General features: G+C 66.6%; 50 protein-coding genes and 1 pseudogene (2 of these 51 cut by a window edge). 34 read left to right on the top strand and 17 right to left on the bottom strand.

Going from position 1 to position 57,671, the window contains the following annotated elements; all coding sequences use genetic code 11:
- The 4 genes from G9373_RS09845 to G9373_RS09830 form a co-directional block, all read left to right on the top strand.
- Positions 1–660 carry the 3' end of an IS4 family transposase gene (locus G9373_RS09845; RefSeq protein WP_346842818.1) on the top strand. Its footprint begins 798 nt before the window's first position, so the window shows 660 of its 1,458 coding nt (coding positions 799–1,458); its start codon lies beyond the left edge, outside the window; it ends in the stop codon at positions 658–660.
- A 10-nt stretch (positions 661–670) separates the two neighbouring features.
- Entirely contained in the window at positions 671–1,081 is a 411-nt protein-coding gene (locus G9373_RS09840; protein WP_240960435.1) for an N-formylglutamate amidohydrolase, read from the top strand.
- A gap of 348 nt (positions 1,082–1,429) precedes the next feature.
- Complete coding sequence (locus G9373_RS09835) at positions 1,430–1,582, top strand: hypothetical protein (RefSeq protein ID WP_167114954.1); 153 nt, start codon at positions 1,430–1,432, stop codon at positions 1,580–1,582.
- Between the two features lie 137 nt (positions 1,583–1,719).
- On the top strand, positions 1,720–2,232 hold the full coding sequence (locus tag G9373_RS09830) for a hypothetical protein (protein ID WP_005260652.1): 513 nt from the start codon (positions 1,720–1,722) through the stop codon (positions 2,230–2,232).
- On the opposite strand, the gene G9373_RS09825 is transcribed toward G9373_RS09830, so the two are convergent.
- From G9373_RS09825 to G9373_RS09805, 5 genes are all read right to left on the bottom strand, one after another.
- Positions 2,187–2,852, bottom strand: a complete 666-nt coding sequence (locus tag G9373_RS09825; protein ID WP_167114995.1) for an AAA family ATPase — start codon at positions 2,850–2,852, stop codon at positions 2,187–2,189. The genes G9373_RS09830 and G9373_RS09825 overlap by 46 nt on opposite strands.
- A gap of 26 nt (positions 2,853–2,878) precedes the next feature.
- Positions 2,879–3,046: an ANTAR domain-containing protein gene (locus tag G9373_RS09820; protein WP_005260650.1), complete on the bottom strand. Its 168-nt coding sequence runs from the start codon at positions 3,044–3,046 to the stop codon at positions 2,879–2,881.
- Positions 3,047–3,054: 8 nt separating this feature from the next.
- Complete coding sequence (locus tag G9373_RS09815; protein WP_167114951.1) at positions 3,055–3,474, bottom strand: antitermination regulator; 420 nt, start codon at positions 3,472–3,474, stop codon at positions 3,055–3,057.
- Entirely contained in the window at positions 3,471–3,878 is a 408-nt protein-coding gene (locus G9373_RS09810; RefSeq protein ID WP_167114948.1) for a hypothetical protein, read from the bottom strand. The genes G9373_RS09815 and G9373_RS09810 overlap by 4 nt, the downstream gene beginning before the upstream one ends.
- A gap of 159 nt (positions 3,879–4,037) precedes the next feature.
- The gene (locus tag G9373_RS09805; protein WP_167114945.1) at positions 4,038–4,982 is read right to left on the bottom strand and encodes a phospholipase D family protein; all 945 of its coding nucleotides are present in this window, start codon (positions 4,980–4,982) and stop codon (positions 4,038–4,040) included.
- 672 nt (positions 4,983–5,654) lie between these two features.
- Here G9373_RS09805 and nemA point away from each other — a divergent pair.
- A complete protein-coding gene (gene nemA, locus G9373_RS09800; protein ID WP_167114942.1) occupies positions 5,655–6,788 on the top strand; it encodes an N-ethylmaleimide reductase in 1,134 nt (377 codons plus the stop codon).
- A 627-nt stretch (positions 6,789–7,415) separates the two neighbouring features.
- Here the strand turns inward: nemA and G9373_RS45885 are convergent.
- From G9373_RS45885 to G9373_RS09765, 7 genes are all read right to left on the bottom strand, one after another.
- The gene (locus G9373_RS45885) at positions 7,416–7,586 is read right to left on the bottom strand and encodes a hypothetical protein (RefSeq protein WP_202803517.1); all 171 of its coding nucleotides are present in this window, start codon (positions 7,584–7,586) and stop codon (positions 7,416–7,418) included.
- A 111-nt stretch (positions 7,587–7,697) separates the two neighbouring features.
- Entirely contained in the window at positions 7,698–8,030 is a 333-nt protein-coding gene (locus G9373_RS45880; RefSeq protein WP_009480761.1) for an MFS transporter, read from the bottom strand.
- Between the two features lie 216 nt (positions 8,031–8,246).
- Positions 8,247–8,615 (bottom strand): hypothetical protein, encoded by a 369-nt coding sequence (locus G9373_RS09785; RefSeq protein ID WP_081315578.1) that lies wholly within the window; start codon positions 8,613–8,615, stop codon positions 8,247–8,249.
- Between the two features lie 109 nt (positions 8,616–8,724).
- A complete protein-coding gene (locus G9373_RS09780; RefSeq protein ID WP_155773103.1) occupies positions 8,725–9,006 on the bottom strand; it encodes a hypothetical protein in 282 nt (93 codons plus the stop codon).
- Positions 9,007–9,165: 159 nt separating this feature from the next.
- Complete coding sequence (locus tag G9373_RS09775) at positions 9,166–9,876, bottom strand: ABC transporter substrate-binding protein (RefSeq protein WP_167114938.1); 711 nt, start codon at positions 9,874–9,876, stop codon at positions 9,166–9,168.
- Between the two features lie 75 nt (positions 9,877–9,951).
- Positions 9,952–11,367 carry a glutamine synthetase family protein gene (locus G9373_RS09770; protein WP_167114935.1) on the bottom strand — a complete coding sequence of 472 codons (1,416 nt, stop codon included), beginning with the start codon at positions 11,365–11,367 and terminating at the stop codon, positions 9,952–9,954.
- Positions 11,368–11,618: 251 nt separating this feature from the next.
- A complete protein-coding gene (locus G9373_RS09765; RefSeq protein WP_167114932.1) occupies positions 11,619–13,049 on the bottom strand; it encodes an aldehyde dehydrogenase family protein in 1,431 nt (476 codons plus the stop codon).
- 98 nt (positions 13,050–13,147) lie between these two features.
- On the opposite strand from G9373_RS09765, the gene G9373_RS09760 reads away from it, so the two are divergent.
- From G9373_RS09760 to G9373_RS09720, 9 genes are all read left to right on the top strand, one after another.
- On the top strand, positions 13,148–14,515 hold the full coding sequence (locus G9373_RS09760; RefSeq protein ID WP_206031968.1) for an aspartate aminotransferase family protein: 1,368 nt from the start codon (positions 13,148–13,150) through the stop codon (positions 14,513–14,515).
- A 16-nt stretch (positions 14,516–14,531) separates the two neighbouring features.
- A complete protein-coding gene (locus tag G9373_RS09755) occupies positions 14,532–16,025 on the top strand; it encodes an aldehyde dehydrogenase (RefSeq protein WP_167114926.1) in 1,494 nt (497 codons plus the stop codon).
- A 10-nt stretch (positions 16,026–16,035) separates the two neighbouring features.
- Positions 16,036–16,791: a gamma-glutamyl-gamma-aminobutyrate hydrolase family protein gene (locus G9373_RS09750; protein WP_167114923.1), complete on the top strand. Its 756-nt coding sequence runs from the start codon at positions 16,036–16,038 to the stop codon at positions 16,789–16,791.
- An 84-nt stretch (positions 16,792–16,875) separates the two neighbouring features.
- Positions 16,876–17,064, top strand: a complete 189-nt coding sequence (locus G9373_RS09745; RefSeq protein WP_061698772.1) for a ferredoxin — start codon at positions 16,876–16,878, stop codon at positions 17,062–17,064.
- Positions 17,065–17,067: 3 nt separating this feature from the next.
- Entirely contained in the window at positions 17,068–18,315 is a 1,248-nt protein-coding gene (locus G9373_RS09740) for an FAD-dependent oxidoreductase (protein ID WP_167114920.1), read from the top strand.
- A gap of 364 nt (positions 18,316–18,679) precedes the next feature.
- Positions 18,680–19,789 carry an alanine dehydrogenase gene (ald, locus tag G9373_RS09735; protein ID WP_167114917.1) on the top strand — a complete coding sequence of 370 codons (1,110 nt, stop codon included), beginning with the start codon at positions 18,680–18,682 and terminating at the stop codon, positions 19,787–19,789.
- A 389-nt stretch (positions 19,790–20,178) separates the two neighbouring features.
- A complete protein-coding gene (locus tag G9373_RS09730; RefSeq protein WP_167114914.1) occupies positions 20,179–21,483 on the top strand; it encodes an NAD(P)/FAD-dependent oxidoreductase in 1,305 nt (434 codons plus the stop codon).
- 291 nt (positions 21,484–21,774) lie between these two features.
- A complete protein-coding gene (locus G9373_RS09725) occupies positions 21,775–22,161 on the top strand; it encodes an ester cyclase (RefSeq protein WP_167114911.1) in 387 nt (128 codons plus the stop codon).
- Positions 22,162–22,306: 145 nt separating this feature from the next.
- Complete coding sequence (locus tag G9373_RS09720) at positions 22,307–23,065, top strand: hypothetical protein (RefSeq protein WP_167114908.1); 759 nt, start codon at positions 22,307–22,309, stop codon at positions 23,063–23,065.
- A 128-nt stretch (positions 23,066–23,193) separates the two neighbouring features.
- Here G9373_RS09720 and G9373_RS09715 read toward each other — a convergent pair whose 3' ends face one another.
- Entirely contained in the window at positions 23,194–24,081 is an 888-nt protein-coding gene (locus G9373_RS09715; protein ID WP_167114905.1) for a LysR substrate-binding domain-containing protein, read from the bottom strand.
- A gap of 70 nt (positions 24,082–24,151) precedes the next feature.
- Between G9373_RS09715 and G9373_RS09710 the strand changes: the two genes are divergently transcribed.
- From G9373_RS09710 to G9373_RS09695, 4 genes are read left to right on the top strand one after another with little or no spacing between them, the layout of a single operon-like run.
- Complete coding sequence (locus G9373_RS09710; protein ID WP_317763141.1) at positions 24,152–25,399, top strand: CoA transferase; 1,248 nt, start codon at positions 24,152–24,154, stop codon at positions 25,397–25,399.
- Positions 25,400–25,454: 55 nt separating this feature from the next.
- Positions 25,455–26,249 carry an enoyl-CoA hydratase/isomerase family protein gene (locus G9373_RS09705; protein ID WP_167114902.1) on the top strand — a complete coding sequence of 265 codons (795 nt, stop codon included), beginning with the start codon at positions 25,455–25,457 and terminating at the stop codon, positions 26,247–26,249.
- A 14-nt stretch (positions 26,250–26,263) separates the two neighbouring features.
- A complete protein-coding gene (locus tag G9373_RS09700) occupies positions 26,264–27,343 on the top strand; it encodes an acyl-CoA dehydrogenase family protein (protein ID WP_167114899.1) in 1,080 nt (359 codons plus the stop codon).
- Positions 27,340–28,314 carry an acyl-CoA dehydrogenase family protein gene (locus tag G9373_RS09695; RefSeq protein ID WP_167114896.1) on the top strand — a complete coding sequence of 325 codons (975 nt, stop codon included), beginning with the start codon at positions 27,340–27,342 and terminating at the stop codon, positions 28,312–28,314. The genes G9373_RS09700 and G9373_RS09695 overlap by 4 nt, the downstream gene beginning before the upstream one ends.
- Positions 28,315–28,592: 278 nt before the next feature.
- On the opposite strand, the gene G9373_RS09690 is transcribed toward G9373_RS09695, so the two are convergent.
- Positions 28,593–29,381, bottom strand: coding sequence for an FCD domain-containing protein (locus G9373_RS09690; RefSeq protein ID WP_095869434.1), 789 nt, complete (start codon positions 29,379–29,381; stop codon positions 28,593–28,595).
- Between the two features lie 77 nt (positions 29,382–29,458).
- Between G9373_RS09690 and G9373_RS09685 the strand changes: the two genes are divergently transcribed.
- The 3 genes from G9373_RS09685 (at position 29,459) to G9373_RS09675 (ending at position 33,708) form a co-directional block, all read left to right on the top strand.
- A complete protein-coding gene (locus tag G9373_RS09685; RefSeq protein WP_167114893.1) occupies positions 29,459–30,670 on the top strand; it encodes a cytochrome P450 in 1,212 nt (403 codons plus the stop codon).
- Between the two features lie 290 nt (positions 30,671–30,960).
- The gene (locus tag G9373_RS09680) at positions 30,961–32,409 is read left to right on the top strand and encodes an APC family permease (RefSeq protein ID WP_167114890.1); all 1,449 of its coding nucleotides are present in this window, start codon (positions 30,961–30,963) and stop codon (positions 32,407–32,409) included.
- A gap of 153 nt (positions 32,410–32,562) precedes the next feature.
- Positions 32,563–33,708, top strand: coding sequence for an acyl-CoA dehydrogenase family protein (locus G9373_RS09675; protein ID WP_167114887.1), 1,146 nt, complete (start codon positions 32,563–32,565; stop codon positions 33,706–33,708).
- 607 nt (positions 33,709–34,315) lie between these two features.
- On the opposite strand, the gene G9373_RS09670 is transcribed toward G9373_RS09675, so the two are convergent.
- Complete coding sequence (locus tag G9373_RS09670; protein ID WP_167114884.1) at positions 34,316–37,570, bottom strand: protein kinase; 3,255 nt, start codon at positions 37,568–37,570, stop codon at positions 34,316–34,318.
- A gap of 199 nt (positions 37,571–37,769) precedes the next feature.
- On the opposite strand from G9373_RS09670, the pseudogene G9373_RS46335 reads away from it, so the two are divergent.
- The 3 genes and pseudogenes from G9373_RS46335 to G9373_RS09655 all read left to right on the top strand — a co-directional run.
- A pseudogene (locus tag G9373_RS46335) lies at positions 37,770–37,965 on the top strand (hypothetical protein); the annotation flags it as partial.
- 505 nt (positions 37,966–38,470) lie between these two features.
- The gene (locus tag G9373_RS09660) at positions 38,471–39,064 is read left to right on the top strand and encodes a helix-turn-helix domain-containing protein (protein WP_167114878.1); all 594 of its coding nucleotides are present in this window, start codon (positions 38,471–38,473) and stop codon (positions 39,062–39,064) included.
- Positions 39,061–39,687 (top strand): RES family NAD+ phosphorylase, encoded by a 627-nt coding sequence (locus G9373_RS09655; protein ID WP_167114875.1) that lies wholly within the window; start codon positions 39,061–39,063, stop codon positions 39,685–39,687. The genes G9373_RS09660 and G9373_RS09655 overlap by 4 nt, the downstream gene beginning before the upstream one ends.
- 327 nt (positions 39,688–40,014) lie before the next feature.
- Here the strand turns inward: G9373_RS09655 and G9373_RS09650 are convergent, their stop codons facing one another.
- The gene (locus tag G9373_RS09650; protein WP_167114872.1) at positions 40,015–42,492 is read right to left on the bottom strand and encodes an SEC-C domain-containing protein; all 2,478 of its coding nucleotides are present in this window, start codon (positions 42,490–42,492) and stop codon (positions 40,015–40,017) included.
- 295 nt (positions 42,493–42,787) lie between these two features.
- On the opposite strand from G9373_RS09650, the gene G9373_RS09645 reads away from it, so the two are divergent.
- Entirely contained in the window at positions 42,788–42,973 is a 186-nt protein-coding gene (locus tag G9373_RS09645) for a hypothetical protein (protein ID WP_005572022.1), read from the top strand.
- Positions 42,974–43,163: 190 nt separating this feature from the next.
- Positions 43,164–43,556: a hypothetical protein gene (locus tag G9373_RS09640; RefSeq protein WP_167114869.1), complete on the top strand. Its 393-nt coding sequence runs from the start codon at positions 43,164–43,166 to the stop codon at positions 43,554–43,556.
- Here G9373_RS09640 and G9373_RS45875 read toward each other — a convergent pair.
- Positions 43,523–44,236 carry a hypothetical protein gene (locus G9373_RS45875; protein WP_206031966.1) on the bottom strand — a complete coding sequence of 238 codons (714 nt, stop codon included), beginning with the start codon at positions 44,234–44,236 and terminating at the stop codon, positions 43,523–43,525. The two genes, G9373_RS09640 and G9373_RS45875, sit on opposite strands and share 34 nt — an antisense overlap.
- 9 nt (positions 44,237–44,245) lie before the next feature.
- On the opposite strand from G9373_RS45875, the gene G9373_RS09630 reads away from it, so the two are divergent.
- From G9373_RS09630 to G9373_RS09595, 8 genes are all read left to right on the top strand, one after another.
- Entirely contained in the window at positions 44,246–45,820 is a 1,575-nt protein-coding gene (locus tag G9373_RS09630) for a hypothetical protein (protein WP_346842817.1), read from the top strand.
- Positions 45,820–46,617 carry a hypothetical protein gene (locus G9373_RS09625; protein WP_133987674.1) on the top strand — a complete coding sequence of 266 codons (798 nt, stop codon included), beginning with the start codon at positions 45,820–45,822 and terminating at the stop codon, positions 46,615–46,617. The genes G9373_RS09630 and G9373_RS09625 overlap by 1 nt, the downstream gene beginning before the upstream one ends.
- 208 nt (positions 46,618–46,825) lie before the next feature.
- Positions 46,826–48,838 (top strand): cutinase family protein, encoded by a 2,013-nt coding sequence (locus G9373_RS09620; protein ID WP_167114863.1) that lies wholly within the window; start codon positions 46,826–46,828, stop codon positions 48,836–48,838.
- A 135-nt stretch (positions 48,839–48,973) separates the two neighbouring features.
- Positions 48,974–49,747, top strand: a complete 774-nt coding sequence (locus G9373_RS09615) for a TnsA-like heteromeric transposase endonuclease subunit (RefSeq protein ID WP_346842816.1) — start codon at positions 48,974–48,976, stop codon at positions 49,745–49,747.
- Positions 49,747–51,834 carry a helix-turn-helix domain-containing protein gene (locus G9373_RS09610; RefSeq protein ID WP_167114857.1) on the top strand — a complete coding sequence of 696 codons (2,088 nt, stop codon included), beginning with the start codon at positions 49,747–49,749 and terminating at the stop codon, positions 51,832–51,834. The genes G9373_RS09615 and G9373_RS09610 overlap by 1 nt, the downstream gene beginning before the upstream one ends.
- Positions 51,831–52,958: an AAA family ATPase gene (locus G9373_RS09605; protein WP_167114854.1), complete on the top strand. Its 1,128-nt coding sequence runs from the start codon at positions 51,831–51,833 to the stop codon at positions 52,956–52,958. Before G9373_RS09610 ends, G9373_RS09605 begins: the two co-directional genes overlap by 4 nt.
- Positions 52,955–55,570 (top strand): TniQ family protein, encoded by a 2,616-nt coding sequence (locus tag G9373_RS09600; RefSeq protein WP_167114851.1) that lies wholly within the window; start codon positions 52,955–52,957, stop codon positions 55,568–55,570. The genes G9373_RS09605 and G9373_RS09600 overlap by 4 nt, the downstream gene beginning before the upstream one ends.
- A gap of 935 nt (positions 55,571–56,505) precedes the next feature.
- Positions 56,506–57,671, top strand: the 5' portion of a protein-coding gene (locus G9373_RS09595) for an ADP-ribosyltransferase (RefSeq protein WP_167114987.1). 838 nt of this gene lie beyond the right edge of the window; only the first 1,166 of its 2,004 coding nucleotides appear in the window; it begins with the start codon at positions 56,506–56,508; its stop codon lies off the right edge, out of view.

Below are 57,671 nucleotides of genomic sequence, written 5' to 3'. Positions count from 1 at the left end.
CCACGGATCGGGCGCTGCCCGGACCGGTCCTACCTGACGGTGATCGCCGGAGTGACACTTCGAGTCATCGACGCCGAGATCGCCATCACCGGCACCGGCGATCACCAGCGCAAACGCCGAGTCGGCCGCTACCGACTCATCACCACATTGACCGACCACCAGGCGTTTCCGGCATCGGCGATCGTCGAGCTCTACCACCAACGCTGGGAGATCGAAACCTCCTACCTGGAGCTGAAGTCCAGCATCCTCGGCGGACGGGTGCTGCGCGCACGCACCCCGGCCGGCATCGAGCAGGAGGTCTACGCCCTGCTGACCACCTACCAAGCCCTCCGTCTGGCCATCGCCGACGCCACCGCCACCAACCCGACCGCCAGCCCCGACCGGGCCAGCTTCACCGTCGCTCTCCACGCCGCACGCGACCAGCTCATCCACGCCGCCGGCGTCATCGCCGGTACCGTCATCGACCTGGTCGGCGCAATCGGCCGCGCCGTACTCACCGATCTAATGCCCACGCGCAGAACACGAGTCAGCCCCCGCGTAGTGAAGCGCGCAATCTCCAAACACCGAGCCAAGGGCGACATCGACCGCACCAACTACCACGCCGAGATCAGCATCAGCATCCTCATACCAGCACACTTGACAACAGACCCGCCGCCCTAACTGCGCGGCATTGACGCTAACCGACCTGGTCGACGACCGGATCGCCAACACCGGCGCAGCCGTCATCATCGACGTCCACTCCTACCCGCAACACCCCTCCCGATTCGAGAACCCCAACAAGTCCCGCCCAGCGCTTTGCCTCGGCACCGACGACTTCCATACTTCGAATGAACTCCGCGAACAGGCACTCGACGCGTTCGCCCCGCTCGGCGACATCGCCACCAACACCCCCTACGGCGGCTGCTACGTCCCCCTCAACCGCTACCAGCACGACCCGCGGGTGAGCGCCGTGATGATCGAACTCCGCCGCGACCAGTACCTCACAACGCCGAGCGTCGCGAACCCGGCCAAGGTGGACTCACTCGCCAGCATGCTTGCAACCCTCGTCGCCCACTGCACTCCGAAAGTGGCCGCCGACTGATGTGCCAACCAAAACCCGGACCACGCTGCTCCCCACACCTGCGCATCCGACTCACCCGCGCCCGAACCAAACTGAACGATGCACTCCACGCACTAGCTGAAGATCCCGACAACAACACCCTCAAACAACGCGTGCGACGAGCCGAAGCCGCCGTCGCAGAACATACCGCGCTATACGACTCCACCCCCTCCGGTCAGAACGAACTTCGCGAAGCAATCGCACACGAAAACAACGACACTTCTCGCAACCTGCTCAACCAACGACTGGCCGCCGCTGAAGCGTTGCGCGCACAACAGATACACGCGATGCACAATAGTCAGCAGGACCCAACCACAAAGGACAATCACCATGAGCAACGAACCAACGCTGACCCAGGAACAACGGGAAGCGTTCTGGCGTCTACACGGGTGGCGCCCGAACCTGCCGGACAGCAAGCGCCGGGAGATCGAGCAGTACTGGACCGACCCGGAGATCGTGGAGGCCGAAGCCCTCGGATTCTGATCTCCGGTCGCGAGATCACTCCCATCGCCGAACACACTCTCTCATCGCACATACGCGAGCGGCTAGTCGCAAAAGGTGTCAGCACACCCACGCTGTACGAACTCGACCGACACGACGCAGATCTGTATCGAGAGCAGATGCTCGCACTCCGAAACAACAATCCCTACGCGGCCTCTGTCTACGTCTACGACACTCACGAGTACCGCGGAATGCGGATGCTCGTCACCGACGACGGGAAGGCCGGCGTCGCAGTCAACGGCGATGAGGTTGTCTCCGTCTTCGCGCACAACGATTGTGCCCATCCAAGGGCGGCATACGCGCTGCTATCTCAGGCAACCGAAATCGGCGGACACCGACTGGATTGCTTCGACACAGTGCTTCCAAAGATCTACGCGCAATCGGGATTCGTCCCGGTCGCCCGCCTCGCCTGGAACGACGACTACGCACCCGATGGCTGGAACTACAGCACATACCGGAAGTTCAACAACGGACGGCCCGACGTCGTCTTCATGGCCTACGACCCAGCAGCAATCGGTTCGAAGTACACCAAAACAGCTGCCAAGTATGTCGACAACTACGACACGGGGATCGAATCTGCCCGGAACTACTCGTCTCGCAGGCCCTCTGCACCGAGTCCGGCAGAGCGGTAACCACCGAAGCGGAGGCAGGCGTAGCGGCTAGAAACTCTGCTCGCAAGATTGCATGGCCGTGGTGCCAGGACCTGCACGTCCTGGCGCGGGTTAAGCCCGAACTTGTGGGGGATGCGGCGAGCGACGATGTCGACCACCAACTCGGCGGTCTCCTCGGCCGGGTGCAGATCCGACTGTTCCGCGAGTTCGCAGGCGAACCAGAAGAAGTCGTCGAACCCGGTGAGCTGCGGCGGGGTTGCGGCGTTGATCCGGTGGGCGTTGACCACGATCCCGGACTGCCGGGCCTGCCGGAAGATCTTCGTCAACCGCACCCGCGGAATCGTGTCGGCGGACAGCAGGTCGCGCAGTACTTCTCCGGCACCGACGGAAGGGAGCTGGTCGACGTCACCGACCAGCAGCAGATGAGCCCCCTCCGGGATGGCTTTGACCAGTTTGTTGGCCAGGATGACGTCCATCATCGACGACTCGTCCACCACAACAAGGTCAGCGTCCAGCCTGTTGTCGCGATCGTATTTCGGGTCGCCGCCGGGTTGCAGCTCCAGCAGGCGGTGGACGGTGCAGGCCTCATGGCCGGTCAGCTCGGCCAGCCGTTTGGCGGCCGGCCCGGTCGGCTCACGCAGCCAAGGGCATGGTCGAGGATCGGTTTTCAGGATCGGCAGTCCAACGAGGTGATCATCCGGTGGGCCTTGGCGGCGAGTTTGACGTTTTCGCGTTGGGAGGCGTCGACGAGGGACGCGAAGGCGGTGTCCTCGCCGATCCCGCGGGAGGCCATCAGGGCACCTTTGGCGTGTTCGATGACGCCCCGGTTCTCCATGGCGGTTTTCAGGCCGGACAGGTCGTGGAGTGCCTCTCGAGGTCCCGGGAGAGGCCGATGATGGTTTCCCCGACAGTGGTGTAGATCTTCAGCAGGGCGGCGTCGAGGTCGCTGAAACCGTGGCCGTCGACGCTGTAGAGGTGGAGGGCACCGATATGATCCTCGCCCAGGCGCAGCGGCGCGGACAGGTAGCAGGCCGCGGTCGCCGGACGATCCGCGGCGGAGGCGTTCGCCGGGATCAACGGGTGGGTCATCGGCGTGACCACCCGGTGTCCGATGTGCGCGACCGCTCGCATCGCCCGTATTGCCTGAGCGTCGGACGCTCGTGTGCGGGTATGCAGGTCGGTTCGCCGGCAGCTTCCGGGCGACCGGGAAGCGTCCACCACCCGCTCGGCATTCAGCTCGACGAACAGCGTCTCCACAGTCACCGCTGGGCATCGGACTTGAAGGTGGTGGGGAAGGGGCTGGGCCCGAGTGCGAGGGTGAACGAGGTGGGGTGGAGTCCGCCCCGAGGCCAGGACCACTGCGTCGACCAATCGAGGGCGTCGGTGCGGGGCCGGGTTTCGTAGCGCGCGAAGTCGGCGCGGAGACCGGCGACGTACAGCGGGAACCGCAGCAGCAGCCCGGATGCGAACGCGGTCGCTGTGGACGGTTTCAGGGTGAGGCGTTCTCGGTCACGATCGGCATGCCCGCGTGCAGGGCGATCCTCCCGTGGTGGGCGGCGCGAGGGCCGGCCAACGACGGCGGCGCATGCTTCGATCGTCGCATCCCCCGGCCCGGCGGTGTCGGTGAATTTCCTGAGAAGCCGTACCCGCGAGAATGATTCGAACACGAGTCCTACGTCCGGGTAGCTGAGATCAACGTGCCTACCCGCCGGTCCGCCGGGGTCGCGAGCTCTGGGGTGGATCCGCCAAGGCGCGACGAACGCACGACGCTCGGGTTCGCCGGTTCTGCGGCGCTGACTCTCATGCTGACACAAGCACGCAGACGATCAGAGGTCCCACAACCCCAGCAACGCGGACCTAAGGCCAGGGGAGCGGACGTAGTGGTCGGTCCGCAGCCGTGAGCCCGGGTGCCCGAGGTCGGTCAGCGCCTTCTCTGCGTCTGGGAGGGGGAGCGGGGACAGGCCACTGCGGAGGCGGAGGAAGTACAGAACTGCTCCACCGGACCGCGGGATCTTCATGGGGTCGGACACCACGACCGCCGGCGCGTAAATCCACTCGTCATCGGCCGAGACGAAGACGATCACGTCGCCCCGCTTCACACCGCTGGGCTTGTCGAGGCGAAGCGATTCGAGCTGGTACTTCGCCGCCGGGCCGCCGCGGCTGTGGTGCCGGCCCCGCTGGTTGTCGAGGACCTGTTGTTCGGTGCGGGTGGGTTCGTAGTCGACGGCGTGTTTGACGAACATCCGAGTCACGGGCGTCGGCAGGAAATCGGTCTCGGTGCGGACGCGGCCGGTGACCCCGGGCAGTGGGACGGCGCGGCCGATCTCCCACTCGAGGATCGCGTCGTCGAGGAACACCTGATCGACCTCGGTGATCTCGTCGAGGCTGTCGATGAACTTCCGCACGGAGGCGATGATGTCGGGGTCGTCGGTGATGACCACAGCGTCGTCGGCCAGGGTGGAGTTTTCCGACGCGTTCGCCGACCCGATGACCGCCCGGGTGTTGGTCGCGATCACCTTGGCGTGCAGGGTCGGCGACGACAGCACCCGCACCCCCCTGTTCACGTAGTACGCGAGGGCGGCGGGGGAGGTGGCGTGCGCCCGGACCGCAGCCTTGGAGGCGTTGACGACCAGGACGTCCCCGGCGCGCAGCGGGAGCAGCGCGGGCGCGTCCTGTCCGAGGTAGCCGATCGCGGCGTACCGGGCGCCGCGGGTGCGGATGGCGCGGGTGATGTGCGGCCACGGGCTCGGCCCGTGGAAGGTGGTCCCCATACCGACAGACGGTAACCGGTCTCGTCCACTGCCTCATGAAGCGCCACGGGAGGTGGTGAACCTGTCGCCGACCTCCTGGAGCCCGGCTCACGGCTTGAGTTCGACGGCGCAGGAGCCGGTCGGTCGAGGGCCCTCATGGTGTCGGTCGTCAACGCTGCGGCCAGCCCTGTCGGGGCGGGGGCGTCGCCGAGATTCGACAGCCTCGTCACCAAGGCCACAAAAAAATCGGCACTCTGCAGAGCAAAAACGCGGTGACGTGGGGATTCGGGCCCGTAGCTGCGATAACTGAATTATCACCGCCCAGTGCGCACAAACCATGCGTGACCCGGGACAAGACGCGAATCCCTCCACTACAACGCTGGGTTCGGGACGTCAGCAGAGCGTGACGAGACCTCGCGCCGTCGACGGCGACCTCGAACACGGCTAGCCCGCGCGAGGAATGACCGTTGAGTACGTGCGCGACGGCCGCATGATTGGCGCGGTTGTGGAGGGTGGAACGCCGGCGCAACGGGTAGTGGGACGCAAGCGTGTCGCGCTCAGCACGGGCTTGCGCCTAGAGATCCGCACGGCGGCAACCCTGAAATGTTTCCAGCACCGAAACTCCGCCCTCCACCCTTTTACATCAAACCTCTAAGATTGTATGTTGTAGAAAAAAGTGAAGGAGTCCCATTCATGGAGGACACCCGCGACGTCATCGTCGCCCGAACGACATCAGCCGGCCCACTGCACTCACCACTGCGCGTCGGAGCGCTAAACCTGCCCAACCGGGTGTTGATGGCGCCGCTCACTCGGATGCGAGCCACCCCACCAGACGACGTACCCAACGACCTGATGCGTGACTACTACGTTCAACGTGCGTGCGCCGGCCTGATCGTCTCGGAAGGAACGCAGATCTCCCCCGAGGGCAAGGGCTATATGGACACGCCGGGTATCTACAGCCCCGAGCAGGTGGCCGGGTGGCGCCGCGTGACCGACGCGGTGCATGCGGCCGGCGGCCGTATCGCCGCTCAGCTGTGGCACGTGGGTCGCGTATCCCATGAGTCACTACACGACGGAGCGTTGCCCGTGTCGGCGAGCGCGCTGCCGTACCGAAACCGCACGACCTTGCGCGGCGTGAATGGGCGTCCGGAGAGTGTGAGCTGCCCGACGCCCCGAGCACTGCGTACTGACGAGATCCCACGCGTAATCGATGACTACCGCGCGGCAACGGTCAACGCGCGCGAGGCGGGTTTCGACGCAGTTGAGATCCATGGCGCGCACGGTTATCTCCTCCACCAGTTCCTTTCGCCACAGTCGAACCACCGGGACGACGCTTACGGCGGATCGCAGACCAACCGCGCCCGGCTGATGTTGGAGGTCGTCGACGCGGTGACCGGCGCGTGGGACGCCGACCACATCGGTGTCCGCGTCTCGCCAGTCGGTCCCTTCAACGGGCTCGACGACCCGGAAAGTGCCGAGATGGGGCTGCACGTGGCGACGGAGCTCGCGGCTCGCGGTATAGCGTTTCTGCACCTTTCCGAGCCGGACTGGGCGGGCGGCCCGCCCCTGGACCAAGAGTTTCGCGCCAAACTGCGGTCAGCATTTCCCGGCGTCATCGTCGGCGCCGGCAGCTACGACGTCGAGAAGGCCGAGACCTTGATCTCCGCTGGCCTGATTGATGCCGTCGCCTTCGGCCGCTCGTTCATTGCCAACCCCGATCTGCCCGTCCGCCTTGCGAAAGGACTGCCGCTCAACGAACCGGTGCCCGCGACGTTCTACGGCGGGGACGCCGAGGGCTACACGGACTATCCGGCCCACAGCGCGTAGCACCACATCTGCCTGCGCCCGTGTTCCTCGGCGCCCATCGACTCGCGTCGAGTTCCTCGGCGCCGGCACCATGGGACGGTGGCCTCGAGGACGAGGCTCGCCTCGATTCAGCTCCTCCGGCGGTGGTGGAATGCTTGTACTGGACAGCCGAAGATCGACTCATTCACCAAGCGGGCATGCAGCCTCCGGGGTCCAACCCAAGCCGCCCGACCGTGGCCACTTCAGGCGGAACCAGTCTGGTCAGCCGGCGAGGGCGCGACGCGTGGAGCCGTGGACGGGTGGCATGACGGGGTGGTCGGCGCACACGCTGGCTCGGGTGCGCCGACCTGAGTTGCCGCCCTGGTTAACTGCGACCTACCAGGGTTGTCACGTATGGTACGAGTCCTTGCCCGGCGTAGAACCGGATCGCGGCCCCGTTACTCGTGATCACGGATAGCTCCAACTGGGCCGCGTCCTGCTTCGCAAACTCGGACCGGACTGCCTCGAACAGCCGCGTCCCGATCCCGCTTCCGCGCTGATCGGCCTGTACGGAAAGGGATTTCAGGACGCCTGTCCTCGCCCCCGACTCCCACGAGCCCTGAGCCTCATCCTTCACACGGGCCATGGCGTAGCCGATCGGTTCACCGTCTACCTCGCCGTCAGAGCGAAGGCGTCCGGTGAGGCGAGCCACTCCACGTACTTCGCCTTGCGATTCCTCCACGGCGCTTCGGGGGACAGCGGCGCTCCGATCGGTTCCTCGACCCGGGCTCGGAGGTAGAGTCCGACAGCCAGCAGCATGAACGCGGATAGGAAAGGCACTCGCCAACCCCTGCCGTCGAACTGTTCATCGGGTAGCAGGCCGACGAGTGCGAACGTGCCGCTTGAGAGCAACAGCCCGATCGGGACTCCGAATTGCGGTACCGCGGCGTACTAGTCGCGGCGGTGCGCAGGTGCGTACTCGAGCGCTATCAGTGTCGCGCCGCCCCACTCCCCGCCGACCGAAACCCCTTGGAGAACCGCGGCGCGGTGAGCAAGATGGGGCGGCGCTCCGATGGCGTCGTAGGTGGGGAGCAGCCCGATCAGGCCGGTCGATAAGCCTATGAGAGTGACGGTGATGATCAGCGCGAGTCGTCGTCCGCGTCGATCTCCGAGGTGGCCGAATACCGCCGCCCCGAGCGGTCTGACGACGAAACCGGCGGCGAAGAACGCCAGCAGCGTACCGACCACCGGGTCGAAGGAGGGAAAGAACAACCGGTTGGACACAAGTGCAGCGGCGGTTCCGTGAGGAAGTAGTCGCTTCTAGCGCGGTTCCGACAACTCATGCCGTCGCGCCCCGCCTGAGCTCACGCTCGGGGGTGAGAAGGTCCTTACTCACTGGTTCGTCATCCGCTAGCTCCTCGGAGTCACTGATGTCTACGGCGACGAGCGCGTCGCTGCATTGAGCGTAGGACCGACTTCGACAGCTTGCGGCGCCAGTGGCTATCGGGTCGATCGGCGGGCGAAGTAAGCAGTGTGTATTCGGCGCGCGATGCTGGGGTCGCAGTCGGGCAGGTAGATCGCCTGTCGAAGGGCCTCTAGGTAGCGGGCTGTGGTCATCCCGAACTGGACCATGATTTCATCTGGCGGCGGTCCTCCGTACGGGATCCAGTTCTGTGCGAAGCGGATCAGCTGGTCTGCCTCACGCGGAACGCGGGAGTGTCTCTCCGCGCGGACTCTGTCGCGCAGCCGTTGTCGGCGGGGGAGTGGATGCGCCGTGGGGTGCTCGTCGGCGGCGGGGTTGTTGGCGAGGCTCCTGCTCGACGTGGGGTCGGGCCGGAAGTCGCGGGTCTTGGTGTGCGGTTCAGACATGGGAAACCAGCTGTCTAGAGAAGTAATTCAGTCGGATAGTTGTCCGGGGATCGAGCCGGCAGTACCGGGATACGTCGGTGTTCGCAGTCGGGCGACGATGCGCGGCAACCTAATCAGCGCGCCAGGCTGGGCTGTCATCGGGTGGTGGGGGTGTGTTCGTGCGCTGCGTCTCGTCGAGTTCGGTGAGGATCGAGGATCCGTACACGTGCTCGAGATCGGCGCGAGTGCGTTCGGGAAGGCGCCTTCGGTGGAAGCGGATTGCATTGAGTAGTCGGCGACGATAGTCGTCGACCTCGATGTGGAAGAGATCTCTGATCCGGTCCGGGGTGGGCCCGCCGATCGGCGCCCACAGAGTGGCCAGGTCGAGAATGTCGTCGTCGGGATGTGTCACCTTCGATTCCACAGGTTTCTCCCAACCGTTGAGGGGTGAGTTCCTCGGTAGTGGTCCGTGTGTCCGGTCTGGGCGGCGGCCGCCGTTGTACAGGTGCAGGTGTCGGCGGTCGCCGCCTTCACGGGAAGTTGATGCCGTGCCGCGAGGGCGACGGCAGGTTCACAAGGGAAATGCTTTGGTGGGGAAGTTGTTGTTCCAGATTCCGGCGAGCGTGCCGTTCGCGATCAGGTGCTGGATCGCCTCGTTCAGGCTGGTGCGCAACGCATCTGAATCTTTGTGCACCGCAATGCCGTACGGGTTTCCGGTGGGTGCGATGAAAGCGACCCGCAGCTTACCGGTGGCTTCGAGTGCGGGCAGGACGATCTCGTCGTCGACGAACGCATCGATGGTGCCGTCGACGGCGGCGTCGGCCATCTCGTGGAAAGCGTCGTCACCGGAGCCGTATTCGACGACCTCGGCGCCGGTGAACGATGCGGCCAGCGCAATGTTGGTGGTCCCGGTGATGGCGCCGACTTTACGGCCGACGAGGTCGGCGGCCGAGTGGATGGGGCTGTCGGTGCGGACGACGACTCCTTCGTTGAACCGTCCGTAGGGGAGGGTGAAGTCGACGATTTCCTCGCGGTCGGGGGTGATGGCCTGGTTGCACAGGATTGCGTCGCATCGCTTCTCGGTCAGTGTCGGCACGAAATCGGACCACCGGCGGACGTCGACCCACTGGAGTTCGAGGCCCAGATGACTGGCCAGTGCCCGGCCGAGGTCGGGCTCGTAGCCGAACCGCACACCGTCGACGACGGAGGTCATGGGGGGAGCGGCAATGTCCGTGGAGCACAGGACGAGAGTTCCGGATTGGATGAGTTGCAGATCGCTCACGGTAAGGATCCTTCTGAAGGTGATACCGGCATGGACGATCGGACCCCGCCCTGGGGCGGGGTCCGAAAGGGTGTGTTACGGGGTGTACCGCAGGTAGGTGTTGAAGTCCCAGTCGGTGATCGCGCCCGAGCGCCGGTTGCATTCGTCACGCTTGCAGGCGGTGAAGGTGTCGTAGAGCGAGCCGGGCAGAACGGAGCGGACCGCCTTGTCTTCCTCGAGGGCGTCCAAGGCTTCGGACAAGGTCAGGGGCGGCGCCGCGAAGGTCGAGGGGGTCTCTTCGTCGGAGGGTGCGTAGGCGTTGCCGAGTTCGGGTTTGCCGGGATCGAGGTTGCGGCGGATGCCGTCGGCCATCGCACCGAGTAGCGCGGCGTGGGACAGGTAGGGGTTGACGGCGGCGTCGGGGGAGCGGACTTCGACGCGTCCGGGCAGCACACGGTAGCTGGTGGTGCGGTTGTCGTATCCCCAGTTGGTGACTGCCGGCGCGAACAGGCCGACGTCCCAGAACCGGGCGTAGGAGTTGGTCGTCGATGCGAGCACCGCGGTCATTCCGCGGGTGTGCTCGAGCAGGCCACCGAGCGCGTGCCGGCCGAGTTCGGTGAGATCGTCGTCATCGGCGAACACGTTTTCGTCGCCGCGCCAGAGGCTCGCATGGTGGTGGCAGCCGTTGGCCATGATGCCGGGGACCGGCTTGGGCATGAAGGTGGCCAGGACACCGAACTCCTTGGCCACCGCCATGCAGATCTGCCGGTAGGTGATCAGTCGGTCTGCGGTCGCGAGGGCGTTGTCGTAGAGGAAGTTGCACTCGAGCTGGCCGGGGTCCTCGTAGTCGGACTGGATCATCTCGAAGCCCATTTCCTGGGCGTATTGGGTGATGCGCTTGAGGATCGGCATCATTTCCGCGATGTGCTCGAGGTGGTAGGACGGGCCCACCCAGTCGGGGAAGAAGGAGGCGGAGCGGTCGATGGCGTCCGGGCCGCTGAACCAGCTCATCTCCGGTTCGCACCCGGTGCGGAGCTCGAGTCCGGTCTCTTCCCGGAAGGCGGCGATGACGCGCTTGAGGTTGCCGCGGGCGTCGGCCTCTTCCGGTTCACCCGGTCCGACTTCCTCGCGCAGTGAGCGGAAATGGTCGCAGAACACTCGTGCCACGCTCCGGTCCCACGGCAGGATCTGCGCCGTGGCCAAGTCGGGCACCAGCAGGCCCTCCCGGGTGCTGATACCGCCTGGTCCGAGCAGCTCACCGGCCAGGCTCGCCTGCAATCCGCCGGCCACGGCGTAACCGAATGGCACACCCTTGCGGGCCGCGGTCTCGAGGAAATACTTGACCGGCATCACCTTTCCGAGGACGCGGCCCTGCACACTCACGTACTGGCAATGCACGTGCGTGACACCGCCTTCGTCGAACAGCTGCCGACACCGTTTCAGTTCGGAGTCACGGGCGGGATCGCTGAGCGCGAGTTCCAGCGGGGTCATGTGTTCACGGGTGGTGGGCATACTTGTCCTCCGGGGTCTCAAGAATAGTGTGCTACGCCGCGCCCATCGAGTGGGCGTTCCGGGCGACGTGTGCGGCACGGGGGGATCCCAGGGGCGAACCCTGAGTGATGATATAACATCAGACATTAGATGTTATTCGCTTGTTGGGTGTTTCGCAACCCTCCGGTCCGGTGTATTCAGCATCCAGACCGGTCTGTACGAATGTCCCGGCGCCGCCGCGAGCAGTGCGCCGGGACATCACGTCTCAGGGCTCAACCGTGCTTGATCCAGAGGTGTTTGACCTGCGTGAACTCGTCGATGCCGTAACTCGAGCCTTCGCTGCCGTACCCGGAATCCTTGACCCCGCCGTGCGGCATCTCGGGAAGCATCGACAGGTGGTCGTTCATCCAGACCGTGCCGAACTCGAGGCGCGGGGCGGTGTTCATCGCCCGGTTCAGGTCGCGGGTCCACAGGGACGCGGCCAGCCCGAAGGGGGTCCCGTTCGCCCACTCCACCGCCTGGGCGTCGGTGTCGAACGGTTGCACGGTCACGACCGGACCGAAAATCTCCTCCTGCACGATCGTGTCACCCTGCTCGACGCCGGTGATCACTGTCGGGGTAACGAAATTGCTGTCGGAGTCCGGGTCGAGGTGCCCGGTCAGAATCTTCGCGTTCTGGGCGCTGTGGATGTAGTCGACCACTCGATCACGGTGCCCGCGATAGGCAAGTGGCCCCATCTCGATGTGCTCGCCCTCCTCGGGCGCGCCGACTCGGACCGACTCGAACGCGGGAACGAGGCGATCGAGAAGATCGTCGTAGCAGGACTTCGCCACCAGAAGCCGCGACGCTGAAAGGCAGACCTGACCGGAGTTGACCGTGGCGGCCTGACGAATTCCGGCGACCACCGCATCGAGATCGGCGTCACCGAAGACGATGGCGGGACAGTTGCCCCCCAATTCGAGATGTACCCGCTTGAGGGTGTGCGCCGCCGCGGCGGCCACCGCCTTTCCGGTAGTGACCGCGCCGGTAACCGACACCATGCGAATCTTGGGATGTTGGGAGAGCGCGGATCCGACCGGATCGCCCTGTCCGGTAATGACGTTGAGGACTCCGGGCGGTAGGATCGGGGCCGCCAGTTCGGCGAGTGCCAGTGTCGTCAACGGGGTCTGCTCGGCGGGTTTGAGCACGCAGGCGTTCCCCGCGGCGAGTGCGGCGCCGACCTTCCAGATCGCGCCCATCAGGGGGAAGTTCCACGCGGTAATCAGGCCTACGACGCCGATGGGTTCCCGGCGCACGATCGAGGTGGTGCCGCGGCGGAATCCGTTGGACGCCAATCCCTCTGAGCTGCGTATCGCACCGGCGAAGAAGCGCAGGCCGTCGATCGCCTCGTCGACCTCGCCGCGGGCATTCAGGATGGGCTTGCCCACATTCGCCGATTCGAGATCGGCCAGCTCGCTCTTGTTCGCGGCCATCGCGTCGGCGAGGGCGAAGAGATACTGCGAGCGCTCCCGCGGGGTCGTCTCCCGCCATGTCTGCCAGCCGGATTCGGCGGCATCGACCGCACGGTCGACGTCGGCGCGAGAGCTCGCCGCCACCTCGCCGATCACCGTGCCCGTTGCCGGATTGGTGATCGGCGCCCGCGCGCCGTCGGCGGGGTCGACCCACCGTCCGCCGATGAAGTTCTGGCTGCGTATCTGCGTCATGGGTTTGCTCCTCCGTTGACATCCATAAATCAAACCTATAATGTCAGAGGTTAGAAGGCAAGATCCCCCGAAACTGAGTCAGAGTGGAGGTAGTCGAGTTGAGTGCGAATCCCGTGCAGACCGTCGATTCCGACCCGAGCAGGCATCTGTGGATGCATTTCAGCAACATGGGTGCGTATGCGCAGGGGGCCGAAGTCCCGGTCATCGTCCGCGGCGAGGGTTGCTACGTGTGGGACCAGCACGGGAACCGGTACCTCGACGGCCTGAGCTCCCTCTACTGCGTGAACGTCGGCCACGGCCGCACCGAGTTGGCTGAGGCCGCGGCCAAGCAGGCGACCGAGTTGGCCTTCTTCCCGACGTGGGGATTCGCTCACCCTCGCGCGATCGAGCTCGCGACCAAGATCGCCGACCTGGCGCCCGCGGATCTCAACCGGGTGTTCTTCGTCGGTGGTGGCGGCGAAGCCGTGGACTCCGCCTTCAAGCTCGCCCGGCAGTACCACAAGATTCGCGGCAAGGCCGGTAAGTACAAGGTGATCTCCCGCAACACTGCCTATCACGGCACCACCCTGGGCGCGCTGGCGGCGACCGCGTTGTCGCCGGCACGGGCACCTTTCGAGCCGCTGCCCATCGGCGGAAGCCACGTGACGAACACCAACGTGTACCGGCTGGACCCGCAGGCGGTCGATACCCTCGCCGAGGCGATCCAGGAAAGGATCGAGTTCGAGGGACCGGACACCGTCGCGGCGGTGATCCTCGAACCGGTGCAGAATTCGGGAGGCTGTTTCGTCCCGCCGGAGGGCTACTTCCAGCGCGTACGGGAGATCTGCGACCAGTACGACGTCCTGCTGATCTCCGACGAGGTCATCTGCGCGTTCGGACGCCTGGGCGAGTGGTTCGGCGCCCAACGGTTCGACTACGTGCCCGACATCATCACCACGGCCAAGGGCCTCACCTCCGCGTACGCGCCGATGGGCGCGGTCATCGCCTCCGACCGCGTCATGGAGCCGTTCCTCACCGACAACAACGTGTTCATGCACGGTGTCACCTTCGGTGGGCACCCGGTCGCCTCGGCGGTCGCGCTGGCCAACATCGAGCTGATGGAGAGCGAGAAGATGCTCGAAAACGTGCGCGCCAATGAACCGGTGTTGCGCGGAATGCTCGAGTCGCTGCGCGACATTCCCTTGGTCGGTGACGTGCGCGGGGCAGGCTACTTCTGGGCGATCGAACTGGTCAAGGACCCCGCGACGAAGCAACGCTTCTCGCCGGCCGAGGGCAAGGCGCTGCTGGCTTTCCTTGCCCCCGAACTCTATCGGCGGGGACTGATCTGCCGCGCGGACATGCGCGGAGACCTCGTGGTCCAACTGGCGCCGCCGCTCATCACCGGCCCCGAACACTTCGCCGAGATCGAGACCATCCTGCGATCGACACTCGTCGACGCCGCGGCGCTCTCGTTGCCGACCGACTGACCCCAGGAGAAAACTGATGAGCACGATCGACACCACCGGGCTGCCCGAATACCAGATGTACATCGACGGAGCCTGGGTCGCCGCCGAATCCGGGGCTCGCTATGCCACCACCAACCCCTACACCCAGGAGCCGTGGTCGACGGCCCCCGACGCCGGCGCCGCCGACGTCGACCGCGCCGTCGCCGCCGCCCGCGCCGCCCTGACCACCGGGCCGTGGTCGACCACCACTGGCGCCGAACGGGCCCGGTTGATGCGCACCTTCGCCGACCTGCTCGAGCGCGATGCCGCCGCACTCGGCGCCATCGAGACCACGGACAACGGCAAACTGGTGCGCGAAATGGCCGCCCAGATGGCCTATCTCCCTCAGTGGTACCGGTACTACGCCGGAATCGCCGAGACACTCGGCGGCGACACCCTGCCGTCCGATCGCCCCAACTTCTTCATCTACACCCGACGCGAGCCGGTCGGCGTCGTCGGCGCCATCCTGCCCTGGAACTCACCCCTGATGCTGCTGGCGTGGAAACTCGCGCCCGCCCTCGCTGCCGGCTGCACCCTCGTCGTCAAACCCTCCGACTACACCCCGGCCTCGACCCTAGAATTCGCCCAACGGATGGACGAGGCGGGCTTCCCTGCGGGCGTCTTCAACGTCGTGACCGGCACCGGACCGGAGGTCGGCAAGGCCCTCGCCGGCCACCCCGGCATCGACAAGATCGCCTTCACCGGATCCACCGCCGTCGGTATCGAGGTCGGCCGCGCGGCCCTGCAGAACATGACCCGGGTGTTGCTCGAACTCGGCGGCAAGTCCGCCCAGCTGGTGTTCCCCGACGCGGACCTGGAAGCCGCCGCCAACGGTGTCATCGCCGGCGTATTCGCCGCCACCGGGCAGACCTGCCTGGCCGGCTCACGCCTGCTGGTCCACGAATCAATCCACGACGAGCTGGTCGAGCTGATCGTGCGCCGCGCACAGACCATCGTGCTGGGCGACCCGACGGATCCGGCCACCGAGATGGGACCGGTGGCGAACGAGAGGCAACTCGCCTCGGTGCTCGGGATGATCGACAAGGCGGTCGCCGACGGCGCCACCGTCGCCGTCGGTGGTGGCCAATCACCGGGCCGCGGCGGCCTGTTCGTCGAACCCACCGTGCTCACCGACGTCCGGCCGGACATGCCCATCGCGCAGGAGGAGGTCTTCGGCCCGGTACTCGCCGTGACACGCTTCTCGACCGAGGACGAGGCACTCGCATTGGCCAACGGCACGAAATACGGCCTGGCCGCCGGCGTGTGGACCCGTGACCTGCAACGCGCACATCGCGTCGCGGCCGCCGTCACCGCCGGCACCGTGTGGATCAACGCCTACCGCGTGGTCGGACCGGGCGTACCGTTCGGCGGTTTCAAGGGCAGCGGATGGGGCCGAGAAAACGGACCGGACGCAGTCCTCGAATTCACCGAAACCAAGGCGGTGTGGGTCGAACTGACCGGCGCCACCCGCGACCCCTTCACGATCGGCTGAGGTGACCACCATGGACTCCTCCAATTCCGGGCGCGTGAAGGTCGGCATCGTCGTCGGCGTCGAACACGGGGACTTCGGGATGTGGAAGAACATCCCCACCGCGACGTTGCCGACCACCTACATCGAGGCCGTCCGGCGCGCCGGGGGGACCGCGCTGCTGTTCCCGGCCGATGACGACATCACCGAAAACCCGGACCAGGTACTCGATCTCGTCGACGCGGTCATCCTGGCCGGGGGACGTGACATCGGCCCGGCGACGTACGGCCACGCCGCCCACGCCGCCACGGCCGAACCCGACACCGCGCGCGATCTCGCCGAGCTCGCGGTTGCCCGCCGCGCCCTCGAACTCGACGTCCCGATCCTCGGCATCTGCCGCGGAATGCAGATGCTCAACCTCGCCTTCGGCGGAACACTCGACCAGCACGTGCCCGACTCACTGGCCCACGACGACCACGCCGCCCACGACGGTGTGTTCGGCAAGCACGAGGTCACCCTCGTCCCGGACACGGTCGCCGCGCGCGCCTACCAGTCCGACACCGCGACCGTGTACTCCGCACACCACCAGGGCGTCGGCCGGCTCGGCACCGGGTTGATGGTCAGTGCGCACTCGGTGCCGGACGGGGTGATCGAGGCCATCGAGTCCGCCGAGCATGGGTTCGCGCTCGGTGTGTTGTGGCATCCCGAACAGGACCCGATGACCCCCCTGTTCCGGGCGTTCCTCGACCACGTCGAGGGCCGGGAACGCCACCAGCACACCGGCTCCTGACCCGTCCGGGAACCCCCGGCAGAAGACAACGACCGTACCCAGCGCGGTACAGCGACCGACCACTCAGGGAGAAGAGGCCCAATCATGAAAGTCACCGTAGACACCGCGGTGTGCGCCGACCACGGACAGTGCATCTTCAGCGCGCCGAAGGTATTTCAGTTCGATGACGACGGGAGGCTGGTCTGGGAGCCGGCGCCCGACGAATCCCTTCGCGCATCCGTCGAAGAGGCCGCGGACGTGTGCCCCGTCCAGGCGATCCGTGTGGACGACTAACCGATGACACCACGGATTGTCATCGTCGGCGGCTCCCTCGGCGGGCTGCGCGCCGCTGAGCAACTGCGCGTGCACGGCTGGTCGGGTGAGCTGACGGTGGTCGGCGCCGAGGCTCATCTGCCCTACAATCGTCCACCGCTGTCGAAGAACGTCTTGGTCGCCTCCGACGCCAGTGCACTCGGCGCCACCGAACTGGTCAACTATCCGGGCGTGGCCCTGCGCCGCCGCGCGCACGTCGAGGACGTGTCCTGGATGACGGGCACCGAGGTAACCGGGGCCGTGCTGGCGGACCACGTCGTGCATACCGCCGACGGACGCACGCTCGCCTATGACGGTCTGGTCGTCTCCACAGGTCTGCGGCCCCGCCGATTGCCGATCGACGGGTTCGGCTCGCAGCGGCACGTACTACGCACCCTCGACGATGCGATCGCACTGCGTGCGCAGCTGACCGCGGGAGCCTCCGTGGTGGTTGTCGGCGGCGGCTTCATCGGCTGCGAGGTCGCCGCCAGTGCCCGCCGCGCCGGATGCCGGGTCACGGTCGTCGAGCCGTTCGCCGCACCGATGCTGCGCCCGCTCGGCTCCGAACTCGCCCGCACCCTGCAGATCTTCCACGAGGAGCAGGGCGTGGCGTTCGCGCTGGGCAGGTCGGTCTCGGCCCTGATCGGACGGTCATCGGATCCCGAGACGCTGGGTACGGTCATCCTCGACGACGAGACCGAACTCGCAGCCGACGTGCTGGTCGAGGCAGTCGGATCACGGCCCAACGTCGAATGGCTGGACGGGAACGGCCTGGACCTGTCGGACGGCGTCCTCTGCGACAACCTGATGCGCGTCGAAGGTCGCGACGAGGTGGTGGCGGTCGGGGATGTGGCTCGCTTCCCGAATCCACGATTCGACAGCACCCCGCGCCGCGTCGAACACTGGTGCGTTCCCTCCGACACCGCGCAGCGCGCCGCCACCACCTTGATCCGCGGACTGAGCCCCGCCGAAAGCGATGACCGAGATCCGGCACCATTTGCGCCGCTGCCAGCTTTTTGGAGCGACCAATTCGACGTCAGAATCCAGGGATTCGGGCGCACCGACCACGCAGACCGTATAGAGGTCCTGGAGGGCGACTTCACCCCTGGATGGGCATCGGACGGCGTCGTGGTCGGCTACTTCAGAGAGTCCACAATGACCGGCGTCGTCATCGCCGGCGGCACGCCGGCGCAACGGCTGCGGCACAAAGCCCTTCTCGAGGCCGTGGGCTGAGCCCTCGCCCGCCGCAGATCCAGTGGCCCCCGCCGACGGCGTGTCGCCTCCGGACCGGCCGGCTGCACTGATGTCGGTGTGGTGGGTTGCCCGCCGCCACGCGTCCCACACCCTGCGGGCAAGGCCGGAGATACCCCACCGTAGCGCAGGTTTCGGTGGCCGCCGCGTCCGAACACCCGGGCACGCCCACCCAAGCGCCCGTGCCGCTTCCCGGACCGGACACCCGCCGCCGCCGACTCCCCGGGAGCGGCGAGCCGCGGTCTCGCCCCCTGAGGCAACGTCCGGCCGTGCCGCGCCGACTTGTCTACCCGCCGTTGAATCACCACCCGTCTCGACAACCAAGAAAGATCGAAGTGAGGGTCCTGTGAAAGTCAGCATTCCCAAGGAAATCAAGAACCACGAGTACCGCGTCGCCATCACCCCGGCCGGTGTACACGAACTCGTCGCGCACGGGCACGAGGTGTTCGTCGAGGAGTCGGCCGGGGTCGGATCGTCGATCCCGGACGAGGACTACCTCGCCGCCGGCGCAAAGATCCTCTCCTCGGCCGACGATGTGTGGGCCAGCGGTGACCTGATCCTGAAGGTCAAAGAACCCATCGCACCCGAGTATCACCGGATGCGTGAGGGGCAGGTCCTGTTCACCTACCTCCATCTGGCCGCCGACAAGCCACTGACCGAAGAGCTGCAGAAACGTCAGGTGACCGGCATCGCCTACGAAACGGTGCAGACCCCGACCGGGGCCCTCCCACTCCTGGCACCGATGAGCGAGGTCGCCGGCCGGCTGGCGCCGCAAGCCGGCGCCTACCACCTGATGCGGGCCGGCGGCGGGCGCGGCGTGCTTCTCGGCGGCGTGCCCGGTGTCCCGGCGGCCAAGGTCGTCGTGATCGGTGCCGGTGTCTCAGGCATGAACGCCGCAACGATCGCACTGGGCCTGCAAGCGGAGGTCTCGCTGCTGGACCGCAACGTCGACACCCTGCGCGCCGCGGACCGCATCTACCAAGGACGCCTGCGCACCGTCACCTCCAACGCCTACGCGATCGAAGACGCGGTCCTGGGCGCCGACCTGGTGATCGGGGCGGTGCTGGTGCCCGGCGCCAAGGCCCCGACATTGATCTCCAACGAACTGGTCAGCCGGATGAAACCCGGATCTGTGCTGGTCGACATCTCCATCGATCAGGGTGGGTGCTTCGAGAACTCACGCCCCACCACGCACGCCCAGCCCACCTACGAAGTGCACAACTCGATCTTCTACTGCGTGGCGAACATGCCCGGCGCCGTGCCCCATACCTCCACCTATGCCCTGACCAACGTCACACTGCCCTATGCCCTCGCCTTGGCGAACAAGGGTTGGGAGCAGGCGCTCAACGACGATCAGTCGCTGGCGCGGGGCCTGAACACCCACGCCGGGCAGGTGACCTACGCCCCCGTCGCGCACGCGCACGGACTCGAGTCGGCTCACCTCGTCACCGTCTGACGGATCCGCACTTCTCCCACATCTGAAGGCTGGCCACGGGCCGCCGAACGACCTCTTCTCCGCGCCGACCACCCCAGTTAGACGGTGGGCGCGGGGAACGGCGCGTTCGGCGGCCATTTCGGCATCTTCATCACAGAAACGGCGGGTGTAGCGCATGACGCCGATTGGGACGCGTCCCTCGGCACCAGACTTCGTCCACGACGACGCCAGCACGCTGGTTAGACCAGAGACAGGTGCGCGATACCGCGGAGCCCCGGCGCGCTAACTCCGACGCCCACCGGAACGCGGGAAGCGTGACCTCCAAGAATTAACACTACAACCTCTAGTATATGAAGTTATGTGGTGTTAGGTTGTGATCGCGCTCATAGTTGATGAAGGAGAGAGTGTCGATGAACGAAGTATTTGACGTAGTTGTCGTGGGGGCCGGATTCGCCGGCATCACCGCCGCCCGAGACCTGACCTCGGAGGGGAAGTCGGTCGTCGTTCTCGAGGGACGCGATCGCATCGGTGGCCGTACCTACACCGATGACAAGATCGGGCGGGCGGTGGAACTCGGCGGCGCCTACGTGCACTGGACCCAGCCGAACCTGTGGCGGGAGATGCAGCGGCACGGTCTCGAACTGTCGACCCCCGTGCCGATCGACCGCGTTCACTGGCTGTCCGACGGCGCCCTGCACTCGGGCACCGAGGCGGAATTCGACGCCCTCGCCGGCCCGGGCATGGAGCGGTTTGTCGAGGACGCCCGCGAGCATTTCCCGTATCCCCACGACGTCCACACCACGGACATCGGGGAGATCGATCTGGAGACCTTCACCGACCGGATGAAGCGACTCGATCTCGACCCAGCCGAACGCGACATGCTCGACGGCATCCTCTCCTATACGGTGGCCGCACCCGACCAGCAGGCGGTATCGCAGATTCTCCGTTGGGCCGCACTGTATTTCGGTGACTGGCGCGTTCTGTGGGAATCGGGTGCCTACTGGCGCATCGCGACCGGAACCAAGAGCCTGATCGAAGCGATTGCCGCCGAATCCTCCGCCGATATCCGGCTGTCGACTCCGGTGTCGGCCATCGCGAACGACGGCGACGGAGTGCTCGTCACCACCCGGGCGGGGGAGACGTTCCGCGCCAAGTCCGTCATCGTGACCGTCCCGGTCAATGCCCTCAACACGATCGACTTCTCGCCGGCGTTGAGCGAGGGCAGCCAGCGCCTCGCCGACGAGGGGCATCCGATGCGCAACCGCAAGATGTGGGTCCGGGCCAAGGGCGAGATCGAAGCGTTCACCGCCTACGCCCCGCTCGGGGCCAACCCCATCACCATCGCCATGACCGAATACCGCCTCGACGGTGACACCTTGATCGTGTGCTTCTGTCCCGACGCCACTGCGATCGACCCCGACGACAAGGACGCGGTCCAGGACGCGTTGCGCGCGTACGTGCCCGACCTCGAGGTCGTGGACACCGACGGGCACGACTGGGCAGACGACGAATTCTCGCAGGGCACCTGGATGATGATGCGTCCCGGACAGCTGTCATCGGCAGTCCCGGACATCCAGAAGCCGCACGGCCACGTCTACTTCGCCGGCAGCGACATCGCACCCTCGTTCGTCGGGTGGATCGAGGGTGCTCTCGAAAGCGGCGCCCTCGCCGCCCGGGACGTGGTCCGCGATCAGAAGGCCGCCCCGCAGTCCTGAGAGCCCGACCCGGCTTTTTCTGGCGAATCGGCAGCCAGTGCGCCGGAAGTCCGGACGGCGGGCTCGTCGATCGCCGGGTGCCAACCCGGCCGCAGCAGCGACGGCACGTAAGGGTCGCCGCGGCTGTCAATCCAGGCGTGGGCATTGGCCCCGAACGGGCCGGCCCCCGATCACCCCCATACCCCACACTCGACCACTATTTTCCCGGGTTGGCCGTGCGTGAACACGGCCCACCCGGGGGCACAGAAGGGAATCCCCGTGCGCCCCGGCTTGCACAATTTCGTCAAGGACATGGATAAGGCATGGGCGGCCGAGCAGCCCCATGAGGCTATCGCCGCGCATTTCGCGGAAGACGGTGTCCTGCACGACATGACCTCACCCGGCCCGGCCACCGGCCGAGCGGCGATAGCCGAAGCGATGAGCGCCTTCACGAACGCCTTTTCCTCGATGGAGTTTCACAGTTCCGTCGTCGCCGACGATGGTGAGACGGCCACCGTCGAATGGACCGTGACCGGAGTCCATACCGGGGACCTCGACGGTATCGCACCGACCGGCAACCGTATCGAGGTACGCGGCGTCAACCTGCTCAAATGCAACCCCGCAGGACAGTTGCTCGAAGAGCGCTCGTACTGGGACTCGGGGACGCTGCTGCGTCAGCTCGGAGTCTTCGACAACTGATCAGAAGGTCAACACAGCGGCGCCCGGGGACCTCTCAGGGCGCCGTTGCTGTACGCACCGCCGCGCCCCCACGTTCGCCGGCGGCACCACTCCCGCAACTCACACTCGAACGCCCACTTCCCACCCCCTCACCATGGAGACCCCAATGATGATGACACGCCTCATTGCGGTGACCGCCTTTGCCATTACGGCAGCGGTCGCCACCACCAGCACCGCCAGTGCCGCCCCCGAACAGGCCGACCCCCACCATGCATCAGCTCTGGAAACGGAGATCCTTCCCGGTATCCACTACACCGCGAGCATCGTCGACAAGTCCGTCGTCCTGACCACCGACGGCGGCTCGCTGACCACCCAGGGCAACCAGTTTCAGGTACTCGATGCCGCCGGGAATCTGGTAGCCGGGTTCCCGCTGACCTACTCACGGGATGGGAAAGAATGGCCGATCGCCGCCCAGATCGACGGCAGGAGTGCCACCCTCACACCCAGCACTGAACCCGCTACCGCCACGCCGCTGAAGGATGCAGCGCTCCCACTGCAGCCGACCGCATTGGACGTGCGGTCACCGGAATTCAGCGCTGCCATCATCAACTTCGGTACCGAAGTTGCGCTCGGCATCGGTATCGGCAGTCTGATCGGCACGGCGATCGGTGCCGGGATCGGATGCATTGCCGGAGGAGCGCTCGTCGGATCCGCGGTCGCCGTCCCGACAATCGGGACCCTCGCGGTCCCCGGGTTCCTCGGTGGATGCCTGGTCACCGGAGCCGCGGCAGGGGCGATCGGAGCGGTCGCCGGAACCGTCATCGTGGGTGGGCCCGTCGCCGTTGCGAGCGCACTCCAGTTCTATGACGCGATCAACGCCCCCGCCGCCGAACCCGTCCCCGCCGCCGAACCCCTGGCAGGGTGACACCCGGACAACACGGCGCGCTGTTCGGCCGTTATTCGGGCCCGGACGGGTCGGGCCCGAATACCGGACCGGGGGTCGTACGACGAGTGCCGCGAGGAGCGCGGTGCGGCTGCGCTCCCTCCCGGGCACTAGGCAGGGTGCCCGACCAGGGCCATCACGCGGTCGACCAGTGCGTCATCGCGCGCCGCATTGGCGATGACCAGTGTCTGGAGGCGGGGGGCGTCGGCGGCGAGAGGCCGGTAGGTAATCCCCGGAACGGTCCCGTCCCGGATCTCCCGTGGGACGAGACACACGCAGTTGGCGGATGCGACCAAACCGAGCATTCCCATCAGGCTGTCCGCTCGCCCGCCGTCCCGGGGTTCGAAACCTCCGGCGCGGCAACCCGCGTAAATCAACTGGCTGAGCCCGGGCAATGCGGTTGCGGATGGCAGCGCGAAATCCTGATGCCGCAAGTCGGCTAGGGCGATGTCTTCCCGGGACGCGAGAAGATGGTCGGCCGGCAGAGCGCATACCAGGGGTTCGTCGTGCAGGAGCCGGATATCGAGGTGTTCGGGGTCGGACAGTGGAGCGCGCACCATGGCGAAGTCCAGCCGACGGCTGCGCACCATGTCGGCGAGTTCGGCGGAGGTGCGTTGGTAGAGGTTGATGTGCAGTCCCGGCAGGTTGTCGCGGACCATGCCGATGAGGCGGGGGACTGAGACGTAAGAGGCGCCGCTGATGAATCCGAGGCGGAGGGTTCCCTCCGCTCCTTGCGCGATCCGCCTGGCGCGTTCGGCGGCGGAACTCTGTGCGTCCAAGAGGTGTCGTGCGTCGAGAGCAAATGCTTTGCCGGCGGGGGTGAGTTGCACCTGGCGGGTGCTTCGTTCCAGCAGCGGGACCCCGATGGTCTTCTCGAGGCGTTTGATCGCCTGAGTGAGGGGCGGCTGACTCATGGACAGGCGCTCGGCGGCGCGGGTGAAGTGACGCTCTTCGGCGACCACGACGAACTGCTCCAGCAGCCGCCGCGAAAAATCCATATCTTCCATCATATGAATTCTGCCCCAATTAGTATTGGATATCGACAGGCTTTGAGGTTTTCATTGTGGTGTGAAGCATGACAACCCCGTTTCGATCGGTTCGAGAACATCCATCCCCCCTGGTGGGCGGGAAGTATCCCCCCATCCCGGTGCGGCAGGCGGCCCCCTGGAAGGGCTCCGCGTGATCGAACTGGCCACGGTGATCATGGGCCCCTACGCCGGTCAGCAGTTCGGTGACCTCGGTGCGGATGTGATCAAGGTCGAGGCTCCCGGCGGCGATCCCACCCGACAGTTCGAACCGAAACGTCATTCGGGGATGGGCGGGCCGACCCTCAATCTCAACCGCAACAAGCGAAGTGTCACACTCGATCTCAAGAATGCCTCCGATCGGGATTCGCTGCTCGCGTTGCTCGAGACCGCGGATGTCTTCATCACCAATGTCCGTCCCGGCGCCCTTGAGCGACTCTCGCTCGGCTGGGAGGACGTGGCCGCGGTCAATCCACGTCTGGTGTACGCCACCGCACAAGGGTTTCGGTCCGACTCGGCGATGCGAGACAACGCCGCCTACGACGACATCATCCAGGCGGCCACCGGCCTGGTGTGGCTCAACGAGCAAGTCTCCGGCCAGCCGAACTACATCCCCTCGGTGGTGGCCGACAAGGTGTGCGGTCTGATGATGGTGCAATCGGTGCTCGCCGCATTGCACTACCGAGACCGCACCGGGCGCGGACAGCACATCGAAATCCCGATGGCGGACACCATGATCGCCTTCAATCTCGTCGAACACCTCGCCGGAGCAACCCTCGATCCGGCCGACGAAAGCGATTACGGATACCGGCGGGTACTCAGCCGCGAACGCAAGGCCTGCCGAACCGCCGACGGGTGGATGTGCATCCTGCCCTACAACGACGCGAACTGGCGGGACTTCTTCGAATTCGCCGGCGACCCCGCCGCGGCAACCGATCCCCGGTTCACCACCATGGCCGGCCGCGTCGCGAACTCCGATGTCCTGTACGCCAGAATGCGCACCCTGACAGCACAGTTCAGCACCGCCGAGTGGCAGCGCCTGTGCGACGACGCGAGCATTCCGGCGCATCCGGTCTACAGCCTCGCCGAGAGCGCGACCAGCCGCTACGCGCAGGACGGCGGTCTGCTGACCACGACCGAACACCCCACCGAGGGCCCCTACCAGCTGATCGGACACCCGGTCCGGTACTCCGAGACACCGGCCCAACTGCGCCGACACTGCCCGGCACAGGGACAGCACACCGAGTCAATCCTCGACGACCTCGACCATCGGCAGCGGAGCCGGGCATGACCACAGTCACTCGACCCCCGACCTATCGCATCACTCTGAATGGAGACGCACTGTCATGACCTTCTCCGGAGGTGACCTCGTCGTCACCATCGACAACCACATCGGGCGCATCACCCTCAACCGGCCCGAGAAGAAAAACTCCTTCACCGTCGACATGCTCGCGGACTGGGCGCACGCGCTGCGCGAGTTCCAGCGTGACGAGCGGGTGCGGGTAGTGGTAGTCCGCGGCACTGGTGAGGCCTTCTGCGCCGGAGCCGATCTCGCCGACATCGGCGAGATCGATCGCACACCGCTGACCAACCGGAAACTGATGACCGACACCGTCCACCAGGTGGCACGCGCGGTCGACGACCTGACCAAACCACTAATTGCCGGTGTGAGCGGCCCCGCCGTCGGCGCCGGGATGGATATGGCCCTGATGTGTGACTACCGGATCGCCTCAGCTGCCGCCCGGTTCTCCGAGGGATACATCCGCGTCGGCCTGGTACCCGGTGACGGCGGCTGCTTCTACCTCCCGCGGCTGATCGGCCGCCCCCGCGCACTGCGCCTGCTGTGGACCGGCGAATTCGTCACCGCCGAACAGGCCCTCGACTGGAGTCTCGTCGACGAAGTCTGCGCCGCCGACGAGTTCGACACCCGACTCGAGGAGTTTGCCACCCAGATCGCCCGTCAGCCACCCGTGGCTGTCCAGATGATCAAGAACGCGGTACGCCAATCCGATACCGGCGATCTGCGGTCGGCACTCGATCTCATCGCCTCACACCAGGCGGTGGCGATGACCACTGCCGATTCGATCGAGGCGCTCGACGCCTTCACCACCCGACGAACCCCCGCCTTCGAGGGACGATGACAAGCCAGGACACGATGACTACACGAGAACAATCGCTGCGCGCGAAGGTGCGCGAACTGTGCGCCGACTGGGACTACGAACCCCGATGCGACGCCTGGGGCGGCGAGGCCGACCCCGACTTCAGCCAGGAACTCGGGCGGCGCGGACTACTCGCGCTCACCTGGCCAAAGGACCTCGGCGGGGCCGCGGAATCGAACCTCACCCGACTCGCGGTCACCGAGGAACTACTCCGGGCCGGCGCCCCGGTTTCCTACCACTGGGCGGGCGAACGGCAGATCGGCCCCACCCTGATCCGCCACGGCAGCCGGGCGCTCCAGGACGAATTCTGTCCCCGCCTGGCCAGAGCCGAGATCAGCTTCGCCCTCGGGATGAGCGAACCGGACGCCGGCTCCGACCTGGCCGCCGTCCGAACCACCGCCACCCGCACCGACGAGGGCTGGGTCGTCAACGGCCGCAAGGTCTGGACGAGCGGCGCCCACTTCGCCGACTACCTCTACGTCCTGGCCCGCACCTCCAAGAGCGAGGACCGGCACGCCGGCCTGAGTGAGTTCGTGGTCGACACCTCCGCGCCCGGGGTACACGTGCAACCGATCATCGGCATGGACGGCGGACATCACTTCAACGAAGTCGTCTTCGACGAGGTCCACGTGCCCGACCGTTGGCTGATCGGTACCGAGGGACACGGCTGGCAACAGGTCATCTCGCAGCTCGCCTTCGAACGCGGTGGCCCCGAACGGTTCCTGTCGATGTACCCGCTCCTGGGCGCGGTCCTCGACACCGGGGTGCTCGACGACACCGACCGCGCCGCACTTCGCGGGCTGACCGCACAGCTGACGGTGCTGCGTTCTCTTGCGCGGAACATCGCGGCCGACCTCGACGCCGGGCGCAGCCCGGTCGCGCAGGCTGCCACCAGCAAGTACCTCGGAAACCGGCTCGAGCTGGCCATGCTCGACTTCGTCCGCCCCCTGCTGAGCCGGTGCGATGGGCGCGTACGCGCAATGTTCGACGCGGCTGTGATCACCTCCCCGAAGTCGGGCCTGCGCGGCGGCGCCGCCCCCGTCATGCTGTCCATCGTCACGAAGGAAATGCAATGAGCACGACGATTCTCACCGACGAAGCCGCACAACTCGCGGCGACCGTCGCCGATGTGGTGACCACCTGGGCACTTCCGGTCGCAGGCGGCCTCGTCTCGGAGGCCGAACACTTCCACGCCCAGTGGAAGACCGCCGAGGAACTGGGATGGACCACGATCCTCGAAGACGTCGACTGCACCAGCTTCGAGGCGCTGGCCGAGGCGGCCGATCTCATCGACGCCGCCGCCGCCGTCACCCGCGCCCTCGCCCACGCCGGCGCCGCCCTTCCCGTCCGCCAGACCCTGGTTGCGCGCGCCCTCGCCTCTGAGCCGATCGCCACCGGGCCGATCGTTGTCAGCGCGCACTCGTTCGGGGTCTGGGATCCGATCGCGACCGCCTTTGTCGGCGCCGACGGCACCACCGAGGACCGGGCGGCGCAGGGTTCGGTGGACCGCGACGTCGCTGCCCGCCCGCTGCACCGAACCGAGCCCCCGGAGGACCTCGGGGATCGACCCGACGGTGTGCTGGCCCAGTTCCTGCTCGTCCAGGAAATCGCGGGCGCAGCCCGCGGCGCGATCGAGCAGGCGCGCGCCTACGTTTCCAGCCGGGTCCAGTTCGGCCGGCCACTGATCAAGCTTCCCGCCGTGGCTCAGGAGCTGGGAAGGCTGACGATCGCGCAGCGGCAACTCGACGAGGCGATCGCCGAGTTCGCGCGGCGACTGCACACCGCAGCTCCCGATCGGATCCGCTTCGCTGCCACCGTAGCCCGAGCGCTAGCCTGTGATGTCGCCTCCGATGTCGCCACCCAGGCGCACCAACTGCACGGTGCCCTCGGATTGACCGCAGACGCCACGCTCCGGCAACGCACCCTGCTGCTCTGGGCCGACCGGGACGAGGGTCTGCATCAGCGCAGCTGGGGCGTGGACACCCTCCCGAACCGCGAGGTCGACCTGTGGACGCTGAGCGAGCCGGAGCACACGCACCGGCTCTAGATGGCCGCCACACCCTTCCGCCCGGACCCTCTATCGGGTCAGGCAGGCCGAGCGAGCGGCACCCCGGGATCCCCGCGGGCCATCCCGAACAGGCGTGGAGGAGGTAGTGCGCCGGCGATCAGAAGGGTGGCGCACTCCGTCGATCCCGGGCCCAGGCGTGCGTGTTTCGTTTGTTCACGCGCGCCTGGGCTTCGGGGGACCGGAACAAGGGGGCGAGAGACCCTGAAACACAGTGGCGCGCAGGCACACCCCCGCGCGCCCGACCGACTGAGTTCGGGTTAACCGCCGGCGCTTGCCGCGGCGCGGGTAAATCCCAGAATTGCTTCCGCGCTGCTGGTCATGTGCTCGGCCATCAGGCGGCGCGCCCGCTCGCCGTCTCCGGCCTCGATCGCCGCGAAGATCTTGCGGTGCTGGTCATTGGAGGTATGCCGCGCCTGCGGGCCCACCCGGAACGCCCCCATCAATGGGGTCAACTCTGCCTGCACCTCCGTCTCCGCCCGCGCCAGCCGCTGCGACCGCGTGCAGGACGCGATGGTGACGTGAAAGGTTGCGTCACACTTGCGAAATTCCTCGAATACCTCTGCGGCGTCCATACGTTCGATCAGATCCCGCATCCCGGCAAGATCCTCGGCCGTCGCCCGTTCGGCGGCCAGGGCCGCACTCTCCCCGCCGATGGCGACTCGGTAATCGGTGAGGTCGGTGATGTACTCGTCGGTGATCGTCGCGATCCGCTTCTGCGCCTCGCGCTCGGGAACCGTCAGTGCCAGCTGTTTGACATAGGTGCCGCCCTGGCGACCGCGTCGGGTCTCGACGTAGCCGGCTTCGCGCATCACCGCCAGCGCTTCGCGCAACGTCATCGCGGAAATCCCCAGCTGGTCGGCCAGTTCCGACTCGGAGGGAAGTCGCGATCCGACATCGAAGATGCCCAAGCCGATGGCATCGCCGAGCCGACGAACGGTCTGCGCGACCAGCCCCTCACCGCCGATCGGGGACAGGATGACACTGCGAACGAGCAGGGACGCCGGTGAGGGGGCCCGGGAATCGGACGCCGAGTCATTTGTATCCATTATCTTCACATCATATAGGTCTAGAGAAGGCAAAGTCGAGTGCTTGCAACTCTAACATCTAATGTTAGAGTTCAAACATGAGTATCGAATCTGCCACCGACGGCAATCTGCTGAAGATCACCGACCCGGGTTTCTCTGCGATGGGCGAGGAGATCCGTGCGGCCAGGGAGCAAAACTGGTATGCCCGAACCACTTACGGAATCGCTGTCCTACGTCACGGTGAGGTGGGCGCTCTGCTGAAGGATCGCCGCCTCCGGCAGGGAAGCTGGTCGTGGCCTGCACAGAACGGCATCACCGACGGTGTGCTCTCGGACTGGTGGAAGAGCTCCCTGGTCGGCATGGAGGGTGAGGATCATGCCCGCATCCGCAAGCTGGTCAACCCTGCGTTCTCCCACTCGGTCATCGCGACGATGACCGAGAGTTTCCGCGAACTCGCCCACGATGTCATCGACCAGTTCGCCGACTCCGGCGCATGCGAATTCATGACGGACTTCGCCGAACCGTACTCGTCTCGCGCCCTGTGCCGGCTGCTCGCCCTACCCGAAGGGGACTGGCGCGAGCTCACGCAGCTCTCGTCCGACATGGGGCTGGCCTTCGGCCCCGAGATCGCCGAGCAGCGAGCCACGATCGAAGCCGCAATCCTCGCGCTCTATGCCCGCGCCGACGAACTCGTCGCCCAGCGCCGCCGCCAGCCCACCGACGACTTCGTCTCGCAACTGGTTATCGCAACGGACGAGAACGGGGACCGGCTGAGCGATCAGGAACTTCGGGAGCTGATCACCAGCCTGATCTTCGGCGGCATGGACACCACCCGCAGTCAACTCGGACTGATGATGCAGGCCTTCGTCGAGCATCCCGATCAATGGGCGCTGCTCGCCGACCAGCCGGAACTTGCCGCCCAGGCTGTCGAGGAAGTCATTCGCTTCAACCCGACGATCCACTGGACCACCCGACTGGCCATCGAGGACTTCTCCTTCCAGGGCGTCGACATCCCGGAGGGAACGGTGCTCCACCTCATGTCCTACTCCTCCGGCACCGACCCCCTCGCAGTCGGAGACGCAAGCTTCGACATCACGGCCAAGCGCGCCCCCCACTTCGGTTTCGGGGGAGGGCGGCATCACTGCCTCGGGCACTTTGTCGCCCGCCTCGACATCCGCGAAGCGCTGCAAGCCCTTTCGCAGCGCCTGGCCCAGCCGCGATTCTCCGCGCCGCCCAGTAATCGGCCGCCGACCGGGAACACCGGCCCGATCGAGCTTCCCGTGAGCTTCGTTCCGGCACGCCTGAGCTGACGGCAGTGGTGACCGGCACGCCGTCTCGCGGGCAGGTGGCACGGCGGTGCCCTGCGCGGGCGAGGGCGCGTGGGAAACCTACCGCTCACCTTTTAACATAAAACGTCTTGTGTTAGCGGTATTACAGCAGTAGCGTTCTCGCTCATCGATCGGAGTGCGCGTCATCACACCCCGGTCAGTCACCCTCACCGAAGGAGCTCACATGACCGAGCGAGAATCCACCGTCCACAGAAATGGACGGAACTGTCTGAGGACGGCGTGCCTCGGCACGGCGACGAAGGCGGCGTGAAATGACCAACCCATCCACGCCCACAACCGGCGCCGACCTCACCGCGCAGGCGCATCTCGAGACGGGACGGTTGGGCAGGACCTCCCTGGTCTCACTGTCGCTGGCGTCCTTCTTCCCCGCAGTCGGCATCGCCTTGGTGCCCCTGCTCGTGTTCAGCACCGCCGGCACCAATGCATGGCAGGCATCACTACTGTCCACGATCGCCGTCATCTGCGTCGGGCGAGCAGTCACCGCCTTCGCCCGGCGATACGTCGCCACCGGATCGCTGTACTCCTACATCGGAGAGGTATTCGGCCCCTGGGCCCGATACCTGACCGCGGCCGCCCTACTCGCCGGGTTCATCGCCGCGATCGGAGCACTCGCCGCCGTCGTCGGGATCTTCGCCGGTAGCTTCCTGCTCTCACACGGGGTCGACAACGCCCTGTCCTTCGGGCCGCAACTGGCAATCTTCCTCGTCGCTCTCGCCCTCGCCGCCGCGATCGCCTACCGCGGTCTCGACACCTCGGTCTGGATCGCGGTGACCCTGGCCGTGTTGTCGTTCCCCCTCGTCCTGGTCATCACCATCGCCAGCGCCGCCAAGACCGGACTCGATCTCGCCGATCAGTTCAGCCTCAGCGAGTTCAGCCTCAGCGGAACGCTCCAGGGCATGGCCGTCGGAGCTGCCTTCCTGGTCGGCTTCGAATCCTGTACCGCACTCGCCGCGGAGACCCGCAACCCCCGCCGCAACGTGCCTCTCGCGGTCATGTCCGTCCCGGTTCTCCTCGGCGGCCTCTTTCCCCTGGTCACGATTCTCCAGGTCCCGGGGCTGCAGGTGGCGTCCGCCGAACTGGAGGCCGGAATGTCGGCTCCCGCGGCGCTGGCACTGCATGCCGGTCTCGGCTCCGGGGTCGCCACCGCCAGCGATCTGGTCCTCGCGGTCGCTACCTTCGCCGCACTGATCGGCTTCATCAACTACGGTGCGCGTTTCGCCATGACCCTCGCCGATGACGGTCTCCTGCCCGCTCCGCTGGGGAGGATCCATCCTCGCCACCACAGCCCCTTCGTCAGCATCGCGGTGATGTCCGTCGCCGGGTTCGTCCTCGTCGCCGCCCTGGTCTTTACCGCGGGAGATGTGGTGTCGGCGTACTACACCGTCGCTCCTCTAGTCGTGTACCTGTGGGTGCTCCCATACGTCCTGATCACCGTCGGCGCCATCGTCCTCACCGTGCGGGCGCATGAGTACCGGCCGTTGCTGATCGGCGCGTCCGTCTTCGGCGCAGTGGCGACAGCATGGATGTACATCAACGGGGTGATCAACCCACCACCAGCGCCGGCGAACGCCATGTCCTGGATCGTGCTGATCGTCCTCGCCGTCCTCCTCGCCGTTTTTGCGATCACCAAGCGCAGACAAGCGCCGAGCACCGCGGTGGAAGTCTCACCGCAACCGGTCGCCCAGGTCGAGGAGGTCTGACGAGTTCGAATCTGAAAACCGTGGTGGCTGGAAGGACACATCCTTCCAGCCACTTCACCGCGCCCCAACCGGTGAACACAGCGGCCTCGACCACGCCCCGCGTGGCTCCCGACCGCGGAGCCCGCACAACGACACCTCCGAGAAAGAAACACCATGAACAAACACATTCAGTCGTGGCACGACGACGAGGTCAAGGCCCTGTCCGAGCTCGCGGTCGGGTTCTTCGAACGCGAGGTGGTCGCGCACAACGAGAAGTGGGACGCCCAGCACCGCATCGACCGTGCGGTGTGGCTGGCGGCGGGCGAGCTGGGGTTGCTGTGCTGCTCGATCCCGGAGGAGTACGGCGGCGGTGGCGGCACGTTCGCCCACGACCTCGCCGTGTTCGAGGCCCAGGGCTATGCCGGCGACCTCGCGCTCGGCATCTCGGTGCATTCGGGGATCGTGGCGCACTACCTCCTCGAGTACGGCACCGAGGAACAGAAGAAGACCTGGCTGCCGGGGATGGCGACCGGGGAGATCCTCGGCGCCATCGGCATGACCGAACCCGGCGCCGGATCGGACCTCAAGGCGATCAAGACCACCGCCATCCGGGACGGCGACGAGTACGTCGTCAACGGGTCGAAGACGTTCATCACCAACGGCGCGTCCGCCGACATGATCGTGCTGGCGGTCAAGACCGACCCAAAGGCCGGTGCCAAGGGGGTGGCGCTGCTGATCGTCGATCTGCGGGACTGCCCCGGGTTCGCTGTCGGGCGGGTCCTGGACAAGGTCGGTCAGCACGGCGCCGACACGTCGGAGTTGTCATTCACCGACGTGCGGGTGCCGGCGTCGAATCTGCTCGGTGAGGAGGGGCAGGGTTTCGGGCAGCTGATGGCGCAGCTGGTGCAGGAGCGGTTGATCATCGGAGCGCAGGCGTCCGGTGCGATGACTCGTGCGGTGGAGGACACCGTTGCGTACACGAAGTCGCGGCAGGCGTTCGGGCACAGTCTGTTCGAGTTCCAGAACACGGCGTTCGAGCTGGCCGAGTGCCAGACCATCGCCCGCACGTGTGCGGTGTTCCTGGACCATTGCATCGAGGCGCACCTGCGTGGGGAACTGGACCCGTCCGAGGCGGCGATGGTCAAGTACTGGCTCACCGAGCAGCAGTGCGCGGTGATCGACCGGTGCGTGCAGTTGCACGGCGGTTACGGGTACATGCGCGAGTACCTGATCGCCCGGATGTACGAGGACGCCCGCGTCCAGAAGATCTACGCGGGCGCCAACGAGGTGATGAAGGGAATCATCGCGAAGTCGCTGTAGCCGACGCCGGCTCACGCGACACGTCGTACGCCGCCTCGTCGAACCGGCCGAGTCGCTGCCGCATGCGGTCGGTAGACCACGGCCAGTTGAAGCTGTTGCGGCCGTTGACGTCGACGAAGTAGCGATTCGAACGCTACCGGTATCAGTGTCACCCGCAGCGCATCAGCGCAGTCAGTCCACTGATGTCTGATCCACGATCTCTGTGTGTCTCGCGGCCCGCGAAGAGTATCCAGCGCAGACACGTTGTCCGGGTTCTTTGACGTCCTCCCGGTCGTTCACGGCCGGGAGGACGTCAATGTGGTGCACACCGCACCCCCCACACGCTGCGAGTTCGACAGCTATGCGCAATTGGGAGTCGACCGAGTTGTTCTCCTTTTACCGACAGCAGGTGAGACTGAGACGTTGAAGAAGCTCGACGAGTGGTCCGCCTACGTAGGGGAATTCACTGCCTAGACGGGTGGGCCAATCGACGCTCCGGGCCAGGGAAGCGCTCGCACAGTGCGGGAGTGGGGGCGGTCTTCGCGCACGACCCGTCATGGTCGGGCGCACTTGCCCAAGGTGTTAATTTCCGTCTGGACTCCGCGCTTGTTTCAGACGCACCGGGAAGCTACGACGATTGCCGTTCTTCGACAACCCAGGCCGCGACCTGTGCTCGCGAGGTGAATCCGAGTTTGGTGAGGATGTGCTCGACATGCCCTTGCGCGGTGCGTTGGGAGATCACCAGGCGGGCGGCGATCGCCTTGTTGGTCAGGCCCTCGGCGACCAGCTCTGCGACCTGCTGTTCGCGTTTCGTCAAGCGAGTCGGACCCGGCGACGTCGGCTTTCGAGGACGCTCGCCGAGCGCGTAGGAGACAGCGGAATCGAGATCCATGGCTCTGCCGTGGTGCAGGGCCTCCTCGAAGACGTGTTCGGTGAGCATCCGGCGGGCGGACCGCTCGCATTCCTCGTGATAGACGAGCAGGTCGGGAACGAGCACGGAGGGGCTTCCGGCCGCGCGGCCGAGCGCCTCCGCGGCCCCCATCAGTGTGCTGGCACGTTCAGGGTCACTGGTTCCGGCGAGCCACGCGAATGCTTCCAAGCAATTTGCGCAACCGACCGGGTCGTCGACGCGCCGAGCGAGGCGCACTCCATCTCCGAGCAATTCGACTGCGCGACTTTGTGCGCCCAGGCGCCATTGGGCAACAGCCATCGCCCACAGTGCGTAGGACCGATAGACGGATTCACCATGCACCTTCGTGATCGCGAGAACTTCCTCGTAGCATTCGATCGCCCGGAGGGGTTCGGTGTCGAGCACCTGATACGCCAATCCCAGCAACGTCAGAGACTCGATCTGTAGCGCAGGCTCGTTCTCTGCTTCTCGGAACATCGATACTGCCCGCTCCAGACCTGACACCGCGCGCGTGAGATCGCCGCTGAACAACCCGACGATGCCATCGGCGTGGTCGACGATCGCCTGCGCTACCGGGTCGGTGAGTTGGTCAGCGAGGAGGCGCGCCTGCTCGACCAGAGCGGCACCTCGCTGATGGTCCCGCTGCTGTTCAGTCATGAGGCAGTCGGCGTACAGCGCTCTGATGGTGGCAAGGGTGGGATGTTCTCCCTGGCGTGACAGGAATTGGTCGAGCCACCGTCTCGCCTCGCTGAGCAGGCCGCGTGACCCCCAGAGCTGCATCAAGGGGGCGGCGATCTGTAAACCGGCTTCGGCATCATTTTCGGCGACGCAGAAGTCCATCGCGTCCCGCAGGTTCGGCTGCTCACTGCTGAGTCGCGCGATCCACTCGAGCTGCCGGGGACCGATGAACTCGTCCTCGGCGGTGCGGGCCAGCTGGCGGTACCAATCCCGGTGCCGCTGGCGCAGGTCGTGGAAGTCGCCGTTCTGCTGGGCCTTTTCTCGTCCGTAAGCGCGGAGGGTCTCGAGCAGCCTGAAGCGGACGGCGGTGCCGTGCTCTTCGCGGATCAGGATCGACTTGCCGACGAGGGATGCCACCGAGTCCAGCAGATCCCCGGTCTGCACATTGTCCCCGCACACGTGTTCTGCGGTATCGAGATCGAAGCTGCCGGTGAACACCGACAGTCGTGCCCATGTCAGTTGTTCGAGCGGGGTGCACAGGTCGTAGCTCCAGTCGACACATAATCGGAGTGTCTGCTGGCGTGAAGGTGCGGCTCGGCTCCCGCGGGTCAAGAGCGCGTAGCGGTCGGACAGGCGTTGCAGGATCTGTTCGGGCGACATCGCACGCAACCGCGCGGCCGCCAGTTCAATCGGCAACGGCAACCCATCCAGTCGATGACAGATCCGGGTCACCGCGGACTTGTTGGTGTCGGTCAACGTGAATGTCGATACCGCGGTGGTGGCGCGTTGGGTGAACAGCGACACCGCGTCGTATTGGGGCAGACCTTGCAGGGACGGCTCGCGATCGGGGTCGGGGACGGTGAGTGGGGGAACGCGCAGCGTTGCCTCCCCATCTACTGCCAGAGGCTCGCGGCTGGTCGCGAGGATGCGCAGATTCGGGTTGTGTCGCAGTAGCGCTGCGGCGAGGTCGGCCACCGCGTCGATCACTTGCTCGCAATTGTCCAAGATCAACAACAGTTCTCGCGAGGACAGGAAGTCCAGCAGAATCTCGTATAGCGACCGGTCGGTTTGGTCCCGCACACCAAGCGTTGCGGCCACCACGTCGATCAATCGAGACGGAGTGCGGACCTCGTCGAGCTCGACGAGCCATGCTCCGTCGGCGAACTCGCGGCGGATACTCGTTGCAAGTCGAAGTGCGAGACGCGTTTTCCCGACGCCGCCCATTCCGACCAGCGTCAGCAGGCGTGACGATGCCAGCAAATTCTTCGCTTCGGTGATCTCGTGCCTGCGTCCGACGAAGCTGGACAATTCCAGGGGCAGGTTCCCTCCCTCATGATGGGAAGGGCTCGACGCAAACCGCCCATGCGGTATCGGCTCTGGTTCCGGTGCGGCACGCGCATGGAGCGCCATGTCGTCCGCGGGTAGTCCGCGGCTGCGTTGGAGCTCGCGCAGGTTCTCACCCAATGCGGCGGCAGAGGGTTGCCGGTCCTCGGGACGACCGGACATTGCCTTCTCGATCACACTGGCAACATCGTCTGCGAGGCCTTGATCCCGCAGATCCGGGACGGATTCTGTTGTAATACGAACGAATTGGGCTACCAACTGTTCGCCGCTATGGCGTTCAAATGCGGCGTGGCCGGTGACTGCGCAGAACAGGGTGGCTCCAAGTCCGTAGATGTCGGAGGCCGGGCTCGGGGAGGCGCCGCCGAGGACCTCGGGCGCCGTGAACGCGGGCGAACCGGTCACGATGCCCGTAGCGGTCTCGAATCCACCGGAGATATGCGCGATCCCGAAGTCCGAGAGCGCCGGCTCACCATAATCGGTGAGAAGGATGTTCGCGGGCTTGACATCGCGGTGGACGATGTCCTGACTGTGAGCTGCCTCCAGCGCACCAGCCAGTTTCACTCCTATCCGCAGCACTTCGTCCACGGGCAGAGGACCATGCCGCCTGATCCGTTCGTCCAGGGAACCCTGTGGGTGATACGGCATCACAATGTATGGTTCGCCGCTGTCGGTGACCCCGACCTCGAGGACATTCACGATGTTCGGGTGGCCGGTCAGACGACCCATCGCACGTTGTTCGCGGAAGAATCGCTCCCGGTTCTCCTCCGAGAGATCGTTGGTGAGCACCTTCACTGCAACGGTCCGGTCGAGAGAGGTTTGGGTGCACTGATACACGACGCCGAAGCCGCCCCGCCCGATCTCTTGGGCGTCGTCGAATCCGTCAGCTCTCAGCTCCGAAGTGACCGATGGGGTCACATCGCGGTGGGTCTCGAACGGATCGGTATCGGACATCGTCCAGGTCGATTCATCCGGTCCACGATACGTCCGATGAAATCCACACGGGTTAGCCTCTCGACGACGTGCTTCCTAGGATATCGCTGTCAGCGGCCCTGACGGTGCGGGCTACGGCTCGCAGTCGAACGCTTGGAGTGGACGAAGCGCGCGGCTACGCGCCACGCGACCAGCGCTGTCACCCGCCGCAGCCGCGGATCTGCCGAATGCATCGGCAACCGAGCCGGCGGCAACACAACCCTCACCGGTATGGGAGACATTGCCCGCAGGAGAAGAAGCCGATGGCCATGCGTTGATCGTGACCGCCGCCGGGACCTACACATACACCGTCCGGGCGGGCGTCGACCGGTCCCGTCGACTCGGTCGAGAAACAGGACATGCTGATCCGCTGGGCGCGCCCACATTTGGTGTTCGCCGCGCTGCTGGGCGTTTGCCTCGGGCCAGCGGCAGATAGGAGTGCGTCGGATCTGCTCATGCCCTTGACCCAGGGGCCCTCGATCGCGGGCATCCATCCGGACCTGCCGTCCCGGCGGTTCTTCCACCGCACCGCGTACGCATCGGTGCGGCACCGCAGCAGGTCGGCGAAGAGCCGGACCTTCTCCTCGGGTGCGGATCGCATGTCCACGGTGCCCCCGGAGTTCCGGTCAGCGCGCCCTGATCTGGATCGGCGGCGCGGGCCTGCTCGATCCAGCAACCACCGCAACCTTGCATTGTCCGCTCGCAGGGTGTCCAGTTCTTTCGGATAGCGTTGAAGCACGTGGTGGCGTCGCGGTGGTGGCCTGGTGGGTGCCGGTACCTGTCGAGCGTGTGCTTCGCCCGGACGCTGGCCCCATGGCCGCAAGTGCACGGGCCCGTCGACCTGAGATGCACAACAGTGCACAAGCGGGCTAAGATGTGCATATGAGGTCGTTGGAGAAGGTGGATTCGCTCGACGCGCTGCTTGCCAAGCATCACGTCGACCTCACCGCCCGTGAGATGCTTCGCGAACTCGACGCTGCACTCACCGCGGTACCCGCCGCGTCGGACACGTTGTCGGCTGGAGAGATCGAGTTCCTCCGCACGCACGCCGGCGAGGGCGTCGGCGAAGTCCTCGACCAGTGGTCGTCGGTGGCCGAGATCCGCGCTCGTGCGGTGGAGATCGCGCGGCAAACGGTGACGGCGCTCGCGGATTCGTTGGACGTCAAGGAGGCAGCGGCGCTGCTCGGTATCGACAGGTCGGTGGTGTCCCGGCGGCTCACCGCGCGCACGCTGTGGGCGTTCGATCTGCACGGGCACCGCCGCATCCCGCGATGGCAGTTCGTCGGTGACGATGTCTTGCCGGGGCTTAGTACTGTCGTGGCGGCCATCCCCTCGACCGCCAGCCCTGTGTCGGTCGCCGCGCTCATGCACACCTCGCAACCCGACCTCGGCGACCGGACTCCGCTCGAGCATCTGGCCGCGGCGGCGGACCCGGCACCTGTGGTCGCGCTCGTGGAATCCCTCGACACCTGGTGAGCGGTCGGCACCCGAAGATTCCGCGGGCACCGCGGACCCCGCTCACCGTTGCTCCGGAGGACATGCTGGCCTACGACGGTGTGCTGTGGCGGATCCACCGCACCACCGGTCCTCACGTGGTGTCCTGGCGGACTCTGCGCACCTACGGGCCGATCGCGTCCATGCGCTACGATCCGCACCCCGGCCCCGTCCCGGCAGCGACCACTATCGGGGTCCTCTACGCCGCCTGCGATGTCGCCACTGCGCTGGCCGAGGTGTACCAGGCGACACGGACGATCGACACCGCGATCGGGGCGCCTGCCCTGACAGGGTGGCGCCCGACCCGTCCCCTGAATCTGCTGAATCTCACCGAAACCTGGCTGGTACGTAACCAAGCCTCGTACGCACTGCTGCACCGTACCGTGTGCCGAACGTGGGCGCGCACCATCCACCTGACATGGCCGCACCTCGACGGTCTGTACGTACCGTCCACCATGACCGGCCGTCCGAACGTCGTGCTGTGGGACCCCGCCGCCGACTCGTTCCCCACCGACCCCGAGTTCACTCGACCACTCGATCACCCCCGCGTGCGGCCCATCATCCGCACCGCCGCACGCACTATCGGATACGCATCGACGGTCTAACACTGTCCCAGCCCGATCGGATTCGGCTGGATCGCCGTCGCCGCGGTTGGTGCGGATCGCCGCCACCCCGAGCGCATACCGCACACCGCTGACCGTCGAGCAGGCTCGCCCGAAGCCGGTTGGGTCAACCGTCCGCAGTCGTGCCGGCACCCGGGTCGGACACCTCGCCGCGCTACGAACCCGGTGGACACCCACCGGCACGGGCGGAAAACCCGCTCCACGACGCCCACCGTGCCGACCTCGCCCTCGCCCTCGCGCAGAGGGCCACGGTCGTCACCCTTGGGCAACGACGTCGCCGGGTTCGGTGCGTGGACGGCAGCCGGAACCCTAGAGCCCCAATGCCTCCCGCAGCCGCCGTACGCTCATCGCCCCCGGCCGCTCCTCCTGCGGGAAGGAGTCGAGCAGCCGGATCAGGTCGTCGCGGCGGGTGGGGTCGGCGGCGCACTCGCGCGGGGTGTGATCACCGAGGGCGGGGATCGAGTCGTCGAGCCACTGCTGCTCGTATCCGCGGATGTGCTCGTCGAGCGCCGCCGCGATCTCGGGATCCTCGGGGTCCACAGGTTGGCTTGGGCGAACACCCTTTTTCTGCGCCTGAGCCATCAGCTCGGCTGCCGGTGTCCGGGTCTGCTCGCGGAGTCTCGTCCCGGGATCGGCGGCGCCCACGGCGTCGACCAGCGACTCGAACCGCGGCTCGTTCATCGCCTCGACCTCGAGCACCCAGGGTTCGGTGCCGGGGGCCAGGTTCAGCACGCCGAGCACACTGCCCTGCTCGGTCCAGGTCCACTGGTCTGCGTCGGCGGCGCCGAATCGGCGACTGAGCCTGCGTCGGATCCCGGCGGTGTCGGCCACCTCGAACACGGCCCGGCACGCCACCATCGGGTGCCCGTCGGGCGTGACCAGCCGCGGCGGAGCGAACCGGGCGCTGAGGAACTCGACCAGCTCCTCGGGGTCGGTGGATTCCGAATCGAGCAGCCCGATCAGCCGACCACGCTGTCCGGGCTCGATCGGTTCGATGCCGCCGAAGATCTGCATCGTGGAACCGGCGGGAACCACTCGGGCGCAGAAGCAGTCGCCGGCCCGCAACTGCCTGCTGGCGGTCCGCTCGGTGACCTCCAGGCGGTCGCCGGTGCGCACGTCGCGCAGCGTCAGCCCCTCGCCCGGACGCACCGCCTCCACCTCGTGCACCGACCGCTCGGCGAGCAACCACTGCTGCGCGAGGAGCAGTTCGTCCGCGGGCAGTAGCACGCCGCGCTCGGCGACGAACCGCGCGAAGGCTCCGCATTCGAACATCACCACATCCGCGACCAGCGGGTCGTCGAGCGCGTGATACAGCGCGAACGGATCGTCGTCGTGCGCGGACCGAATCTGTGCGAGCGAGATCAGCAGCGGTCGCCACTCGATGCCCTGCGCGAACGAGCCCGCCTTCTGGTACAGCCACCCAGCCCGCTGCTCGAGTGGGTGTTCGGCCTTGCCGAGGTGGCACGCCTTGTATTTGCGCCCGGATCCGCACCAGCACCGATCGTTGCGCCCCAGGTCCGGCCGGTCGAGGGGAAGAAACGATTGGAGCAGGTCGTACAGGGGTTCGCGATACGCACCCTCGACCCGGTCGAGCAGCCCGATCGCCCGCACCGCGTCACCACGATCGGACGCGAAGCGGGCCAAAGCCTCGAGCGCCTCGTCCCAGCTCGGGTCCACGGCGAGGGCTCGCTCGTAGTGCCGCTCGGCGTCCGCGGTCCGTCCGTCGAGTTCGGCCGCCTTGCCCGCCAGCCAATGCGCGGTCGGGGCGATCTTGCGGGGACCGCGGTCGCGGAGCACCGCGGCAGCCAGGCGCAGGGTTTCGGTGCCGGCGTGGCAGGTGGCGTACGCCTCGCCGAACGCGGCGCGGGCCGCGTTCGGGCGGGCGAGCCCGGCGAACCGGTCCCTCGCGCTCGTCACGACCGCGTCGACAGCGCGTTCGCGCTCGTTGGCGGGGGTGCGCTCGAGCACGCCGATCAGGGCGATGAACGCCATGACCGCTTCCGTCTCGTCGTCGGTGAGGTGGTGAGCCGCCGTGACCGTCGCGGCGTGCGCTTTCCCGCGATGGGCGGTGAAGTCGAATCCCCGGACCGCGATGTCGTCGCCGTCGCACACGTATCCGGCGTCGGTGATCAGGTCACCGATCGGTGTGGTCGGCGCCGCGAACAGGGCCCGGTCGTCGGCCATCAGCTGCCAGATGATGGTGTCCAGGGGCTCGGGGCGGTCTATCGGCACCAGGTCGGCCAGTGCGACAGCGAGATCGGGTGCGGGTGCGGGTGGGGTCGCCGCGGTGGTGAGCCGCAGCTCGCCGTCGACGAAGGCGAGCGCGACCAGGTCACCGGGACGGAATTCGGCGAGTGCGTCCGGTTCGAGCAGCAGCGCCGCGTCCGTCGGCCAGTCGGGATCGTGGACGCCGCGCTCGTCGAATACGTCGTCGTCGAGGTCCCGGAAGAGGGTGCTCAGCCCGCCTGCGGCCGGGTCGTGGTCGTCGAACGGCAGCAGGGGCGTCAGGTCCGGGTGGGCGTCGAGGATGCCGGACGCGATTTCCGTGTCGGTGAGCCGGTGGGTGAGCACGCGTCCGGCGAGCAGGGCGTCGAGGGCCACGCTGCGACCGTCCGCCAGGTAGCCGAGCCGGGGATGGCCGATGTACTCGGTGAGTTCCTCCATGTCGGCGAGATAGCCGTGCCCCTCGGCGACCAGCCGCCGCGCCCATTCGTCGGTATGCATGGGCCCGTGCTCGCGGAGCAGGACCATGGCGGCTTCGGCAGTGGGATCTGTCGGATCGGTCACCGGGCCAGGGTATGCGATGTGTCCGGGCGTCTCGTCGAAAGGAGCGTACTCGTCGCTTAGCGAGGGATTCGGCTGCGCTGCGGCGCAACAGTTCAACCAAAAGGCGTCGCTGCGGTGCGCACGATTCCGTCAACCGATTGCCTGGCAGCGACGAGCCGAACCCGAGCGTCGTCCACCGCTGGTAGCCCCGCCCCAGCCAACACCCCGCGAGTCGCGACGGTGTGTCCGCCCAATGGACGAGGGGTTGTCAGCGAGACTTTCGGCAACGATCCACCGTCAACACAAGGAGGGTGTGGTGCCCAGCCTCATTTTCAATGGTGTCACCTACGGCATCAGCCAGACCAGGTTCGAGGCCACCCGCGAGCTGCTCGCACGGTTCGCCGAGGGACACACCCTGGGCGTGGCGATGTCGCTCACCCATGACGGCGCCCGGCACCACCTGTTCATCACCCCCGGGGTGCCGATCACGCTGGTGGAATGACGACTCCGCAGTGGTCGCATCATGACGGTTCCCTGCGGAGACACCGCCCGAGCAGTGTCTCCGGCGAGGCCGCCAAGCGGCGGCGTCAATCCCTCGGCGGGAGGTAACACCCGGTCAGGTCTTGGCCGCGAATCTGCGCGCAAACATGCCAGCGAAAATACCGGCAACAAGGTACGTAGTGGGTAGGGTGATGTCCGCGCACGTATACGGGTGGCACACCGAACACGAGTGGGTGGGGATGGCGAAGGTAGGAAATTCCGAAGGCGGCGCCCGCCGCCGCCCGACCGGGGCCGGACGAGCAGCCGTAGGGGCGGCGAAACGCGCTTCCGGTGCGGGAGACTTCGGTGGTGCGGGAACGCCGAGTCCGGAGTTGACGGCGAAGTTGGAACCGCGGAAGGGGCCGACGAAGGTTCCGCTCAATACCCGGGTCCTGGCCTCGACGGAGGCGCGGTTGAACTGGCTGGTGAACGATCGCCAATCCACGGTGACCAACGTTGTGGACGTGGCCCTGCAGGAGTTCTTCGACCGCTGCAGCGTCCCGCCGGCAGATCATGACGGCCGGATCGCCGAGCAGGAGTCATGAGCAGTCCGTGGGAACAGATACCCCTGTTCGCACTGCCCGAGACAACCGCGACGACGTCTCCCGATTCCACCGATGATGTTCTCCCTGACGATGACGTTCTTCCTGACGATGACGTTCTTCCTGACGATGACGTTCTTCCTGACGATGACGTTCTTCCTGACGATGACGTTCTTCCTGACGATGACGTTCTTCCTGACGATGACGTTCTTCCTGACGATGACGTTCTTCCTGACGATGACGTTCTTCCTGACGATGACGTTCTTCCTGACGATGACGTTCTTCCCGACGACGACTTTCTTCCCGACGATGACGTTCTTCCCGACGACGACGCTGTCGCCGTCGATGCTGATGTCTTCGTCGAAGCCGATCATGCGGATTCTGAGCCGGCCGCTGCCGCCCACCCTGCATCGCCCGAGCGGTCGGATGTGGCCGAAGCCGCCGACCCCGCCGAAGCCCCGTCCCCGCCGACACCCGAGACGGACAGCGAAGAAGTGGACAACGCTGCGGTCGACGGCGACGAAGTGCACGACGACGCGGCTGAAAGCGACACGGCTGGCAGCGAAGAGGCTGGCAGCGAAGAGGCTGGCAGCGAAGAGGCTGGCAGCGAAGAGGCTGGCAACGACGCGGCCGATAAGCCGGTGTGGGAGACGCTGCCCGCAGGAGAAGAAGCCGATGGCCATGCGTTGATCGTGACCGCCGACGGGACCTTCACACCCTCCGGGCGGGAGTTGACCGGTCCGGTCGATTCGGTCGAGAAGCTGGACAAACTGATCCGCTGGGCCTCGCTGACACCGTTGGGCGCCCCCGCGCAGATCTGGGTCGTTGGACAGGGCGCGTGCGAGTTGCTCGGGTGGATCATCGACCCGGGCAGCGAAGACGACGTCGACGACATGGAGGCCCTCCGCAACCGCGCCGCCCAGGAACTGACCGCTGTCCTGCACGCCACCCTGACACCGATGTTGAACGCGGGCTGGGAGTTGCGCGGCGACCCGGGGCACGTGGTGCACCTGTCCCGCTCGATCGGGACCTTCACCTCGATGGTCGATGTGGTGATCGAACCGTACGTGTGGACGTACTGGAACAAGGACTTCGGTTGGCACAACCGGGTCGGCGACATGGGCATCCTCGGCTCACCGACGGCCGGAACGTATCTCCCGGACGACGACCTCCCGGCGGCACGGGAACTCGGTCGCCGGTTGGCCTGGTGCGCCAAGCACCTCGGAGTGCTCCCGGGACCGACGCCCGCGCGCACCGGCGCCGCCCTCGTCGACAAGATCAAGCGTGAACGCACCCGCAGCGGCAAAGGCATCGTCGTCACCACACCCGGCTCGGTCCCACCGCTGGACGGCCCGCCGCGGGGAGACCTCGAACCCGCCGTCGGCTGGACCCGCGTCCCCGACGCCCAGGATCTCGACGGGGCGAGCCGGTTGGTCTCGATCGACCAACGCGCCGCCTACCTCGCCTCCGCGGGCATGCTCGAATTCGGCTACGGGCAGCCCACACACCTGACCGGTCAGGCGGCGGCCGCCGCGGCGGTGGGGGACAAGGGTGCCCCCTTCGGGCTGTGGCGAATCACCCTGCCGCCCGGACAGACACTGTCACTTCCCGACAAGCTACCCCTGCCGCACCCGCACATGCTCGCCGACCAACCGGTACAGACCTGGGTCACCTCGGTCAGCCTCGACGGACTGTGCTCACCAGTGGCAGACGGAGGAATCGGCGCCGACCTCGACGACCTCGACATCACCGAGGCCTGGGTCTACCCACAGCAGGGCCGGGCACTGGACAAGTGGGCCAAAATCCTGCGCGAGGCCCGCAAGGCCGCGGTGGACACCGACGACGACGCGACGAAGCGGTTCCTCGGCACCTGCTACAAGGGCTACATCGGGCGAATGGTCAACCCGGACATGTGGACTGCCAAGCAGATGCAACACCACCACCAACCGCTCTGGCGTGCGGCGATCATCGCCCACTGCCGGTGGCGCGGCCGCCGGGTGGCGATGCGGATTGCCCGCGAACACGGCCGTTGGCCGGTCCGCACCGTCACCGACTCCTGGGTGTACCTCCTCGCCGACAGCGAGGACATCGCCGACCCGAGTGAGGCGCTGGGGAAGATGTCGGTCGAAAAGGACGTGGTCCTCACCGACACACTCCTGTCCGCCTTCGCTTCCGCGGAGGACGTGCATGAGGTGAACCTCGCGATCAAGGCGGCCTTCGCCGACAACGAGGACGCCGCCGACGACGAAGGGGAGGGGGTGCTCTGATGGCCCTGCATCTTCCGAAGCCGCGCACCAAGAAGCCGGCGCAGGAGGCGGTCGGCCTCGACGGCCTCAAGGTCTCCGTCGCGAACGCCGCGACCAGCGGTGTCGAAAAGTCCAAGCAGGTCAAAAGTGGGGGGCTGGCCGGGCTGACGAGCAAGGTCTCGGTCAAGCAACTGCGCAAGGAACTCGGCAACGAGGGCCTGCGGCAGGCGGCCATCGATGCCGGCCGCACACCCCCATCTGCTCGCACGCTGCGCCGGTGGGCGCAACAGGGCCGCATCCCGCACGCCGATGTCCTCGAGCGTGCCCAGCGGCGTGCCGCGATCGAACGCCTCGGCGGCGTCGATGCCGTGGCCGCCAAGATCGGCCGGTCCCGCTCCGCCGTGTCCCGGTACCGGTCCGGGGAAACGAACGAGTTGCGTGCCGACGCCAGCAAGAAACTCAAGAACGTCAAGGCCGAGGACATCATGAAACGGGCCGGGGTGTTGCGGCCGGACGGAACCCCGAAAAGAGCGGTCATCCGCGTCAAGGGTGGTGTCATGGTCCGCAACGGTGCCGACGAGGGATACGACTACCGGGTCCGCACCCTGGATTTCGCGAACTCGGATACCCCGTTCACCAGTGAGGAGTCCCGCGAACTCGCCGCCGCGTTGGCCAATGACGATCACGCCCGGGTCGTGGCACTGCTGGAGCGGCACGCCACCCTCGACTACCCGGAGAACAAGGGTTTCGACAAGTACAGCGACCAGTTCGGATTCCATTTCGACCACATCGACTCCGTCCACATCGACTGGATCTAAAACGCCTGGGAACCATCCCCCACCGGCCCGCCGCGGCACGGGTCGGCTGGCCCTTGTTCCATCGCACGTGAAAACACCCGACCTCCTGCCCATTATCGCCGGTCAGCGCCCTAAAAAGGGGCGGGGGCACCCCGACACCCCGTTGAGGGGAAACACCGAAATGGGTGAAGGTAGGCAGCAGTGTCCCTTCCGGCAATTCGAGGTGCCAATGCCCGCCAGACGTTCGAGAACCCGTCGCACGGTCGCACTGATCGCCACTGCGACCGTCGTCGTCGGCGTCGCTCTCACCGCACCCGCGATCGCCAACGCCGCCCCGACCACCTGCGCGGCGACCTTCAACCTGCTTATCCCCGGCACGTGGGAGACCAACGAGAACGCCGACCCGAACCGGCCGGTGGGCATGCTCGCCCCCGTCGCGGCGGCAATCGAGGCACAGAACGGCGCCAGGGCGCAGATATACACGCTGCCGTACATGGCGTCCGCGTTCGACAACGGCCACACCTACGCCGACAGCAAGACCGACGCGGTCAGCAAGGCCACCGCCGTGTTGACGTCCTACGCCGACAAGTGCCGGGGCGCGAAGATCACGATCACCGGCTACTCCCAGGGTGCAGACGCTGCAGGCGATCTCGCGTCGGCAATCGGAAACGCTCGAGGACCGGTCGATGCGGACCAGGTCCTCGGCGTGGCACTGATCGCCGATCCCGGTGCCGGCACGAAGGGCGCCGCACCGGTCGGACCGAAAACCTCCGGGGAGGGGATCGCCGGTCCCCGGTCGCAGGGCATGGGCACACTGTCGGGTCGGGTCGCCTCGATCTGCGATCCGAAAGACCTGTACTGCTCGATCCGCAAGGGCACCAACCCGTTCCTCGGATCGCTCGGGTCGATCCTGTCGAAAACCCCCAGCAACCCCAGCGCCGGTGCCGGTGCCGGAGACGCTGCCGGTGGGGGTGACGCGGCGGTCGCCAACGCGCTGACCTCAGATTTCAGTGGCGCCGACCTGCCCGGTCTCGGATCGAATGTCGACGCGCTCGGAAAGCAACTGTCCGGCACCGACACCGGTGGCTCGATTGATGTGCACCAGATCGCCGACACCGCAACCTCGCTGAGCAAGACCCTCAGCCCACTCGCCGACCTGCTGCAGTCCGGGGCCGCGAACACCGCCGCCACCGCGGGCCTGGCCGCAGCCCCAGTGGGCACACCGGAAAACGCGGCCGCACAAGTCCTCACCACAGCCAGCCACGCGAACCTGACCGGTGCACTCGACTCGGTGACCACGATCGCGAACACCGCAGCCAAACTCTCCAATAGTGGCACCACCACCCTGCCCGCCACCGCACCCGAAATCTCTCAACTCTCGGGCACCACCGCAACGCTCGGTAGCCACATCGCGCCCGTCGCCGCCACCCCGGCAGATGCCCTCTCCTCCGCGTCGAGCGTGCTGTCGGTCCTCAAACCGACAGTCGTCGTCGACCAGGCACTCAACGTCGTCACCGGCGTCACCGCCCTCGATATCCCGAAGATCCTGCACAACCTGATCGTGCTCCCGCAAAGAATTGCCGCCGGCGATGTCCGCGCCGCCCGCGATACCGCCCGAGAGCTGAACGTGCAATTCGCACCGCTGGTGAAGATGGCCGCCGGTGTCGACTTGAAGTGGGTCTCCCAGATCCTCGCGATCATCCCGGACCCGTCCGGATACACCCAGATCGCGGCGCTGGTCACCAGCATCCTCGGCAACGTCGACGTGATCAAGCTGGCCAACATCGCCGGTCAAGCGCAGGAAATTGCGTGGGCCGCCGCCGACAAGCTCTTTCCCCCTCCCGGGGTGTTACCGGACCCGGTGGGTGCTGCGGCGCAGACCACGGCTTTGATCCCACTCGGCCTCGACCTCGCCTCGGTGGCCGCGAACATGCTCACCGGCACAGCCGGCAAGACCGACCCCGCGCTGCTCGGCAAGCAGACCGATCCCGTGGGCAACGCGATCACCACGCAGGCGCAGACCCTCGACCTCGCAGGACTCGCCGGGTCGGTGTCGACGATGGCGCGCTCGCAGGGGGCCGAGGATCTCGCCGCGGTGGTCGGGGAGGGCCTGGACGCGGCCAGCTTCTTCGCCTCCGGGGCGCACCAGAGCTACCAGAACCTGGTCGTCGACAACGCCGGCCGCAACGCCATTCAGTGGGTCTCGGATTGGTTGAACCTGCAGATCACCCGCGCCGCCTGACGATCCAAGCGCATCCTGTAGGGTCTCAGGTTCGACCGCCCATTCTCGAAACGGACCGCACTTCTGATGCACTTGTGCAGTTCGAGTGAGACACGCCGACTCGGTTCCAACGGAGATGGTTGGGACGGTGGCAGCGTGCATGTCGAAGGGTTGGTAGTCGGCGAAGGGCAGCCCATGGCTGGTGCAACGGTGGCCGGGTCCGCGGTGGTGAAGTTTCGTCGAGCGCTTGACGGCCAGGTCGAGGAGATGGCATGGGACGATGTCACTGGGGATCGATTGTCGTCGGCAGCGCCGTGGAGAACCTTCCGATGGCATGACAACCAGCAGCATTATTCGGGCGCCTATTGGTCAGCAACCGAGCGCGGCCACGTCATCTACGAGTCGCGGCTCGAGCTCGCGCATCTTCTTTTCGCGGATTTCGATGATGAGGTCAATCATATTGTTGCGCAGCCGTTCCTGATGACGATGACGGTGGATGGTCGAGTGCGCAAGCATGTTCCGGACTACCTGCTGATCACCGATACGGGCCTAAAAATTTTGGATGTCAAGCCACGAGATCGGCTGTCCAAACCCAAGGTTCGATTCACATTTGGATGGACCCGCGCGTTGGTCGAAGGGCGGGGATGGCGGTTTGACGTCGGCAGCGAGCCACCCACCGTACAGCTCGATAACGTGCGATTTCTGTCCGGCTTCCGACGAGACTGGTTATTCGATCCAACCCTGATCGGTGAGCTTCAGGCACACGATCTACACGGCCGAACGATCGCGGATGCATGTCGAGTATTGCCCGATCACCCTGCACCGCTGGTTCGTTCGGCCATCTTCCATCTTCTGTGGAGGCGTCAGTTGTTGGTCGACCTGACTCGTCCGCTGCGCCCGTCTCGGATCCTGACGAGAAGGGAGGGGTGATGCAGCGGGCTGGCGTTCGGGTGGGTGTGGGCACCCGGTTCGTCCTCGACGGTGAGGCTGCCGAGGTTGTCGAAGTCGCCGCGAACGACCATGGCGTCAGTGTTGGTCTCCGGATCGGTGCGGGCCGGCGAATGGTGATACTCGGTTTGCGTGAGCTGCTGGACTCCGGCCGGGCCCGGCTCATCGCAGACTGTGGTGATACCTCGGCGGATGAGCGCGGAGAACCCGCGAGCATCATCCTTGCCGAGCTGTCGGCAGTTCAGCGGGCGAGGGTGCTGGAGCGTGCGGGGCATATCAGGGAGGTCTTGACCGGATACCGCGCCGGGAGTGTCGAATTGGCCGCGGCCGGTGAACCCCGGACCGGATTCGATCCTTGCCTGCCGTTGACCAGACGGTATGAGGCCAAGGCCGCCGAACTCGGTGTTGGAGTCCGCACCATCAAGCAGTGGGTTTCGCTGTTCCGGTCAGACGGCGAGGCTGGGCTCGCGCCCAAGCCGTCGATGCGCAGGGGCGTGGTGGGTAACTCGGACGAGCGGTGGGTTGAAACCGCGCTGGAGGTGATGGTCGAGCATGTGGACCAGTCGCGTCCGTCGCGGACGATGGTGATCGCGCGGACCAATGCGCGGGTCGCGGCGCGGTTCGGTGAGGGGGTGGTGCGGATGCCGTCGCGGGCGACGGCGTTTCGGGTGCTCGAGCAACTGGAGCGGAGGCAACCGACGTTCCGGCTGAGTACGAAGCGGAACCGTGATATCGCCGCTCGACCGGCGGGGGTGTATGGGAAGCTGCGGCCGACCCGACCGGGGGAGTACCTGCTGATGGACACGACCCGGCTCGATGTGTTCGCGGTCGATCCGGTGACATTGCGGTGGGTGCAGGCCGAACTTACGGTTGGGATGGATTGGTACACACGCTGTGTCGTCGGGATCCGGGTCACGCCGGTGTCGACGAAGGCGGTGGATGCGGCCGCGACGTTGTATCAGGCCTTCCGGCCGCGACCTGCGGGCAAGGACTGGCCCGCGCATGCGGTCTGGCCCGAGCACGGCATTCCGCGGTCGCTTCTGGTCGATGTCGAGGCGATCGACGGGCCGATGGCCGGGGCGGCGTCTCCGGCGATCGTGCCCGAGACGGTCGTGATCGATCACGGCAAGATCTACGTGTCGGAGCATTTGACCAGCGTGTGTCAGCGGATGGGCATCTCGATTCAACCGGCGCGGCTGCGGACCGGTCGCGATAAGGGGCCGGTGGAGCGGTTCTTCCGCACTATCCGGGAGGACCTGCTGCAGGCGCTGCCCGGGTACAAGGGTCCGGATGTCCATTCGCGGGGTCTGGCGCCCGAGTCGGAGGCCTTCTTCTACCTCGACGAGCTGGAGGACATAATCCGGGAATGGGTGGCGGTGGTCTATCACCATCGCCCGCATGAGGGTCTGCTGGATCCGCATTTGCCGACCTTGGAGTTGTCACCGGCGATGATGTTCGAGCACGGCATGGCGCGCGCCGGGTACATCGAGGTGCCGCGCGATCCGGACCTGGCGTACGAGTTTCTTCGGACGCACTGGCGCACCATCCAGCACTACGGTGTCGAGATCGCGGGGCGCCGCTACAACGGCCCCGGACTCGACCCGTACCGGAACGTCACGAGCGGTTACGGCGGGGCGGCGCACGGGCGGTGGCCGATTCAGGTCGACTCCGACGACATCACCCGCGTCTACTTCCGCGATCCCGACTCGCGGCGGTGGCACACGCTGGAATGGGAACACGCTCCGTCACTGCAGATGCCGTTCAGCGAGGATGCATTGGTGTTTGCGCGCCGGTTGGCGAAGGAGAAGTACACCTATCCCGACGATCGGATCGCGGTCGCCGACCTGCTCGAGCGCTGGAGCCTCGGGCTCGGGTCGAGCATGCAGGAGAGGCGGGTGGCGTTGCGGCTCTCCCGCGAGCCCGCAGACCTGGAGGTGACGGCCGCGGTGCATTCCGCAGAGGTGGGCGACGACGACAGCGACGACGAGCTGGACCTGCCCGGTGGCGATCCCGGTGCCGGCCCGATCGATGAGGACGACTTCTACGCCGAGGCGCTGGAGGACGTGTGAGCGGCGATGCCGACGAAATCACCGACGCCGAACGGCGGTTGGACAATCTCACCCTTGCCCGCAAGGAGGGATGGCAGCGGTTCGCCACCGCTCCGACGCGGACTCAGCCGGAGGTGATGACCCGACAGCAGATCACAGCGTTGGGTGTGGCCGCGCGGGCGGAGTACGACAAGGCACGGCGGATCTGGCACGCCAACCTCGGCCCGCTCAAGACGCCGCAGCTGGCCGAGTTGCATGAGGACCTGTGGGACATCGTCGACAGCAACTGCCAGGATGGGGACAAGGCCAAGGGGGCGGTCGGGATCGATGCGCTTCCGGGGCTGGGCAAGACCACCTCGGTGTTGGCGTTCGCGAGGGAGTTCCACTGCCGCGAGATCGGCGACTTCGGTACCCGAACCGCAGCCGGTCACGAGCGCTGGCCAGTGTGCCGGGTGGGGCTGACCGGGAACACCGGGATGAAGGAATTCAACCGGGCGATGCTGAAGTTCTACGCCCACCCGGGCACCGAGCGCGGCACCGCCGCCCAACTCGCCGACCGCGCACTTGACTGTGTACTGTCCTGTGAAACAACGCTATTGGTGGTAGATGACCTGCACTTCCTGCGGATGCGGGCCCAGAGTGGGGTCGAGATTAGCAACCACTTCAAGTACATCGCCAACGAATTCCCGGTCACCTTGATCTTCATCGGCGTGGGGCTTGCCGCGCGTGGCCTGTTCTCCGAAGGCTCCTCCTACGCCGCGGCGGTGCTCGGGCAGAGCGGGCGTCGGACGACCCCGCTGGGCATGCGCCCGTTCGTCGTGGACACCGAGGTCGGGCGGCGCGAATGGCGACAGATCCTGCTCGCCCTCGAACAGCGTCTCGTGCTGGCCGACAAACACCCCGGCATGCTCGCGGACCACCTGTCGGACTACCTGTTTGCCCGATCGACCGGGCACATCGGTTCGCTGATGACACTGATCAACCGTGGCTGCCAACGCGCTGTCCGCACCGGCGCGGAGCGGCTCGACACTGAGCTGCTCAATCGGGTCCGGGGCGACGCGGCCGCCGAGAAAGCGCGCCAGGAACTGCAGGCGGCCGTCGCGGCCCGGCGCATCACCACAACCCCGATGCGGGAAGCGGTGTGAACGCGAACCGCACACTGCCCATCCGGTTCCCGCCGCTGCCGGGCGAGGCGCTCGACTCGTGGCTCGAGGCGATCGCGCACCGCACCCGCACCGCGTGGGCGGACCTGACCGCCGCGGTCGTACTCACCCCGCCGACGCCCGGGGGATTTCGGCACAGCGATTGGGCCGTGTTCTTGAGCGGCGGCGAAGCGGCGGGGATCGCGGCCGCCACCGGCGCCGATCCCACGACGGTCGAGGCGATGACCTTGGCCCGCTTCGACGGAACCGCGGTGGACATCGACCGCGCCCGGCGCCGCGTGGTCTGTACGTTCCCCTGGAGCCGGCCGCACGGAGCGCGGTACTGTCCCGACTGCCTCGCCGAGACCGGCGGGCGATGGCAGCTGCACTGGCGGCTGGGTTGGGCGTTCGCCTGCACCATTCACCGATGCCTGCTCGCCGATAGCTGTCCACGCTGCTTCCGGCGCCAGCGCGGGCAGCCGACCCCCGGCGACACAATCCCGGATCCCGGGCGCTGCGGGCGCCCGGCCCGTCGGCACGGCGGCGCCTCGGCGCCTCCGCGCTGCGGCGCCGATCTCACCCGCACCGACGTAGCCCGCTTCCCGGCCGGCCACCCGGTCCTGGTCGCCCAGCAGATCGTGTGCGACACCATCGCCGCGGGCACCGGATCGTTCGGCGTGTACGCCGAACGGCCGCTGTCGACGCGAGAGACCCTCGCCGACGTGCGCACCCTCGCCGCACGTGCGCTGTGGCACGCACGCCATGAGGACCTCGCCGCCCGATTACCCCCCGAACTCGCCACGGCCTACCGACAAGCGAAGGCGACCAACGGATCCCGCGACTGGCCCAACCCGCCGGACAAACCCGGATCCTGGGCGCCGACACACGCTGCGCTGGCCGCGGCCGGCGTCACCGTCGCTCTGCAGGTGCTCGATGCACCCGACATCGCCTCCGCCGGTGATCGGCTGCGGTGGCTGATGCGCGGCGGCCACCACAGCGGCCTGGTCATCACTCCCAAGACCGTCCGCTCGTGGGGCCGCGACACCAGCGCAACACTAGAGGCGGTGCAGCTGAGCGCGCTGACCCCGCTGCTGCAACCGGTCCACCAACTGCGGTACCGCACCACCGCCGACTACCCAGGCCACCCCGAATCGGACGAGCGTCGCGTCGACCGCATCCTTCGCCGCCTACCCACCCTGCTCTGGCCACAATGGTCCCTTCGATTCGCGCTGCCCGGGTGCGGTCACACCGAGACCAGCGCGGCACTCGCCGTCGCGACCCTGCTCGTCGGATCCCGACTCAGCCGAACCACCGCCGCCGACATGCTCGGCGCGGCGGCAACACCGCACTCGGTCTCACGGATCCTCAGTCAGCTTGCCGCGCACCAGCACTGGCCCGACGCCAGTGCCGCTCTCCTCCGCCTCGCCGACTACCTCGACATCACCGAGGTGCCGATCGATTACGCCCGCCGACGCGCCCTGAACTACGAGGACCTACTCCCCGACGAGCAGTGGACCGACATCTGCCGGCGCACCCTGACCCCGCCCGGGGACGCGACCAAGACCGATGTCATCCGACGCTGGCTGTTCCAACGCCTCAGCGGCCTGCCCGCCCACCGCGCACCCAGTGCCAACAGTAACTACGCATTCCACACGAAGCTCGCCGCGCTGCCGCGCCACCTGACGCCCGACCTCGCCGCACACCTCGATCACACGGCCCGGCAATTCCTCACCCACCACGGCCTCGGGGAGGAACCGATCACCTGGCACCCACCCCTCGACCTGATTGCTGGATTAGACTTGCCCGCAACCGATCCGGAGGCCATCGACATCGCCACCCTGCACCGACTGATCCGATACGAGCGACGTTCCTACTCCGCGGCCGCCGACCGACTCGGCACAAGTATCGACACCGTTCGCCACCTCCTCGAAACCCACCCCGCCCCAGAATCGGCGGCCCAGCTCCGCATCCGGGGCCACGCGTCCGCGCGAGTACGCGCCGCACTTCCCGAAAACACATTCATCGAGCTCTACCACCGCCAGAACCGCAGCCTGCGCGAGATCGCACGCAGCCTCGACGTCAGCAAAGCGACCATTGCGGCCCTGGCCCGCGACTACAGAATCGAACTACGGCGACCACAACCACGACCATGCATCGTCATCGACAGAGACTGGCTCCACGACCAATACGTCACCCGCGGGCACACGCTCACCCAAATCGCCCACGAGACCGGTGTCAACCGCGGCACCATCAAACGCTGGCTCACCGTCCACAACCTCCCCTGCCGAACTACCACCCACCGCGGCGGCCGTTCCGCCGCCGGAGTAGTGCCGACTCCTACCCTGCTCCGGCCGACACTGGTCCGCCCGTACGGCCGTCAACGACTTCAACGCTTCATCACGGCAACCGAACACCGGACTATCGATGCCGCAGCGCGCACCATCGGAATCGCACCGTCCACGTTGACAATCCAGATAATAAGGCTCGAACGAGAACTCGGTGGCGAGCTCCTGGTTCGTGCTCATGGACACCACCCGATGAGCCTCACCCCACTGGGAGCGGAAGTACTCGCCGTAGCCCGAGACCTTGAAGTACCCATACTCGCGCCGCTGTAAGAAGTGTCGCAGATCGGAGACACGCGAAGTGGTCACGTCGTGAGACAGAAATCGATCGCACCTGGTCAGTACGGGCGAGACATGCCACCAGCTCGGAGAACCTACACCACAATCCGGCCGCCCGCTGGACCTTCTGCAGCCTGTGTCATCACCGCGGCTATCACAGCCGCGCCGACGCCAAAGCGGTCCGCAGAAGGCACCCCGGCGAGAAGGGCCTCGCCGTGTTCGTCTGCCCGCACACCACGGGGCTGTTCCACATCGGGCACCGCCCAGAAGCTTTGAGCAACGGGCAGATCGACCGGCAACGACTGCGCAACCAAGCAGCCCGAACGGCAGGCGATCGACGAGAGTGAGCCGCCACAGCACCACGATCCGACCCCCGATCGCCCTCGCGCTCAGTGCCCTCGGCTGTTTCGGGGTCACCGGCAACCACCCTGGCATCGCCGCCCATCGCGCCCCACGGCGAGCCGCAGATGACCTGGCCGCTAACCGTCCCTTCGAGGCTGAAATCTGGACGAAAGGCACTCCCCGCGAGCGTATCCCGCTTGCGACATACAATCGGCACATTGTAAAGTCGGGACTTGGTCGGCGGCGAGATGATTTTCGGGCATCTGCTGCCCGAGGCAGGCCGGCGCGCAACGGACCGGGATGGGGGTGCGGACGACATGCTCCACGGCACCGTACTCATTGCGCCCGTGCACCCGGCAGGGCGGCGATGTAACCGCCTCGCCCGCTACACGTTCGGCGGCCGACCCGCGTGCGGGGACGTGCCGTCTGCCCAGAAAGATGCCCCGATGTGCCGCTCGAAAGCCCACGGAAGTGGCCGCCGCTGCCCCGGCTGCGGAAGCTACAAGGCCGCCGCAAAAGCCAACGCGAACAGACGACTGGGCCGCGAAGCCCGGAAAAAGGTCGTCGACCACCTGAAAGAGCAAGGGATGGCCCTGACCGCGGCCGCGGTGCAGGCGGCACCCCCGAGCGTCCTACCGGAGCTGATGGCCGCGTTGGGAATCGACCCCTCGGTGCTGGGAGACACCCCGATGCCGAGCACCCACGCCAACCCGCCGTCGGCGAAACTGCTGATCGCACACGCCGAAGCCGAACGCGCGACACTCACCGCCCCGACGATCACCCCGGCACAGACCGCACTCGATGAAGCCGAGGAACGCGTCACCGCCGCCGACGCGGACGCCGAGGAAGCCCGCAAGGCCGTCAACCGGATTCGGGCCCGACTGAGGAAGGCCAAGAAGGCCGTCGAGGACGGCACCGGCTCACCGTTCGACGTCGCAGCGAAGCAGAAGGACCTCGACGACGCCAAACAGGCACATCTCGACGCCAAAATCCGGCAGGTCGAGGCCCGGGAAGATCTGGCCGCCGCGAAGTTCGGTATGCGCGACGACATGACCACCGACGCCGAACGCGACGCCTACTACGCATCCCTGTCCGATGACGAGGTCGACACGATCACCCGCGCGCTGAACCGCCGCGCCGCCCCGGCCGCGGAGCAGGCGCTCACCGACGGCGGACAACCCGCCCTGGCCTCGACTCCCCGCGACACCACCGTCTACACCGCCGGCACCATCGCGATGGAAACCGGATCCGGTGTCACCGACGTCGAGGGACGCATCCTCGACGGCGGCACCGCCATCTACCGACGCGGCTACTCGGACTTCATCATCCTGCAGCGCAGCGGCGACGCCTACCACCCGGTCGGGCAGGCCACGAACGACGCTCTGGCCAAGGCAAACCGAATCCCGGTCCTGACCGCGCCTGATCCGCTGCCGACGGGCGCCACCGACCTGCAGAAGCAAGCCCACGCGCTGAAGGGCGAGGTCGGGCTGCACGTGGCCCGCAAGGCGGTCTCTGGCGCCGCGTCCACGCCGGCCGCGCAACAGGCATTGATCGACGAAGAGATGGCCGAGGCCCGGGACGCACTGACCCACGCGCTCGGCGGCGGACCGGCCCGCGCCGACATCCACGACGGCATCAAACGGCACAAGATCGCGCTGCGCGAACAGGCGGCGGCCGAGGCCGGGCAACAGGCGCGGGCGAAGGCCCTCGCCGGCGGTGCGAGCAAGGCCGAGGCGGATGCCGCGTACGTCAA

The organism is Rhodococcus sp. A14, from assembly GCF_011603105.1.
Taxonomy (GTDB): Bacteria; Actinomycetota; Actinomycetes; order Mycobacteriales; family Mycobacteriaceae; genus Rhodococcus_F; species Rhodococcus_F opacus.
This window is presented reverse-complemented; position numbering and strand designations above follow the sequence as displayed.

Excerpts from the sequence above, each read along its gene's own strand:
- G9373_RS09835 (WP_167114954.1), top strand. The coding sequence starts at position 1,430 with ATGAGCAACGAACCAACGCTGACCCAGGAACAACGGGAAGCGTTCTGG.
- G9373_RS09830 (WP_005260652.1), top strand. The coding sequence starts at position 1,720 with ATGCTCGCACTCCGAAACAACAATCCCTACGCGGCCTCTGTCTACGTC.
- G9373_RS09820 (WP_005260650.1), bottom strand. The coding sequence starts at position 3,046 with ATGGAGAACCGGGGCGTCATCGAACACGCCAAAGGTGCCCTGATGGCC.
- G9373_RS09805 (WP_167114945.1), bottom strand. The coding sequence starts at position 4,982 with ATGGGGACCACCTTCCACGGGCCGAGCCCGTGGCCGCACATCACCCGC.
- nemA (WP_167114942.1), top strand. The coding sequence starts at position 5,655 with ATGGAGGACACCCGCGACGTCATCGTCGCCCGAACGACATCAGCCGGC.
- G9373_RS09785 (WP_081315578.1), bottom strand. The coding sequence starts at position 8,615 with ATGTCTGAACCGCACACCAAGACCCGCGACTTCCGGCCCGACCCCACG.
- G9373_RS09770 (WP_167114935.1), bottom strand. The coding sequence starts at position 11,367 with ATGCCCACCACCCGTGAACACATGACCCCGCTGGAACTCGCGCTCAGC.
- G9373_RS09765 (WP_167114932.1), bottom strand. The coding sequence starts at position 13,049 with ATGACGCAGATACGCAGCCAGAACTTCATCGGCGGACGGTGGGTCGAC.
- G9373_RS09755 (WP_167114926.1), top strand. The coding sequence starts at position 14,532 with ATGAGCACGATCGACACCACCGGGCTGCCCGAATACCAGATGTACATC.
- G9373_RS09750 (WP_167114923.1), top strand. The coding sequence starts at position 16,036 with ATGGACTCCTCCAATTCCGGGCGCGTGAAGGTCGGCATCGTCGTCGGC.
- G9373_RS09745 (WP_061698772.1), top strand. The coding sequence starts at position 16,876 with ATGAAAGTCACCGTAGACACCGCGGTGTGCGCCGACCACGGACAGTGC.
- G9373_RS09740 (WP_167114920.1), top strand. The coding sequence starts at position 17,068 with ATGACACCACGGATTGTCATCGTCGGCGGCTCCCTCGGCGGGCTGCGC.
- G9373_RS09730 (WP_167114914.1), top strand. The coding sequence starts at position 20,179 with ATGAACGAAGTATTTGACGTAGTTGTCGTGGGGGCCGGATTCGCCGGC.
- G9373_RS09725 (WP_167114911.1), top strand. The coding sequence starts at position 21,775 with ATGGATAAGGCATGGGCGGCCGAGCAGCCCCATGAGGCTATCGCCGCG.
- G9373_RS09720 (WP_167114908.1), top strand. The coding sequence starts at position 22,307 with ATGATGATGACACGCCTCATTGCGGTGACCGCCTTTGCCATTACGGCA.
- G9373_RS09715 (WP_167114905.1), bottom strand. The coding sequence starts at position 24,081 with ATGGATTTTTCGCGGCGGCTGCTGGAGCAGTTCGTCGTGGTCGCCGAA.
- G9373_RS09705 (WP_167114902.1), top strand. The coding sequence starts at position 25,455 with ATGACCTTCTCCGGAGGTGACCTCGTCGTCACCATCGACAACCACATC.
- G9373_RS09700 (WP_167114899.1), top strand. The coding sequence starts at position 26,264 with ATGACTACACGAGAACAATCGCTGCGCGCGAAGGTGCGCGAACTGTGC.
- G9373_RS09695 (WP_167114896.1), top strand. The coding sequence starts at position 27,340 with ATGAGCACGACGATTCTCACCGACGAAGCCGCACAACTCGCGGCGACC.
- G9373_RS09690 (WP_095869434.1), bottom strand. The coding sequence starts at position 29,381 with ATGGATACAAATGACTCGGCGTCCGATTCCCGGGCCCCCTCACCGGCG.
- G9373_RS09685 (WP_167114893.1), top strand. The coding sequence starts at position 29,459 with ATGAGTATCGAATCTGCCACCGACGGCAATCTGCTGAAGATCACCGAC.
- G9373_RS09680 (WP_167114890.1), top strand. The coding sequence starts at position 30,961 with ATGACCAACCCATCCACGCCCACAACCGGCGCCGACCTCACCGCGCAG.
- G9373_RS09675 (WP_167114887.1), top strand. The coding sequence starts at position 32,563 with ATGAACAAACACATTCAGTCGTGGCACGACGACGAGGTCAAGGCCCTG.
- G9373_RS09670 (WP_167114884.1), bottom strand. The coding sequence starts at position 37,570 with ATGTCCGATACCGATCCGTTCGAGACCCACCGCGATGTGACCCCATCG.
- G9373_RS09660 (WP_167114878.1), top strand. The coding sequence starts at position 38,471 with ATGAGGTCGTTGGAGAAGGTGGATTCGCTCGACGCGCTGCTTGCCAAG.
- G9373_RS09640 (WP_167114869.1), top strand. The coding sequence starts at position 43,164 with ATGTCCGCGCACGTATACGGGTGGCACACCGAACACGAGTGGGTGGGG.
- G9373_RS45875 (WP_206031966.1), bottom strand. The coding sequence starts at position 44,236 with ATGGCCATCGGCTTCTTCTCCTGCGGGCAGCGTCTCCCACACCGGCTT.
- G9373_RS09625 (WP_133987674.1), top strand. The coding sequence starts at position 45,820 with ATGGCCCTGCATCTTCCGAAGCCGCGCACCAAGAAGCCGGCGCAGGAG.
- G9373_RS09620 (WP_167114863.1), top strand. The coding sequence starts at position 46,826 with ATGCCCGCCAGACGTTCGAGAACCCGTCGCACGGTCGCACTGATCGCC.
- G9373_RS09610 (WP_167114857.1), top strand. The coding sequence starts at position 49,747 with ATGCAGCGGGCTGGCGTTCGGGTGGGTGTGGGCACCCGGTTCGTCCTC.